This window comes from Vibrio sp. Vb1166, assembly GCF_033338695.1.
GTDB classification, from domain to species: Bacteria; Pseudomonadota; Gammaproteobacteria; order Enterobacterales; family Vibrionaceae; genus Vibrio; species Vibrio alginolyticus.
Genome location: NZ_JAWOTE010000022.1, coordinates 1 through 57,671, shown reverse-complemented (window position 1 = coordinate 57,671; position 57,671 = coordinate 1). Strand labels below are relative to the sequence as shown.

General features: G+C 42.4%; 55 protein-coding genes, 1 pseudogene and 1 other annotated feature. Of the genes and pseudogenes, 33 read left to right on the top strand and 23 right to left on the bottom strand.

Features of this window, described 5'->3' with window-relative positions; translation table 11 throughout:
• Positions 1-165: 165 nt before the first annotated feature.
• The 6 genes from R7E51_RS18770 (at position 166) to R7E51_RS18745 (ending at position 4,954) form a co-directional block, all read left to right on the top strand.
• Positions 166-1,950 (top strand): hypothetical protein, encoded by a 1,785-nt coding sequence (locus tag R7E51_RS18770; protein ID WP_020196718.1) that lies wholly within the window; start codon positions 166-168, stop codon positions 1,948-1,950.
• Positions 1,951-2,326: 376 nt separating this feature from the next.
• A complete protein-coding gene (locus R7E51_RS18765) occupies positions 2,327-3,259 on the top strand; it encodes a hypothetical protein (protein ID WP_020196717.1) in 933 nt (310 codons plus the stop codon).
• Positions 3,249-3,677 carry a hypothetical protein gene (locus R7E51_RS18760; RefSeq protein WP_020196716.1) on the top strand — a complete coding sequence of 143 codons (429 nt, stop codon included), beginning with the start codon at positions 3,249-3,251 and terminating at the stop codon, positions 3,675-3,677. The genes R7E51_RS18765 and R7E51_RS18760 overlap by 11 nt, the downstream gene beginning before the upstream one ends.
• A 520-nt stretch (positions 3,678-4,197) precedes the next feature.
• The gene (gene cspE, locus R7E51_RS18755; protein ID WP_005380667.1) at positions 4,198-4,410 is read left to right on the top strand and encodes a transcription antiterminator/RNA stability regulator CspE; all 213 of its coding nucleotides are present in this window, start codon (positions 4,198-4,200) and stop codon (positions 4,408-4,410) included.
• A 119-nt stretch (positions 4,411-4,529) separates the two neighbouring features.
• Entirely contained in the window at positions 4,530-4,730 is a 201-nt protein-coding gene (locus tag R7E51_RS18750) for a hypothetical protein (protein ID WP_020196715.1), read from the top strand.
• 65 nt (positions 4,731-4,795) lie between these two features.
• On the top strand, positions 4,796-4,954 hold the full coding sequence (locus tag R7E51_RS18745) for a hypothetical protein (RefSeq protein WP_020196714.1): 159 nt from the start codon (positions 4,796-4,798) through the stop codon (positions 4,952-4,954).
• Between the two features lie 805 nt (positions 4,955-5,759).
• Here R7E51_RS18745 and R7E51_RS18740 read toward each other — a convergent pair.
• Together R7E51_RS18740 and R7E51_RS18735 are read right to left on the bottom strand one after the other, a co-directional pair.
• The gene (locus R7E51_RS18740) at positions 5,760-5,915 is read right to left on the bottom strand and encodes a hypothetical protein (protein ID WP_020196713.1); all 156 of its coding nucleotides are present in this window, start codon (positions 5,913-5,915) and stop codon (positions 5,760-5,762) included.
• 202 nt (positions 5,916-6,117) lie between these two features.
• Positions 6,118-6,327, bottom strand: a complete 210-nt coding sequence (locus R7E51_RS18735; protein WP_005380677.1) for a cold-shock protein — start codon at positions 6,325-6,327, stop codon at positions 6,118-6,120.
• Positions 6,328-6,652: 325 nt separating this feature from the next.
• On the opposite strand from R7E51_RS18735, the gene R7E51_RS18730 reads away from it, so the two are divergent.
• Positions 6,653-6,841: a hypothetical protein gene (locus R7E51_RS18730; RefSeq protein ID WP_020196712.1), complete on the top strand. Its 189-nt coding sequence runs from the start codon at positions 6,653-6,655 to the stop codon at positions 6,839-6,841.
• A gap of 326 nt (positions 6,842-7,167) precedes the next feature.
• Here the strand turns inward: R7E51_RS18730 and R7E51_RS18725 are convergent, their stop codons facing one another.
• The 3 genes from R7E51_RS18725 to R7E51_RS18715 form a co-directional block, all read right to left on the bottom strand.
• Positions 7,168-7,569: a hypothetical protein gene (locus tag R7E51_RS18725; protein ID WP_020196711.1), complete on the bottom strand. Its 402-nt coding sequence runs from the start codon at positions 7,567-7,569 to the stop codon at positions 7,168-7,170.
• Entirely contained in the window at positions 7,562-8,455 is an 894-nt protein-coding gene (locus R7E51_RS18720) for a hypothetical protein (protein WP_031829691.1), read from the bottom strand. Before R7E51_RS18720 ends, R7E51_RS18725 begins: the two co-directional genes overlap by 8 nt.
• Positions 8,456-8,613: 158 nt before the next feature.
• Entirely contained in the window at positions 8,614-8,823 is a 210-nt protein-coding gene (locus R7E51_RS18715) for a helix-turn-helix domain-containing protein (protein ID WP_020196709.1), read from the bottom strand.
• 105 nt (positions 8,824-8,928) lie between these two features.
• Here R7E51_RS18715 and R7E51_RS18710 point away from each other — a divergent pair, with 105 nt between their 5' ends.
• From R7E51_RS18710 to R7E51_RS18680, 7 genes are all read left to right on the top strand, one after another.
• Positions 8,929-9,468, top strand: coding sequence for a hypothetical protein (locus R7E51_RS18710; protein WP_020196708.1), 540 nt, complete (start codon positions 8,929-8,931; stop codon positions 9,466-9,468).
• The gene (locus R7E51_RS18705; RefSeq protein ID WP_020196707.1) at positions 9,458-10,777 is read left to right on the top strand and encodes a HipA domain-containing protein; all 1,320 of its coding nucleotides are present in this window, start codon (positions 9,458-9,460) and stop codon (positions 10,775-10,777) included. The genes R7E51_RS18710 and R7E51_RS18705 overlap by 11 nt, the downstream gene beginning before the upstream one ends.
• A gap of 64 nt (positions 10,778-10,841) precedes the next feature.
• Positions 10,842-11,039, top strand: coding sequence for a hypothetical protein (locus R7E51_RS18700; protein WP_020196706.1), 198 nt, complete (start codon positions 10,842-10,844; stop codon positions 11,037-11,039).
• Between the two features lie 250 nt (positions 11,040-11,289).
• A complete protein-coding gene (locus R7E51_RS18695; RefSeq protein ID WP_020196704.1) occupies positions 11,290-11,652 on the top strand; it encodes an HVO_A0114 family putative DNA-binding protein in 363 nt (120 codons plus the stop codon).
• Positions 11,653-11,770: 118 nt separating this feature from the next.
• Positions 11,771-12,967: a metallophosphoesterase family protein gene (locus R7E51_RS18690; protein ID WP_020196703.1), complete on the top strand. Its 1,197-nt coding sequence runs from the start codon at positions 11,771-11,773 to the stop codon at positions 12,965-12,967.
• Complete coding sequence (locus R7E51_RS18685; protein WP_020196702.1) at positions 12,960-14,753, top strand: ORC-CDC6 family AAA ATPase; 1,794 nt, start codon at positions 12,960-12,962, stop codon at positions 14,751-14,753. The genes R7E51_RS18690 and R7E51_RS18685 overlap by 8 nt, the downstream gene beginning before the upstream one ends.
• Positions 14,753-15,661, top strand: a complete 909-nt coding sequence (locus R7E51_RS18680) for a hypothetical protein (RefSeq protein ID WP_020196701.1) — start codon at positions 14,753-14,755, stop codon at positions 15,659-15,661. The genes R7E51_RS18685 and R7E51_RS18680 overlap by 1 nt, the downstream gene beginning before the upstream one ends.
• 80 nt (positions 15,662-15,741) lie before the next feature.
• Here R7E51_RS18680 and R7E51_RS18675 read toward each other — a convergent pair whose 3' ends face one another.
• Positions 15,742-16,593: a thymidylate synthase gene (locus R7E51_RS18675; RefSeq protein WP_020196700.1), complete on the bottom strand. Its 852-nt coding sequence runs from the start codon at positions 16,591-16,593 to the stop codon at positions 15,742-15,744.
• 177 nt (positions 16,594-16,770) lie between these two features.
• On the opposite strand from R7E51_RS18675, the pseudogene R7E51_RS18670 reads away from it, so the two are divergent.
• A pseudogene (locus R7E51_RS18670) lies at positions 16,771-17,298 on the top strand (thymidylate synthase); the annotation flags it as partial.
• 70 nt (positions 17,299-17,368) lie between these two features.
• Here R7E51_RS18670 and R7E51_RS18665 read toward each other — a convergent pair.
• Positions 17,369-18,511, bottom strand: a complete 1,143-nt coding sequence (locus tag R7E51_RS18665; RefSeq protein ID WP_025768430.1) for a flavohemoglobin expression-modulating QEGLA motif protein — start codon at positions 18,509-18,511, stop codon at positions 17,369-17,371.
• Between the two features lie 147 nt (positions 18,512-18,658).
• Entirely contained in the window at positions 18,659-19,804 is a 1,146-nt protein-coding gene (locus R7E51_RS18660; RefSeq protein WP_025768431.1) for a Na/Pi symporter, read from the bottom strand.
• A 386-nt stretch (positions 19,805-20,190) separates the two neighbouring features.
• On the opposite strand from R7E51_RS18660, the gene nhaR reads away from it, so the two are divergent.
• Positions 20,191-21,081 carry a transcriptional activator NhaR gene (gene nhaR / locus R7E51_RS18655; protein ID WP_005381942.1) on the top strand — a complete coding sequence of 297 codons (891 nt, stop codon included), beginning with the start codon at positions 20,191-20,193 and terminating at the stop codon, positions 21,079-21,081.
• A gap of 288 nt (positions 21,082-21,369) precedes the next feature.
• The gene (locus R7E51_RS18650; RefSeq protein ID WP_005381940.1) at positions 21,370-21,678 is read left to right on the top strand and encodes an ArsR/SmtB family transcription factor; all 309 of its coding nucleotides are present in this window, start codon (positions 21,370-21,372) and stop codon (positions 21,676-21,678) included.
• Positions 21,679-21,982: 304 nt separating this feature from the next.
• Here R7E51_RS18650 and rpsT read toward each other — a convergent pair whose 3' ends face one another.
• Positions 21,983-22,243 (bottom strand): 30S ribosomal protein S20, encoded by a 261-nt coding sequence (rpsT, locus tag R7E51_RS18645; RefSeq protein WP_005381938.1) that lies wholly within the window; start codon positions 22,241-22,243, stop codon positions 21,983-21,985.
• A 305-nt stretch (positions 22,244-22,548) separates the two neighbouring features.
• On the opposite strand from rpsT, the gene murJ reads away from it, so the two are divergent.
• The 6 genes from murJ (at position 22,549) to ispH (ending at position 30,155) form a co-directional block, all read left to right on the top strand.
• Positions 22,549-24,111, top strand: a complete 1,563-nt coding sequence (gene murJ / locus R7E51_RS18640; protein WP_005381936.1) for a murein biosynthesis integral membrane protein MurJ — start codon at positions 22,549-22,551, stop codon at positions 24,109-24,111.
• A gap of 69 nt (positions 24,112-24,180) precedes the next feature.
• Positions 24,181-25,116 carry a bifunctional riboflavin kinase/FAD synthetase gene (gene ribF, locus R7E51_RS18635; protein ID WP_005381933.1) on the top strand — a complete coding sequence of 312 codons (936 nt, stop codon included), beginning with the start codon at positions 24,181-24,183 and terminating at the stop codon, positions 25,114-25,116.
• A 64-nt stretch (positions 25,117-25,180) separates the two neighbouring features.
• A complete protein-coding gene (gene ileS, locus R7E51_RS18630; RefSeq protein WP_149192039.1) occupies positions 25,181-28,009 on the top strand; it encodes an isoleucine--tRNA ligase in 2,829 nt (942 codons plus the stop codon).
• 73 nt (positions 28,010-28,082) lie between these two features.
• Positions 28,083-28,589, top strand: coding sequence for a signal peptidase II (gene lspA, locus R7E51_RS18625; protein ID WP_005385948.1), 507 nt, complete (start codon positions 28,083-28,085; stop codon positions 28,587-28,589).
• A gap of 144 nt (positions 28,590-28,733) precedes the next feature.
• On the top strand, positions 28,734-29,165 hold the full coding sequence (fkpB, locus tag R7E51_RS18620; protein WP_005381922.1) for an FKBP-type peptidyl-prolyl cis-trans isomerase: 432 nt from the start codon (positions 28,734-28,736) through the stop codon (positions 29,163-29,165).
• A 24-nt stretch (positions 29,166-29,189) separates the two neighbouring features.
• Positions 29,190-30,155 carry a 4-hydroxy-3-methylbut-2-enyl diphosphate reductase gene (ispH, locus tag R7E51_RS18615; protein ID WP_017636164.1) on the top strand — a complete coding sequence of 322 codons (966 nt, stop codon included), beginning with the start codon at positions 29,190-29,192 and terminating at the stop codon, positions 30,153-30,155.
• Positions 30,156-30,201: 46 nt separating this feature from the next.
• Here ispH and R7E51_RS18610 read toward each other — a convergent pair whose 3' ends face one another.
• The 4 genes from R7E51_RS18610 to R7E51_RS18595 form a co-directional block, all read right to left on the bottom strand.
• Positions 30,202-30,675, bottom strand: coding sequence for an arsenate-mycothiol transferase ArsC (locus R7E51_RS18610; protein ID WP_017636163.1), 474 nt, complete (start codon positions 30,673-30,675; stop codon positions 30,202-30,204).
• Between the two features lie 71 nt (positions 30,676-30,746).
• Positions 30,747-31,475, bottom strand: a complete 729-nt coding sequence (gene btsR / locus R7E51_RS18605; protein WP_005381917.1) for a two-component system response regulator BtsR — start codon at positions 31,473-31,475, stop codon at positions 30,747-30,749.
• A gap of 31 nt (positions 31,476-31,506) precedes the next feature.
• Positions 31,507-33,177, bottom strand: coding sequence for a sensor histidine kinase (locus tag R7E51_RS18600; RefSeq protein ID WP_005381915.1), 1,671 nt, complete (start codon positions 33,175-33,177; stop codon positions 31,507-31,509).
• Between the two features lie 193 nt (positions 33,178-33,370).
• Entirely contained in the window at positions 33,371-34,855 is a 1,485-nt protein-coding gene (locus R7E51_RS18595; protein WP_005381914.1) for a carbon starvation CstA family protein, read from the bottom strand.
• A 280-nt stretch (positions 34,856-35,135) separates the two neighbouring features.
• On the opposite strand from R7E51_RS18595, the gene R7E51_RS18590 reads away from it, so the two are divergent.
• The gene (locus tag R7E51_RS18590) at positions 35,136-35,477 is read left to right on the top strand and encodes a DUF2799 domain-containing protein (RefSeq protein WP_005381912.1); all 342 of its coding nucleotides are present in this window, start codon (positions 35,136-35,138) and stop codon (positions 35,475-35,477) included.
• A gap of 114 nt (positions 35,478-35,591) precedes the next feature.
• Positions 35,592-35,864 (top strand): hypothetical protein, encoded by a 273-nt coding sequence (locus R7E51_RS18585; protein WP_005381911.1) that lies wholly within the window; start codon positions 35,592-35,594, stop codon positions 35,862-35,864.
• 51 nt (positions 35,865-35,915) lie between these two features.
• Here R7E51_RS18585 and murQ read toward each other — a convergent pair whose 3' ends face one another.
• Together murQ and R7E51_RS18575 are read right to left on the bottom strand one after the other, a co-directional pair.
• Positions 35,916-36,845 (bottom strand): N-acetylmuramic acid 6-phosphate etherase, encoded by a 930-nt coding sequence (gene murQ, locus R7E51_RS18580; protein WP_047103912.1) that lies wholly within the window; start codon positions 36,843-36,845, stop codon positions 35,916-35,918.
• A gap of 36 nt (positions 36,846-36,881) precedes the next feature.
• Positions 36,882-37,994: an anhydro-N-acetylmuramic acid kinase gene (locus R7E51_RS18575; protein WP_017821495.1), complete on the bottom strand. Its 1,113-nt coding sequence runs from the start codon at positions 37,992-37,994 to the stop codon at positions 36,882-36,884.
• Between the two features lie 99 nt (positions 37,995-38,093).
• Between R7E51_RS18575 and nagZ the strand changes: the two genes are divergently transcribed.
• The 3 genes from nagZ (at position 38,094) to tyrA (ending at position 41,510) form a co-directional block, all read left to right on the top strand.
• Positions 38,094-39,077: a beta-N-acetylhexosaminidase gene (gene nagZ, locus R7E51_RS18570; RefSeq protein ID WP_017821494.1), complete on the top strand. Its 984-nt coding sequence runs from the start codon at positions 38,094-38,096 to the stop codon at positions 39,075-39,077.
• A 207-nt stretch (positions 39,078-39,284) separates the two neighbouring features.
• Positions 39,285-40,361 (top strand): 3-deoxy-7-phosphoheptulonate synthase, encoded by a 1,077-nt coding sequence (locus R7E51_RS18565; protein WP_005381904.1) that lies wholly within the window; start codon positions 39,285-39,287, stop codon positions 40,359-40,361.
• A gap of 21 nt (positions 40,362-40,382) precedes the next feature.
• Positions 40,383-41,510, top strand: coding sequence for a bifunctional chorismate mutase/prephenate dehydrogenase (gene tyrA, locus R7E51_RS18560; protein ID WP_054576675.1), 1,128 nt, complete (start codon positions 40,383-40,385; stop codon positions 41,508-41,510).
• Positions 41,511-41,587: 77 nt separating this feature from the next.
• Here tyrA and R7E51_RS18555 read toward each other — a convergent pair whose 3' ends face one another.
• The 3 genes from R7E51_RS18555 to ettA form a co-directional block, all read right to left on the bottom strand.
• On the bottom strand, positions 41,588-42,589 hold the full coding sequence (locus tag R7E51_RS18555; protein WP_005381900.1) for a M23 family metallopeptidase: 1,002 nt from the start codon (positions 42,587-42,589) through the stop codon (positions 41,588-41,590).
• A 39-nt stretch (positions 42,590-42,628) separates the two neighbouring features.
• The gene (locus tag R7E51_RS18550) at positions 42,629-42,988 is read right to left on the bottom strand and encodes a PilZ domain-containing protein (RefSeq protein ID WP_206958061.1); all 360 of its coding nucleotides are present in this window, start codon (positions 42,986-42,988) and stop codon (positions 42,629-42,631) included.
• A 229-nt stretch (positions 42,989-43,217) separates the two neighbouring features.
• Positions 43,218-44,885: an energy-dependent translational throttle protein EttA gene (gene ettA, locus R7E51_RS18545; protein WP_206958063.1), complete on the bottom strand. Its 1,668-nt coding sequence runs from the start codon at positions 44,883-44,885 to the stop codon at positions 43,218-43,220.
• 364 nt (positions 44,886-45,249) lie between these two features.
• On the opposite strand from ettA, the gene sltY reads away from it, so the two are divergent.
• Together sltY and trpR are read left to right on the top strand one after the other, a co-directional pair.
• On the top strand, positions 45,250-47,196 hold the full coding sequence (sltY, locus tag R7E51_RS18540) for a murein transglycosylase (RefSeq protein ID WP_439334141.1): 1,947 nt from the start codon (positions 45,250-45,252) through the stop codon (positions 47,194-47,196).
• 13 nt (positions 47,197-47,209) lie between these two features.
• Positions 47,210-47,518 carry a trp operon repressor gene (gene trpR / locus R7E51_RS18535; RefSeq protein WP_005381892.1) on the top strand — a complete coding sequence of 103 codons (309 nt, stop codon included), beginning with the start codon at positions 47,210-47,212 and terminating at the stop codon, positions 47,516-47,518.
• Positions 47,519-47,628: 110 nt separating this feature from the next.
• Here trpR and yjjX read toward each other — a convergent pair whose 3' ends face one another.
• From yjjX to bamD, 5 genes are all read right to left on the bottom strand, one after another.
• On the bottom strand, positions 47,629-48,162 hold the full coding sequence (gene yjjX / locus R7E51_RS18530) for an inosine/xanthosine triphosphatase (protein ID WP_171345756.1): 534 nt from the start codon (positions 48,160-48,162) through the stop codon (positions 47,629-47,631).
• A gap of 24 nt (positions 48,163-48,186) precedes the next feature.
• Positions 48,187-49,365, bottom strand: coding sequence for a prephenate dehydratase (gene pheA / locus R7E51_RS18525; protein ID WP_047103903.1), 1,179 nt, complete (start codon positions 49,363-49,365; stop codon positions 48,187-48,189).
• 12 nt (positions 49,366-49,377) lie between these two features.
• Positions 49,378-49,499, bottom strand: a sequence feature (Phe leader region).
• 108 nt (positions 49,500-49,607) lie between these two features.
• Positions 49,608-49,934, bottom strand: coding sequence for a ribosome hibernation-promoting factor, HPF/YfiA family (gene hpf / locus R7E51_RS18520; RefSeq protein WP_005381889.1), 327 nt, complete (start codon positions 49,932-49,934; stop codon positions 49,608-49,610).
• Positions 49,935-50,259: 325 nt separating this feature from the next.
• Positions 50,260-51,741: a lytic transglycosylase F gene (locus tag R7E51_RS18515; RefSeq protein ID WP_309474001.1), complete on the bottom strand. Its 1,482-nt coding sequence runs from the start codon at positions 51,739-51,741 to the stop codon at positions 50,260-50,262.
• A gap of 148 nt (positions 51,742-51,889) precedes the next feature.
• Positions 51,890-52,618 (bottom strand): outer membrane protein assembly factor BamD, encoded by a 729-nt coding sequence (gene bamD, locus R7E51_RS18510; RefSeq protein WP_005381876.1) that lies wholly within the window; start codon positions 52,616-52,618, stop codon positions 51,890-51,892.
• Between the two features lie 136 nt (positions 52,619-52,754).
• Between bamD and rluD the strand changes: the two genes are divergently transcribed.
• The 3 genes from rluD to clpB all read left to right on the top strand — a co-directional run bounded on the left by rluD (position 52,755) and on the right by clpB (position 57,180).
• Complete coding sequence (gene rluD / locus R7E51_RS18505) at positions 52,755-53,732, top strand: 23S rRNA pseudouridine(1911/1915/1917) synthase RluD (RefSeq protein ID WP_206958067.1); 978 nt, start codon at positions 52,755-52,757, stop codon at positions 53,730-53,732.
• A 1-nt stretch (position 53,733) separates the two neighbouring features.
• Positions 53,734-54,462 (top strand): peptidoglycan editing factor PgeF, encoded by a 729-nt coding sequence (gene pgeF / locus R7E51_RS18500; protein WP_206958069.1) that lies wholly within the window; start codon positions 53,734-53,736, stop codon positions 54,460-54,462.
• 144 nt (positions 54,463-54,606) lie between these two features.
• A complete protein-coding gene (clpB, locus tag R7E51_RS18495) occupies positions 54,607-57,180 on the top strand; it encodes an ATP-dependent chaperone ClpB (RefSeq protein WP_005381873.1) in 2,574 nt (857 codons plus the stop codon).
• Positions 57,181-57,671: the final 491 nt, after the last annotated feature.

Genomic DNA, 57,671 nt, shown 5'->3' with positions numbered 1-57,671 from the left:
TTTCCGTCATGCAAGGCCAACAATCACATAACGTGCTTATATTGCTTGAGTTGCATACGTGATAGTAGCAAGATAGTCCGAAAGCAAAAGCAGAAAGATTCTGTCTAAAAAGCGTCATATCTCAAAGAAATCAGCGAGTCAGAATTCACATCAGTAGGAGTGGTAATGTTCAAAATACACAAATCAAAAAGCAAGGATGAGTCCATAGAAGAAGTGACTGCCGTAGTTGTGGAAGAACCCCACAAACATCCCATGATATGCCTTTTTGATTTCGAGGAAGATGTAGAAAAAGAACTGGAAAACTTAAGGTTTAACTATGTAACTGCTAGTTTCGGTTCAACTGTGAAAGTTGCGAACAAACGTCATGAAGAAAAACTCCTGAAGCTGCACCATGACTATCCTAGCAATCTACATGAATTTGACATCGTTATGTTGGATCTGACTGTTGAGAAATCAGAAGATTTTGATGCTAGCCTGCATAGCCTAAAAAATACAACTGGAAACAAAGCTCATGCCTTGCTTAGCATATACCCCGAACAAGTTTTCGACCCTAGGCCATTATCCATTAATATCGTTTCTGATGAAATAAATGAGCTGGCATGGAAGAAGGCAATAGTGATCGCATTTTGCGGGAGTGCAATTTCTTCTGAATACCAATTTGTAGAAATAACAGCATACGAGGCTAGTATTACACGCCGAGAGTCATATTCTAACCATACATTCTATAAAGGCTTTTCTGGCTCTAAAAACCGACATGGCCGTAAGGTTGCCCTCCCAGAAAAAGGCTCAAAACTATCTCCGCTGTTTAATCAACACTTAGATGGAATTGAGTACCGAAGTGTGTTTAACCACCCTGATGTTTGGGAGGACGGAAAGTACCAGAAAGACCGTAATTTTATACCACTGTTACTTAATGAAAGAGATGAAATTGTAAGTTACGCGCATTTCCAAAACGAGTCACTGGTATTAGTCTTCCCAGACATTGAGAACAAAGGAAGCTTTGTTGCTAGTCTCCTTAAGACATACCTACCAGAAATAATGCCAGATATATTCCCATTTCATGGTGAATTCGGCTGGTTAGAAAGTGGGGACTATTTGTTGCCTGGAGAGAGCGAGTTATTGCAAGAAAAGGCCGATATAGAGGAAAAATACGTCAAAGATATTACTGAAAACGAGAACTCTCTGCTCAAATTAAAGAGTGAGTTCAAGTTTCTGACAGATTTAATTTCTGAAACTGGTGATGCATTAGTATCGTCGATTGAACATTATCTCAAGTGGTTGGAGTTTGAGTCGGTAGTTAACTTTGACGATACAAATCCAGATATTCTTGAAGAGGATATTCAGGTTGATTGTGGGGATCGGTTTTTAGTCATCGAGATTAAAGGCATTGGAGGTACATCGACAGACAAAGACTGCTCTCAAATTAGCAAGATTAGGTATAGACGCGCCGAGCAACGAGGAAAATTTGATGTGTTCGGACTATATATTGTCAATCACCAGCGATACATGCCACCAAAATCGAGATCCAACCCCCCGTTTACCGAGAATCAAGTCAAAGATGCAGGCCACGATAAGCGAGGGCTTTTAACCACATACGATCTTTATAAAGCATATTTCCTGATTGAAGACGGGATTTTGCAAAAATCAGATGTTAGAGAATCACTTTTTAAAACAGGGCTAATTACTCTAGAGCCTACAGACCTAGTATCTATTGGTGTTCCTCAAGAACTCTTCATGAACGGTCAAGTTGCTATCGTAAATTTAAATGATATAACTCTAGCTGTAGGCGACACCTTGATCGTAAGAAAACAAGGAGATTATTCAAGAGCTAAAGTCGAATCCTTGCAAGTTAATGGTAAGGGAGTAGATACCTGTAATGAAGGAGAGGTTGGCATAAAGTTAGACCGAAAATTGAAGAAGAACTCAGAGCTGTTTGTTAGAAAGTTATAACAAGCTGTTGATCTGTACCTTTAAGTACTGGGCACTGAGTTAAGCGATTTTTCCATACTTAAACTCATTCATTGATTGCTAATTTAGCAACATCGCTAACTCAGAAATGTCCAACAGTGTGCTGACGGGGCATGAAACACGAAAATGCCCCAAAACTCGCTAGACCAAACACTCTACAAGATCTGTTTCGTTCATTTTATCCTACAAAAAGTTATTCGATAGAATGCAACTCAACACGATTGAGTCTACATTATACTTATTTAGCCTGTCAGATTGCCTATTTGATTGGTTAAATCATCAGATTGTCTTCTTGTGGATGATAAATACTTGAAAATATTGTTATTATCGTTTTTATTTATCAGTAAAACCGACTTCCATGAGATATGAATCCGCTCCTGTAGCCCCAAAAGAAAGACAAGAAACAACTAGACAGCGAGCAGCTCGCCAACGTAGAGAGCGTCAGGAAGAGTTGAGGTATACCGCGAGCGATGAAAAGCGATGGGCAGAAATTAGAGAGAGGGTTCTTAGAGATAGACAAGAGGCTGGATTAGGTCAAATCTCTCAAGGTTTAAAAACGCCTCAAATTCTAAGCGATTCTATCGGGCTACAGTGTTCACTTGACGATGAAATGGCGAAGAATCATCAGCATGTACTTATTACTGATTTAGAAGATGCGCACAAGATATTGCATAACGTTTGGCTAGATTCTGGTAAAGACGTTGCAGCTCTTGCAGCGAGTATTAATACAGCAAAATCATGGTTCAACCACACAGAGCCGATGTTTGACGCCGCGTCTATTGCTAAGCAATTCGGGGATATGAACATTAAGGCGGATCTTGTTGAGAGCAGAGGACAAATCTTTGTCGCATTCAATGGGACAGATCAGAACGGGAAAGTACTCAAACATGCGTTAGTGAATGGCTCTCGTATCAACATGAACGGAAAAAAATACCCGCTTAATTCATTTAAAGCAATGCAAACTGGTTTTAGCCCGAAATCTAGGGTTGCAAACTTTAAAGGTGCAGGAGTTTTAACGTTTGTTGTATCGGCGAGTATTGCTACTAGTGACCTAGTGTTCAAAGATGATTACCACCTAGTGGATTGGTTTGGGAATGTTGGCTCTGACATGTTCAAATTTATGCTCCAAAGCGCAGTTGGTGAAGCCGCATTGTTTGCTGCTGCTGTCTTAGGTCAACCGATAATTATCGGTGCAATTGCTGTAACAGCGACATATCTTCTAATTGAATGGGCTTGGGGCGAATACAAAATTTCTCAAACGATAGTTGAAAGGTTAGAAAGTGCGATATAAAACTAAAATCCGTTTGGCTGGCTTATTTTTTGTTTCACTAATGCTGTTGTGTTGGTTTTATCCTTCTTATAGCGTTTATTTGGATTACCTTGAGCTATTGAATCGAGCCGATACTGTGCAAGTTTCCGTTATTACCTTGTGGGTTCCTGTTGGTGTTTTTGGGGCTTTAGTGTGTGTGCTTTTTATGACACCTAAAGCATTGCTATATGGGAAGAAGATTAATGAACTTTATTCTCAAAGAGCTATGCAGTTAGCTAACAAAATTAGTATTTATTTTGCATTGGCAGGCGTGGCATTTGCTGCTGGCTGGACATATCACTCTATCGACTTGTTAGAAAAATATGGGTACGTATACAGCCGAGATTTAACAAAAGTCACTCCAACAGGAGTGCACTTGATGTACGTTAAAGCTCGATGATTGAACTTAACGGCACTTAATCCGAACCCAGCCAATACTTTTCTGGTGCGATGTTGCTCATCGCACTAGCCCTTCACAACAACTTTGCAATACCTGTGATTATTCGTAGCTTTCTAAATTAGAGAAGGCACTGACAAGGTTTTGTCCATCTTCGAGCCAGCTAGATCTGTGCTGGCTCATTTATGCCCCATTCAAAGTTAGAATTAGGGATCATGCTTGTATCGAATATCTGTTTTGCAATAATTATTTTTAATGATGCTGTTGATTTCAATTCAGCCTTTCACTTTTTATGTCATTGATTTTATGGACAATAAAAATCAATCAAGAAATAGATATCTATTATGTTCATATAGTGTATAGTGTCAGAAGCTCAAACGATGAGCTATTAGTAAAATATTTAGTTCAAGATCTTCTCAGTTTTTATTCGATTAAATTCGTCATATTTATCCTGCGATACCTTTTTCTTCATTCCTTATTTAGTAGCTTTCTTTTTAACTTAATCAATGTATCGAGATATATTATGTCAAATAAATCAACAGGCTTAGTAAAATGGTTTAATGAATCCAAAGGTTTTGGATTTATCACTCCTGATAACGGCGGTTCTGACCTATTTGTTCACTTCAAATCAATTGTTAGTGATGGCTTCAAAACATTATCTGAAGGCCAAAAGGTTTCTTTTGTTGTTGAACAAGGTAACAAAGGTCCTCAAGCGGATAATGTTACGTTAGTGTAAGATATTTATAAAAAGTCTCTTCTGTCGAGGAGACTTTTTTACTTTATTTTTTAATAAAGATTCTGAACGTTCGAAATACGAATAAAATAAATTTTTGGATCGATAAGATAAGAAGCAATATGAGAAAACCAGTAAGAAAATCAAGCAAGAAAACACAGAAAAACAACTTCGAAGAACGATTCGCCGCGATGGTAAAAGAATATCAAGAAGCGAAAGAAATTCTCGACTCTATGACTGAAAGTTCATCAGAATATTTAGCACAGAAAAAAGCATGCGATAAACTTTTTGCAAACGCGGAACGATACATTAATAAGAGATAATGAATTGAAATGGCTTTATTCTAATCTGAATAAAATCATCTTTCTTAGCATCAATAGGATGATATATGAGCAAGTTACCTAAACCGACACAAAAGCAGAAGCAATTTAGTATTAATCAGAAAGGGACTAAACGAATACCAGAAGAGTTGAAAAAAATGGGTGTTCGCAAACGCATAGAAGAGATTGAAGAACAAAAAAAGTGGGATAAAGAGTGGGGACTATGAGTTCACGAAACCTCTCTGAGCTTATCAATACGACACTCCTCTTACATTCCGAAAAGCTGAGCAACTTGGACCGAGACATGCTGACAAGTTTACGAGATCAACTTAATCGTGAGCAAACCTTGTCAGACAAACAATCCAAACTGTGTCAAAGGCTACTACGAAAAACGAATCATGATTGCTAACCAACGTCAGTCTTCACAGCTATCTACCCAGCTATCATCAAGCATCAAGCGTTATTCGACTTAGCATCTGATCCATTAAATCTCTAATCTTAATTAGTATTGCACCCTCTGGCGCATGATGCTCAGCTGAGCGCTTGGCGTTCGTTAGACTTTTCATGAAGATAGTTTCGCTATCCATCACGGTGTGTTTTAGGTCGGCATGGTCCTATTCCTTTTGAGGAGACGTAGTGGTGTGATGCTTTCAATATGGCATTGTTTCACGCTTAAACGTTCGAACTGACTTGGTTTCTGCCTAAAAGCTGGACTAGGCAAGCAACTGATTATCAAGGAGTATGGACGGCAAAAAACCATCATAGAATGGTTATTACCTCATCTCACAAACCTGAGCACTACGAGTATGTTTCATCGCTTCTACAGTTTAAGCAACTTAACGTTCCACTTGTCATAATATGATGTGTGCCCCAGATATTTCGTTGTTGCTATTTCCAAAGCTCATCTGTTGAAGAGCATAGTCTTTCTATGAGCAACCTTGTACAAACCTTACATTCAATATAATAAAATTTTTTTAGTGTATGATTCGCACTTTTTTAACTTAAACCAGATCTTCTTTCTACCGTGATTTTTCAAAGTAGTTCCTCCAAAACAACACCAGTCTCACCGTTAGCAATCCTTTGGAGAAGGCTATTCATCTTTATTTTTTTATGTATTGATGTTTCTTTATTTTGAATAGATTTGTTTTTATTATTTCTATTCTCATTATTAAATATTTGATTAGACATATTATGCCCCTTTATAAAAAATTATAATTAAGGTGCACTGAACATAAGTATTTTTAGGATAGGTAATTAAGGAGATTACAGAGAGAAACTTGCTAGGGATTACGCTGGAAAACTATCTTTATATTTTATCTTGAAACAAATCTTTGTCAGAGCAACTACCTCGCCAGGCGTATGACGAGGCAGTGTAAATTCAATTGTAAGACTAAATAGTCGTTACATTTTCTGCTTGAAGGCCTTTAGGACCTTTACCTACAGTAAAGGAAACCTGCTCGCCTTCAATAAGCTTCTTAAAGCCATCGCCTAAAATGCTTCTGAAATGAACAAATAAATCATCGCCATTTTCTTGAGAAATAAAACCAAAACCTTTAGTTTCGTTAAACCACTTTACTGTACCAATTACTTGATTAGACATATTATGCCCCTTATAAAATTAAAATTAAGGTGCACTGAACATAGGTATTATTTTAGGATAGAGCATTAAGGAGATTACAGAGAGAAACTTGCTAGGGATGACGCTGGAAAACTTTCTTTATATTTTATCTTGAAACAACTCTGTGTCAGAGCAAAGACCACTATACAGATTAATTAAAAAAAATATACCTTTATTTTAAATTAATTTTTATATCATCTATTCAAACGCATTTTATCACAAAGGGTTCATCTTGATTCCGACGTTTTGCAGTTGGGAACATTAAGCAATAAATCAATACTGCCAAACGGCCTTTTTTGAGAGAGACTTGCTTGCGGCTGCCAAACTCGCCTTTGTCCAACGGCTTGCTGACGGGGTAGATCATCGTAACGCAAAACTGCACGGACATGATATGGCAGAGGAAGTTGCTGGCGCATTTCCAGATATTGATGAATTAGAAAAAGATGTAGCAGACCTTGATGAGTACTTTACTAACCTGAAAAAACGAAGAAAATAAATGTTTGAATAGGAGACATAGCCCCCTATGTCTCCTGTAATCATATATCTTATCTTGAGCTGCACCAGTATAGTGGCATAGTTAATTTAGTCACTAGAATAGATATCTTGTAATACCATTGGTAATCCATGAAGTGCTAATTTAGGTAAAGGGGTAACTCAGAAATGTCCAAAAAAGAGCTAGCTGCCGTGCCTAGCTCTGTTTTGCACAAAAGCACTTTAGCCCAGGAATACTGCTTGTTGTTACTCCAAGCATTTTTACCTTAGTTAAACTCGAAGAACTAAAAAGCAAAGCCTGCTTTTAGTAATTGTGGGTGTAATGACTACTCATGTATCGGACGACAAACTTGCTATTTTAGCTTGCATGGAGAAAGCTAAATGAGATAAGAATGCATAACTAAACAATGTAAATGCGAAGAATATATTTTTAACAACATGCCACCAAAAACCAAGTTCTTTTGTCAGTAATAACACATATAAAATCAGAGCTACGGAGGCAACTAACCGCAATAAATTTGTAAACAGAACAAAATTATCAGCGTTCTCTCCCTTATAGCCCTTTAAAGCCTCATACCTGGCTGCAAGCTGACCCCACATTATGCATGATGCGATAGCAGGATCTGAGATATAAAAAAGTTCAGTCGCGCTACCTTCTGCTAAACGAAACATCAGCACTGCGATAAAAGGGAGGATTATAAATACTAGCTCATTAATAGCACGGCTAAGCATTCTCTTGATCGTCCATTAACAATTGCATCATTTCTGTGCGAGGAATTACTCCGTGAACGGCCTCAATCTCGTGCCTGACCCGCTTCATTTTGTCGGTCATATACACTCTAAGATCTACTCGTAAGCCATCACCAGGAAGTATTGTTACTTGTCGGTTAAACCAGTTTTCTAGCCAATCTGCGTGTGTGATTTTTGCACTAAATTCTTGTCTACCCGTTACTTTGCAAAGCCACTTAAATCGCCATGTATTCCCACTAAAAGCAGCGTTTACTATTTCTAAAGCAATTTTTTCATGCGGAAAGTCTTTCTCGGAAGAGTATATTTCATCAACACTCTTGCTAATTGAGATACTTTTGCCAATCCTTTTATTTGGCTCTACACTTTTATCACCGATACCAACATATACTTTATCTTGTTCTGTTAGTTGGATTCTTATTGCATTCAGAGCTTTTTCCGCACCTTTAGCTATTCGGTAATCATCTATATGGGTGATTTTTAAAGCAGAGCTGGCATCATTTTCAAATGAATCAACTACTTCTTTATGAAGTTCATTTGCTAGATTCTTAAAAGGTTCTCGAGTGTTATGTTCAGCAGGTTTGCCCAAAAAACTCTCTATCTTCTTTTGAACCTTAAGTAAAAAGTTGTCTTTTTCGTAAGCTGTTCCATCCGTATTTTTTAATGAATTATTTTGAACGCCAACTACAGAACCTTCAATTGTACGAGAGAGCTTAGAAGATAAGCGCAATTGCAAGCCTGTCGAGTCAATAACTGCTTGCTGCATTTCATTTATGCCATCTATGAGGTCTCCCATCGCATGAAAAACACGAGACGAGTTTTCTTCATCTCTCGAGTAGTCTATTTTTATCCCAAACTGTAAGTTGCTCATTTTTTAGCTCTTTATGTCGTTTGTACAAAACGTAGCATATGATGCATGAATCTATCTATCGGCCAATTCAAAAAGCTTCATAACTTTTTGTTCTGAGAAGATCCTCATTCAACATCTTCCTCATATTTTCAGTAAAAATGAAACTAAGCTGTTAGACCTTAGGGCAGAAGCTCCTTGACATCACATTCCAAGGTCTCTGCAATCTTATACAATTTTTCAAGCGTGATATTGATTTTACCGCGTTCGATACGACTCATGTAGCTTCTGTCTATCTCTGCGAGTAGCGCGAGTTTTTCTTGAGGTAAGCCTCTGGATTTTCTAACTTTTACAATACGTTGGCCTACAGCTTCGGCAAGTTTCGTGTTCATGTTTTTTATTTATGAAATTAATTTCTTGAACAATGCATGCTTGCGGCTTATATGGCCACGGATTATAATCCTCATAATTGGTGTAATTGATTAATTTTTGATCAGATGAAGATAAAAATCAGAAAAGAGTTATTTCTCGCTATTTATAACAATGAACATTTCTCAGCTAACGACTTAAAGTCCTTTCCATTAGACAGTGATGAAAAAGAATACTTATCGGATGAATACGTCGAAAAAAAATTGAAGGAAATGTCGTTTATCGGCGCAGTCCTTTCGTGCGGTTTCGATAAGCATGGTGATGAGATGTTTTCCAAAGGTTTTATGTTTAACCATATCGACTGGGAGGTTGTTGATTACGACAATTATAGTGAGGATTCGAATTATCTTTCTCTCAAGAGAGAAAGTCTCTTGACGATTTTGCAAGATAAACAGTCAGCTCTGTCAGAGTCCTATTCTCTTCATAAAAGGGCATGGAAGCATTTCAATCAGTTGTGTGCTCAACACTCAGAACTTCGGCCGTGTTTAGACCAATATATATCCGAGCATGACAATTGTAGATTGGATATCAAAGCGGAAATGCTAGCTGTAGAAAATGCCATTACCTTCTACAAAAACATAAAGCAACCAGTAGAGAATGGGAGTTAATTTGTACAACTCTATACTTTACGTATATGCCACAAACAACGGCATGCTCGTTGGGCAGTTCATTCAACAGTCGAAGAACAACTTGTCATTCTCATATTCTGATGAATGGTTAGCACACGATTCAGCCTTCCCGATTTCGCTTAGCCTGCCACTAATAAAAGGTGAGAATTCATCGTTTAATGTATTGAATTTTATAAATAATCTCCTTCCTGACGTAATGGAAGACCGACTAGATCTCGCGCACTCAGTGGGTGTGCAATCCGTCGATGCACTCACTTTACTCTCTAAAATTGGTCACGATTGCATCGGTGGCGTTATGTTTACCGACAGCAAGGAACCTCTAAGCATAGGATGGGAATACCGAGAGATCTCTACAAGTGAGTTAGATGAACTTGTAACTAACCGTAAGTCATTTCTTCCTTTCTTTGTTGATTACCGTCCGTGTATTTCGGGGACACAGAGAAAAACAACACTGATGAAGTTGAATGGCAAATGGTATGTACCCCAAGGTAAATCAATTAGCAGCCACATTATCAAGTATCCGATGGATGCGATTACTCAAAGTAGCTCTGTACTAGATATGAGTAGCAGCATTGAGAACGAATTCATCTGCACTCAAATAGCCAAAGAGCTTGGATTTAAAGTACCCAATGTCGAGATAATAGCGACTGAATCAGGAGCTAAAGCACTTGCTGTCGAGCGGTTTGACAGGAGTTTTGGTGAAAGGAGCGTATCTTGCAGGCATCAAGAAGACTTTTGCCAGATTCTTGGCGTTCCTGAACATCGAAAATATCAATCGGAGAATGGGTTAGGAATCACCAGCATTGCTGATGTTTTAAATTTCTCAGCGGAAAGCAATGTAAATACTCATGATTTTTTTAAGTTTATGATATTACAGTATCTTCTTGGTGCTACCGATGGTCATCTCAAAAACTTTTCAGTGCATATTGATCCAGAAGGACACTATCAGCTTACACCGTTCTACGATTTGCTATCAGCTTATCCTGTTGTAGGTCCCAAAGGATTAAATAAGCGAAAACTAAAGTTATCGATCGGCCTGAAAGCATCTAAAGGATATAAATACAACATCAACAAGATTTACTTACGACATATAGAGCAGACCGCTAGTCAGTTCGATATCAGCAATGATGAATGCCACGAGGTCGTATCTGGCTTTCTCGCTCAATTTAGTAACGCACTCAGCTCAATAGACAAACAGTTTCCAGCAGCGGAATTTGCGTTAGTAAAGGACGCAATATTTCAACATTCCACCGAAAACGTTGAGAAGTTGAACAGAACAATCAAATAAACATCGCGGGTAACAATTGTTACTCTTTTTGCAAACATACTTCCGATCCAATGATGGGGGATATATGACAGGCAGCACTGCTCAAGAAAATAATACGACTCTTGATTTGCAGCAGTCTTTTGCTCTGCTAAGTGTCGATAAGAACGGTATTGTAACTATGAAATTTGGTGATGAAGTAACGGTTTTTATGAACGACAAATGCCCAGCTATCACTACAGATATATTGAAGGTGATTGCATCAATAAAAAACGGGAGTAGTTAGCAATGAAAGATGAGAAAGATGAGAAAGATGAGAAAGATGAGAAAGATGAGAAAGATAAAAGTAGTGAGCTATCGAAACCTTCTTGTGAGAACCAGACATTGAGCGCTTTCTAAACTCGCTCGAAAAAGACATACAGCAGCATACAGATGAATCAGTCATTACTTCTCAAAAAATGAAAGAATAATTGGATGAGTGAACGTCGGCGACTATTCAGTCGATTTAGATGATAAATTTTAGGAGTGAGGATTGTATGAAGGCAAAAATCGGAATTCTATCAGAAGAGATTGCACGTAATCGAGTGATTCGCATTGCACAAGGAAAAGTGAGGCATGAAGAGTCTTACCCTCTTTTTTTGTTTGAGTCACTAGCTGCGCTTTCACGACTGTTGTCTAACGAAAATATTGAACTACTGAATTTGATTGCTCGCGAAAAACCAAACAGTCTTGATGAACTTGCTGAAATGAGTGGGCGTGCTATCAACGATGTTAACCGTACTCTTGAAGCACTTTCGTCCAAGGGGTTTGCTCATATAGAGAAGAAGGGAAGTCAATCTCGACCGATAGCGTTGTTTACAACGTTCGAGATCGTTATGGGCAGCTCCCTTCAACTTTAAATTACAATTTAATAGCTAGAAATGGAGTGCAACACCAAGAAATCCGACTCACGAGGTAGTCTTCTCAAGTGGGGGGCATTTATAATGCATACAGTTGTATTAAGAAAAATGCGTTGAGATGAATAAATTAAGCATATTGGTGGTTTCAGATTTACATGTAGGGACTAGTCAGGAGCACGAGCTTGATACAAAGCTCATTGTTAACGGTACTCCCAATATCTATGGGCAGGCATTGATAGAGTACTTGAAACAACTTGAAAGAAAAATTGATATCCTTGTATGTGCTGGAGACATCGGTAATAAGGGATGTAAGGAGACGTTTAAAGCTGGATGGAGCTTTCTAAATGCGTTGGCAAGTGAACTTTCTATCGATGATGTATTGTGTGTTCCAGGAAACCATGACCATCAATCCCGTCCATCAGATGAATCAAACCCTAGTGGCTTTTCTCCGAAGCATGAGCTTCAATTCACAGATCCCCCTTTTCCTTTCAATGACTATTATAAAAACACACATTTTTGGGCATGGAACTGGGAGTTGACTCAGTCTGAAAACTATAACTGTATATCAATAAATAGTAGTGCTTATCATGGATTTGGAAGTGAGTTTAGGCACGGGAGAGTTGCTTTAGAGGTTAGCAAACAAATCAAAGATAGGCTTAGTCAAGAAGATGTTAAATCCAAGCCGTTAAATCTTTTAATTTGTCATCATCATCCACAAAAAATGGATTATGTTGATGTAAGCTATGATGGCGAGGCTATGGAAGGAGCCGACTATTTGCTATCAAATATAGAGGCAGCTGACATAGGTCCTTGGTTGATTATACATGGTCATAAACACTATGCGACTATAAGCTACGGAAACTCACGAACTTCTACACCTCCTACCATTTTATCAGCAGGTAGTTTATCTGCGGTTTTATATGACTCAATAGATAGCCGAACATCCAATCAGTTTTACTTGCTTGAAATTGATATCGATAAAAGCAGCCAAAATGGAAAGGTTGTAGGAAGATTTGAAACTTATGAATCGAATAAGTTACATCAATGGCAGCCTTCCAAATCCCATAACCTTCCTGCTTGTGGTGGTTTTGGGTCACTCTATACTCCAGAACAAATATTAAATCACTTGAAGTCAAAAATTAATGAATCTAACTCCTTTCTTGAAGGTGATGAATTAAATGAATTTAGAGATAAAATATTTAATTTACCCCCTTTTGAGTTTAAGCGTTTAGAAAAACTTTTAGAAAAAAATGGTTTTATGATATCTCGTGAATTTTCTGGTGAAATAACTGAAGTTGGTAAGCGTTATGAATAACTATACACCAAGTATAAACGAGTCAATTAATGCGAAAAACACATCTACTGCCGAGTTATGTAATACATTTATTATTAATGAATATTATAATAGATTAGCATCATCTAGCCATACTATTATGATGGGTCCACGAGGAAGTGGTAAAACAACATTAATGAGAATGCTCGAAGTTAGATCTTTGGAGCTATGGGAAAATGAGGTTGCAGAACAATTTAGAAATTTGATTGACTTCTCTGGAGTGTTCATTCCAACAGATCGAGTGTGGAAAACCCAATTTGAAAACACTAGTAAGAGAATTAAATCAAAAGAAGACCTGAGAGTTCTTAATTCTCAGTTTATTTACCATATTCTTCAACAACTAGCAATGACTGTTAGCTTTAGAACTTGCCGTGTTACAGAAAAGAAAAATAAATATAGACATGTGTTTTTGGAAAAGTCTGACGAGTCTGAATTAGTAAAAGAACTATCTACTCTTTGGTGCGTTGAACCTAGAATTAATTCTTTGAAAAGTTTGATTTCTAGTATTGTGATCAAAAAGAATCTTGTTTCTAAGTACCTTAATAACTCTCTAATTGTTGGTTCGAGTGTTCTAAGACCAAATGTTGTTTATGGTGAAATACAAAGTATATTAGATTCATCTATATCTATTATTAATACATATTTAAATGAAGATGGTAAAAAATGGGCATTTTTGTTTGATGAGTTAGAGCTAGCGCCTGACGAAATAGTTCAACCTCTTATAAATAGTATGAGAGGTGGTCATCCAGATATAATTCTTAAGTTAGCATTGTCTCCGTATCATAAAGGAGTTGATGTTACGAACTCGCCAGACAGTTCAATGAAAGATCAAGATTTGAGCTATATTAACTTAACTGAACTTTCTGAAAGTGAAGGTATTAAGTTTTGTAAAGAGCTATGTCTGAATTTGTTTATTAAAAAATCGATATATGAATCGATAGATAGCTGTTTTGAAAAGCCAAAAGATATTGATATTGATGCTGTTTTTGATTCTCTAGTTGCAAAAGATGTTGGGTTTGAACAGTATTTAAATAATCGAAATCTGAATGGGTTAAGCTATATCGAAGCGAAGGAAAAACAATCTCAGTTCAGGAAGATTAAATTTATATCTTATCTTAGAGATCATAGTAAAAAAGAAAATGGTAAATTAAAACCGCGTAGAAGAGCTGCTGACTATTATGCTGGTTTTGAAAATATATGTAAATCTACAGAATATAATCCTAGAATGTTGATAGGGATTATGAATATGTTTATTCCAATAATTAAGGAAAAAGGTTTAGTTTCTATTTCTGAGCAAATATCGGGACTAGAAACATATTTTGATTCATTTAGATCGTTACTAAGTACTATAGCTGTTGATTCGAGTGATGTTCGAGTAAATAATATTTACAATCTTGTAGATTTGATAGCAAACTATTTTAAAGATGAAATATATGGAGAAAGATTTAATCCAGAGCCTAAAGGTATGTTAGTTATTGACGAAAATACACCATCAGATTTAAGAGATGCAATAGGTTTTGCATTGAATGCGGGAGCCATGATTTCGGTAAAAACCCCTGATAATAATGGTATCGGATCTTCGATGGATAAGGTTTTAACATGCAGGCTTTCTTATTTATTTTCTCATCATTATGGGTTGCTACTTACAAAGCAAAAGAAAATTCAATTAAATAAAATAATGGATGTTAATAATATTAGTGCTTCAACAATTACATTAGTTAATGCATATGGTTTTGAGAACTCTAAACAGTTGGGGTTGGACTTGTAATGAAAGTATTAAAAGGAACTACTGTAAACTATTATGATCTAGCTATAGTAGGGCTAGGCTATGAAAGTAGAGCTATTACAACGTGTAATTCTGTTAAAGATAACCTCAACAGTATAATAGCAGTTGGATATAGAGAGCATACATCTGCATACAGTTATAAATCGAACTATAGTTTCTATCAGGAAGTAAATGCTAATATTATCGAAGAAAATGATCAAGAACTTTTTAAGAAGCTCCATTCTATAATTAACACTGATTGGGCAAATAGACAAATAAATTGTTTATTGGATATAACAGTGATGAGTCGCACTCGCTTAGCAACAATTCTTATGTTGTTAATGGAGAATTTAAAGAAAGGTTCTACCATTAGGATTTGTTATGAACTGGCTGAGTATAGTTCTCCATCGAAGGAAATATCACCAATAAGAAAAATTGGTCCTATAATTGAATCATTATCAGGCTCTATGGGCGATATTGAATTACCTAGTTCGATTGTATTAGGATTGGGATATGAACTAGGGAAAGCAATTGGGATCAGCAATTACTTAGATACAGAACAACAATATCTGTTGATTCCTAAGTCTATAGATTCTCGCTTTGAAGATGATATTTATTCAAATAATAAGTCGTTAATTGAAAGTACATCAAAAAACTGCATATTTGAATATGATGTATGTAATCCTTATGTTAGTTATTTAAATCTGAGAGAATTATTAATTGCAATTTCTGAAGTGTCTAGACCTATTGTTGTCCCTTTAGGTCCCAAGATCTTAAGTGCGCTATGTGTTATTCTTAGTAAGGAAATGGATTACTCTTTACCTATTTGGAGAGTATCTTCAGAACACAATGAAGTACCAGTTGATCGTCGCTCTAGTGGGCATATGTATGAACTTAGCTTAAGAATATAAATTAGCATTCTTTGATGTTCAATATTTCGACTACGTCAATATTATTGCAGGCCAAGATTGGCGATCTTGGCCTGCAATAATCATACTGAGAATGGGTAAGCTATTGGTTCGTGATGTTCATAACCTTCTACTTTGAAGTCGTCAAGAGTAACCCACGTTTCTAAGTCCTCTAGAGATTTAATTTCTGGATTGATATGGAATGTTGGCGATTTCAATGGTTTACGTTTAAGTTGTACATCACGCATCAACTCGTATTGGTCTTCGTATATGTGTGCATTTACTATTTTGTGAAAAACTTTTCCCGCTTTTAAGCCTGTAATTTGAGCCATGATCGCTAACAAAAAGTAGCATTGAACCATATTGAAGTTTAGGCCGAGCGGTACATCGCAAGAACGTTGTGTACTGTTTAGATACAGAGTGTCGCCTAAAATTGAGAAATGGTGGCTGTACATACAAGGACGTAAGCAACCTAAATGAAAAGCACCTGGATGATAGAATGTTATTATCTCACTACGGTCATCAATGCCTTTACTAAGGTTATTAACAACTTTTTTTACAAGATCCACATCACCGCCATCAGGTTTCGGGAACGCTCTGGCAACCTTTCCATAAATGAAACCGCAGTCATCTGTCCCTTTTCTATGAGGATTCGCAAGCCAGCTCTCATTTAAATTTGCGTTTGCATCCCATGTTTTGGTGCCTAGTGCTCTAAAATCTGCGGCATTATCGTAACCTCGAAGGTAGCCAATAATTTCTGCGATGGCGCTTTTCCAGTAGCTCTTACGTGTCGTTACTAAAGGAAACTCACCAGAACTGACATCGTAAGTCAAATCTGCATTTATAACTGTTAGGCAACGTTTGCCTGTTCTTTCGTTCTTTACCCAAACGCCTTCATCTATAATACGCTGGCATAAATCTAGATATTGTTTCACTTTTTCATTCCTACATTTCTTTTATTCAATTGTACCAAAGGAACTAACCCTTATTCGAGCAAAATACTCCCAGTTCTTACTCGGTGCTTGATGGTAGACAGAAGTGCTTATGGCTATAATGGATTATGAAAGTCACTTTATGTGATATGGACAACAAAAAGTGACAAAAGGTAAAATGGGGTTCAAGGGCGCGCCTGGGCGAAACCTGATGGTGGTCATGTTGACCAGCTACGTAAGATAGTGGATGACTTAACGCGTGGTGTTGATGACCGCGGTGAAATCTTGAACTTCTACAATCCGGGTGAGTTCCACATGGGGTGCTTGCGTCCTTGTATGTACAGTCACCATTTTTCATTGCTGGATGATACGCTTTACCTGAATAGTACTCAGCGTTCGTGTGATGTACCGCTTGGCTTAAACTTCAATATGGTTCAAGTTTACGTGTTCTTGGTGATTATGGCGCAAATTACGGGCAAGAAACCTGGTCAGGCATTTCATAAGATTGTGAATGCTCACATTTATGAAGATCAGCTTGAACTGATGCGCGATGTTCAGTTGAAACGTGAGCCATTAAAAGCGCCGACGTTCCATATCAACCCAGAGATTAAATCTCTAGAAGATTTGGAAACATGGGTCACACTGGATGACTTTTGGGTTGAAGGGTACGAGCATCACGATCCTATTCGTTACCCATTCTCAGTGTAACGAGTATCGTTCTTCAAGATATAGAAAAAGCTCCGAATGGAGCTTTTTTCTTTTTTGTACTTAGAAGGTATTATTTTAGTGCACTGACAATATAACGGTGAATTGGGTTGGTCTGCATCGGTGTGGACAGTGCCGGGCTAATAAACTTAGGTTGAGTGAATATTTCTTTACTCACTAATGAACGGATAAGCTCAAAGTACTTCAGCTCTGTTTTCCCGCACAACAATAGTGAAAAGTCATCGCCCAATCTATCATAGGCATTGAGCACCTCTCGGAATCCTCTAAGATACAAGTAATCCTTCGTTAAACCTCCACCTCGATAGACTCGGGCAGTCGTTGTAAATGCTTGAAGATCAGAAGCTTTATACTGTTCTTTTAATAGCATGAACGTATGGCGGAAATCGCGATCCTTGATCATCGACTCTACTGCCAGAACTCGTAAGGCTAAGGTTCTTAGGCGCTTGATACTGAAATGTCCTGACAGATACTCACATAATATAGCCAGCCCTTCTTGAGTGTTGGTATTGGCAGGACAACCTAAGCTCAGGACTTTTAGCGGTTGTTGACGACCGTTAAGCGTAGTTAGGAGATGTACTCCCATTTCATGATGTGCAAGAGCCTCCAGCTCATCAGTGGTGATGTACGCCGCGTGGTTAATTTTGACTCTAGATCCTGAAACTAGTGCGTTTGCTAACATCCCGTCCAACACCTGTATTTCACATTCATACCCATTGCGTTGAGCAAAATTTTGCATGAAACGTGCTATTGCACGGCTATCGTGCTGAGGTTCTTTTTCTTCTTCTGTAGGAAGGTGCAATATGAAATGGGCGTTGGCAATATCTTTGGCGCTCGGTTCCCCATAATAGCGTAAGGAGTTATAAAGAAACTCTTGCGTACCTATGGTATTCACTTGATCCAGTTTATCTGCATAAGACTGAATTACATCTGCGTACAGCCTCTGCAATTGGGTGTCTTGAATGTTTTCTAGAGGTAGCTCATATAGACGTCGCTTTGCGCTGTGAGTATCTACATTAGTAATTGAATATTGAAAATTAGGCTCTTGAGAATATTTGTTTTTAATGAAACGTTCTCTTTCTTGAGCATAATTAAGAGGATTCACGCTACTGAGGATATCAATATCAGCAACCAGTTGGGTTAGGTTTTCGTCTATTGCGAGTAGCTGATCAGAAATAGCGTCATTAAGCTGCGTCATGTTGTCGACTCCAAATGAGATAGCTCAGCATAAGCATGCTGATGTGGCTCAAATTATCACCGGACAATCGATTTGAACAGTTTAATTATCATAAAAAAGGCTCCACGATGTGGAGCCTAAACAATAAGCGATGGTATGTCGTTGTTGTTACGTTGTTAGGGCTAGAATCGCACCTGGTAGAATAACGAATACTGACATTAGGTAGCCACCAACAACAGCTTTATTCTTAATAGCCATTTCAGAAATCATCTCAGCGCCTTTAACCGGAATCTCACGTAGGAATGGAATTCCAAAGATAAACAGCGTCGCCATGATGTTAAATACTAAGTGGACTAGAGCGATTTGAAGTGCGAATACTGCGAACTCTCCAGATACCGCTGTCGCTGCTAGTAGTGCCGTAATACAAGTACCAATGTTAGCACCCAGAGTGAAAGGGTAGATATCTCGTACTTTCAACACGCCAGTACCAACCAACGGAACCATTAAACTTGTCGTGGTTGAGGAAGATTGTACTAGAACGGTCACGATTGAGCCTGATACGATGCCGTGAATAGGACCACGACCGATGGCGTTTTTCAAAATTTCACGTGCGCGACCAACCATTAGGCTCTTCATCAATTTACCCATCACTGTGATTGCAACGAAGATAGTCGCAATACCCAAAGCAATAAGCATGACGCCGCCAACAGTATCACCGAAGGTAGAAAGTGGCTCTTTAATTGCGCCTACGACTGGCTTTGTAATTGGTTTAATAAAGTTGAAGCCTTTAATGCTCATATCACCAGTAGCAAGCAGTGGAGAAACAAGCCAGTGAGAAACTTTCTCTAAAATGCCGAACATCATTTCCAACGGAAGGAAAATAGCGACAGCAAGCAAGTTGAAGAAGTCGTGAATGGTTGCACTTGCAAATGCACGTTTGAACTCTTCTTTACAGCGCACGTGGCCAAGAGACACAAGCGTATTGGTCACTGTGGTACCAATGTTAGCACCCATCACCATAGGGATAGCGGTTTCTACAGGTAAGCCACCTGCAACCAAGCCTACAATAATAGACGTTACAGTACTTGAAGACTGAATTAAGGCTGTTGCCACCAAGCCGATCATTAGACCTGCAACTGGGTGTGCGGCAAATTCAAATAGCACCTTAGCTTGATCGCCAGTTGCCCATTTAAAGCCACTACCAACCATAGATACTGCTAGAAGAAGCAGATATAACATGAATGCCAAGTTAGCCCAGCGTAACCAACGAGCTGTGCTCGAAATTGGTGCCACTGTTGAAGTAGCTTGGTTCATCATAATTTTCTCCGTTGACCTTTCAGTTCATTTTTCGGTCTGTAGTTGAATCTGCGGGCGATGTTAGAGAATAAATATTTCAGTAATATTACAGATTTCTTGCTGTGAGAGATTTTTATTGTTCTTTTTGATAATGGCGTAAAAGAGGAAGAAAATTAATTTTTAACCTATTGATTTTAATGGTTAAATTTTGATTTCGTTTTATTTGATTTTTGCGTTTTTTTTGTAGAGAAAATGCGCCTCAGTTCAACTTTTATGACAGTGTTGACTTTATACTTTCGGTAAAACTTATACTTTTGTAAGGTATTGTATGGTTTTGTCGAGTTTATTGTTTGTCTCTGTCACATTTGGTATAAAAAGTATCACTTTCTTTTCGGGACTCGATCATGTCACATCTAAACTACAACCATCTCTATTATTTCTGGATGGTGTGCAAACAGGGCTCTGTAACTAAGGCGGCTGACGCGCTCTTCCTGACACCGCAAACCGTGACAGGACAGATTAAAGCGCTTGAAGAGCGCATGAAAGGAAAGTTAACCAAGCGCAATGGTCGTACAGTTGAGCCCACTGAGTTAGGTCAGCTTGTGTTTAAGTACGCCGACCGGATGTTCGGTTTGAGCTATGAGATGTTAGATATCGTCAATTACAGCCAGCACTCGAACATTCTATTTGAAGTTGGTGTAGCCGATGCATTATCTAAACGCTTGGTCAGTAAAGTACTGATGACGACCGTCCCGGAAGATAACAGTATTCATTTACGCTGTTATGAATCGACCCACGAACTGCTACTTGAACGCCTTTCTCAGCACAAGCTAGATATGATCCTTTCGGATTGTCCCGTTGATTCTACTCAAAGTCCTGGCCTTTATAGCAAAAAGTTGGGTGAAAGTAGCATGAGCTTTTTTGCTTCTTCTGAAATTGAAAATGTGCGATTCCCTGAGATCTTGGAACAAAAAAAACTTCTGATTCCCGCGAGCCGAACGGCTATGGGGCGTAAAGTTATTCAATGGTTTGATCGTCAAGGCCTTCAACCCAATGTGCTAGGGGAGTTTGATGATGTTGCGTTGATGAAAGCTTTTGCTCGGTACCACGATGATGTGATTTTCTTGGCACCGACCGTATACATGTCGGAGATTGAAGACGACCGAAATTTACAGCTAATTGGCCATGTCGATGGGCTAAAAGAAGAGTACTACGTGATTTTTGCGGAACGAATGATCCAACACCCCGCGGTAAAAAATGTTTGTGATGCTGATTTCAGTCAAATGTTTGAGTAAACCCGTATCGTTGCGTAAATAAATAGATTACTATCAATAAAAATATAATTCTAAATAATATCTAAGTAAGCAAGATACTTGTTTTAGTGAGCAAAACTATTAATTATTGATGGCGCACCAATTAAAATCCTTGGTGGATAATATTGGTGTATCACTAACAACTAAATTAGAGGTTCTAATAATGAAGACTCTGGAAGTGTATCTTGATTTTCTTAGATATATAAATCAGTGCAACACAACAAGCTGGCCAGGGTTGGAATAAGTAAGTTGTAGCTAGAGGTCCAACACATGAATCTACAAGAAATGGAGCAGAACTCCGCAAAAGCCGTCGTGTTGCTCAAAGCGATGGCAAACGAGAGACGCCTACAAATCCTTTGTATGCTGCATAACCAAGAGCTGTCCGTGGGAGAGCTGTGTGCAAAGTTAGAGCTAAGCCAGTCGGCATTATCTCAGCATCTTGCTTGGCTTCGCCGTGATGAGTTAGTCACGACAAGGAAAGAAGCACAAACGGTGTACTACACATTAAAGAGTGATGAAGTGAAAGCGTTAATAAAAACACTGCATAGTCTTTATTGTGCTGAGAGTGCTCAACATTAATTAAATAGTCCTAATATACTGCTCATCTTAGAGTGTGAATCTAACTTGTTGGAATATTTGAGAGTGGCGTTAAACTTTTGATGATAGGGTACTACTCATCGACCAATTTGCTTTGTTCTCAAGTGTTTTATTAGTGCTTTCTAGTTTGAGCGTTATATGGGTAATGAATAAGCTGATGTCTTTAAATGGGACATTCAGAAAAAGAAAAGCTGGCATTGCCAGCTTTTTTTATTAAGAAAATTTTGTAGATATAAAAAAACCGACACAAGGTCGGTTTTTTCTTCACTGTAAAATCAGGACTCTATTAAAGAGCTTTGATTTGTGCAGCGAAACGAGACTTATGGCGAGCTGCTTTATTCTTGTGAATAAGGCCTTTAGTTGCCATGCGGTCTAGGATAGGTGTAACTACAGCGAATGCAGCAGTTGCAGCTTCTTTGTCGCCTGCTTCGATAGCAGCAACAGTTTTCTTCATGTAAGTACGCATCATTGAGCGACGGCTAGCATTGTGCTGACGACGTTTCTCAGCTTGGATAGCGCGCTTCTTAGCAGATTTACTATTTGCCAAGGGTCTAACTCCCAAAAACTTAGTTCTGTGACAATTTAAGGGCGAGGAATATCCCTCATTTGCGCTTAAATGTCAAATGATTTGTGCAAAAACCGATCTAAGCCAAAACAAATTTTGGTAAGAGAGGTTATCGCGGTTAAGATGGCGGGGATTCTAACAGCATTTTTATACCAATGCTAATAATTATCCGCGAAAGGCACACTTATTCCTTACAACCCGCGGATAGATTTTTGACGTCTATTTACAGCACCTGTCAGAGAAACAGTATAGGGTTAGCTGTCTTATGGTGATATTCCGAGGTTACAGTGAGTAAACGACTACTCAAGTCTGGCATGATCGTCAGTGCTATGACATTTATTTCCCGCGTTCTTGGCCTAGTTCGTGATGTTGTAGTGGCAAATTTAATGGGGGCAGGAGCAAGCGCAGACGTCTTTTTCTTCGCCAATAAAATTCCTAATTTTTTACGACGTTTGTTTGCTGAAGGTGCTTTTTCCCAAGCGTTTGTACCTGTTTTAACGGAAAGCCATGCTCAAGGCGACATGGATAAAACTCGGGAGCTCATTGCTCGTGCAGCGGGCACATTGGGGGTGATAGTCTCAATTGTTACCATCTTAGGTGTTCTAGGTTCCGGTGTGGTGACTGCACTGTTTGGTTTTGGTTGGTTCCTAGACTGGATGCATGGTGGTCCCGCGGCTGAGAAGTTCGAACTTGCTAGCGTGATGCTCAAGATTACCTTTCCTTATTTATGGTTCATCACTTTTGTTGCCCTATCGGGAGCCATTCTCAATACACTAGGTAAGTTTGCGGTTTCTTCGTTTACTCCCGTCTTCCTCAACGTAATGATCATTTTGGCAGCATGGTTTATCTCGCCGCAGATGTCACAGCCAGAGATTGGTCTTGCCATCGGTGTTTTCCTTGGTGGTTTGGTTCAGTTCTTATTTCAAATCCCTTTCCTTATTAAAGCGGGGGTTATGGTTAAGCCGAAATGGGGCTGGCGCGATCCGGGCGTGGTGAAGATCCGAACCTTAATGATTCCTGCTTTGTTCGGTGTGTCGGTAAGCCAAATCAACTTGTTGTTTGATACTTTTATTGCCAGCTTTCTGCAAACCGGTTCGATCAGTTGGTTGTACTATTCAGATCGCTTGTTGGAATTCCCGTTAGGTCTGTTTGGTATTGCTATTGCAACGGTGATTTTACCAGCATTATCACGCAAACATGTTGACGCACAAAATGAAGGATTCGCACAAACCATGGACTGGGGGGTGCGCATGGTGATCTTACTTGGCCTTCCTGCAATGCTTGGTTTGATGGTACTGGCAAAACCTATGTTGATGGTGTTATTCATGCGAGGTGAGTTTTCGCCACAAGACGTACATCAAGCATCATTGTCACTCTTTGCTTACGCTTCAGGCTTGTTGAACTTTATGCTGATTAAAGTGCTCGCTCCGGGTTATTACTCGCGTCAAGACACTAAAACGCCAGTGAAATACGGCATCATTGCGATGGTGACCAACATGGTATTTAATGCAATTTTTGCGTACTTCTATGGCTACGTTGGCTTGGCTATCGCGACGGCACTATCGGCATTTGTGAATATGGCACTGCTGTATCGTGGCCTGCACATCGCAGAGGTATACCAAATCACTAAGCGAACCGTCTTCTTTATTATACGTTTAGCTATTGCTGGCGCGGCGATGGTGGCGGCAATCTTATGGCAACTGGAAGATATGTCAGTATGGCTAGGCTGGAGCTTTGCTCACCGAAGCGCGGTGCTAGGGATGTTGATCGGTTTAGGAGCCGTAGTTTACCTAGTGGTTCTATTTTTAACTGGTGCGCGTTTAAAAGACCTAAAAGCTGGGACAGACTGAGGGTGATTAGTATATAATCCGTCAGTTTCACACAGTGTAAAGTAAAACAGAGGCAGAAAGCAGTATCCAATGGAACTGATTAGAGGCATTCACAATATCAACCCGCGACATCATGGTTGTGTGCTGACTATTGGCAATTTCGATGGTGTCCATAAAGGCCATCAACAAGTATTGCAGCAAGTGTCTGAGCAAGCGGACAGGCTATCCTTGCCTTCTGTTGTGATGACCTTTGAACCTCAGCCGATGGAGCTGTTTGCCAAAGACAAGGCACCTGCAAGGTTGACGCGATTACGCGATAAGTTCGTGCAATTGAGTAAGCTCGATATTGACCGCTTACTGTGTGTCAATTTCAATCGCCATTTTGCAAGTTTAACCGCGGAAGAGTTTATCCGTGACTTGTTGGTCGAGCGTTTGGGTGTTAAGTTTCTTGTCGTTGGTGATGATTTCTGCTTTGGCAAAGGCCGTACAGGTAACTTTGCAATGCTGCAGGAAGCAGGGGAAAAATACGGCTTTGATGTCGTAAGTACCCAGAGCTTTTGTTTACAACAATTACGTGTCAGCAGTACGGCTATCCGTCAAGCGCTGGCGCGTGACGATTTGCATTCCGCGCAACAGATGCTGGGAAGAAACTACAGCATCAGCGGTCGTGTTTCTCACGGAAGAAAGCTAGGTCGAACCATTGGGTTCCCTACTGCAAATATTCCTTTGAAACGCTGTGTTTCTCCGGTTTCCGGAGTCTATGTTGTTCAAGCGCTTGGCTTAGGAAATAAGCCAGTTGGTGGTGTTGCTAATATTGGTCAAAGACCAACCGTCAATGGTGTTCGCCAACAGTTAGAAGTGCACTTATTCGACTTTCATGCCAATTTATATGGCAAGCAACTAGAAGTGGAACTTTTGCATAAACTTCGAGATGAGCAAAAGTTTGAGTCGTTTGAAGCACTTAAACAACAAATCGAATTGGATGCTGAAGCAGCAAGGGTGTGGCTGCGTCAGCTTAAGCGTTGAGCGGTTTATTCCACCGTTCAACATAATGTCTAATTTTCGCCCAATATAACGGAATTAAGAATCGATGAGTGAGTATAAAGATACCCTGAACTTACCTGAAACAGGGTTTCCAATGCGCGGCAACCTGGCCAATCGTGAGCCAGAAATGCTTAAGCGTTGGTACAAAGAAGATCTTTACGGTGAAATCCGTAAAGCTAAGAAAGGCAAAAAGTCATTCGTATTGCACGATGGCCCTCCTTACGCAAATGGTGACATTCATATTGGTCACGCACTAAACAAGATTCTTAAAGACATTATTATTAAATCCAAAACACTTTCAGGTTTTGACGCACCTTACATCCCAGGCTGGGACTGCCACGGTCTACCAATCGAATTAATGGTAGAGAAGAAAGTAGGTAAGCCAGGCCAAAAAGTGACAGCAGCGGAATTCCGCGAGAAATGTCGTGAATACGCAGCAGGTCAGGTTGAAGGTCAGAAAGAGAGCTTCAAACGCCTTGGTATCATGGGTGAGTGGGACAAGCCATACCGCACTATGGATTTCGCAACTGAAGCGAACATTATTCGTGCTCTTGGTAAGATCGCAAGCAATGGTCACCTGCTAAAAGGTTTCAAACCTGTTCACTGGTGTACAGACTGTGGTTCTGCTCTTGCTGAAGCGGAAGTAGAATACAAAGATAAAGTATCGCCATCTATCGACGTTCGTTTTAAAGCGGCTGACGAAGCGGCACTGCTATCTAAATTTGAACTGACAGAAGGTCATGAAGGTCACGGTGACGTATCTATCGTTATCTGGACAACAACACCTTGGACACTGCCTGCAAACCGCGCAGTATGTCTACGTGATGATCTAGAGTACGTGCTTATCCAAACAGAAGGCGACAACGCTGAGCGTATCATCGTTGCTGCTGAGCTAGCGAAAGACGTAATGGACCGTGCGGGTATCGAGCACTTCCACAACCTTGGCTTTGCTAAAGGTGCGGACCTAGAGCTTTCTCAATTCCAACACCCATTCTACGATTTCACTGTACCGGCGATCCTTGGTGATCACGTTACGACTGATTCAGGTACTGGTGTTGTTCACACTGCTCCTGGTCACGGTCAAGAAGACTTCGCGGTTGGTAACAAGTACAACCTAGAAGTAGCAAACCCAGTTGGCTCAAACGGCGTTTACCTACCAGATACAGAGCTATTTGCTGGTCAGCACGTTTTTAAAGCGAACGATGCAGTAGTAGAAGTACTAAAAGAAAAAGGTGCACTACTACACCACCACGCTTACGAGCACAGCTACCCACACTGTTGGCGTCATAAGACCCCAATCATCTTCCGTGCTACACCTCAATGGTTCGTTTCTATGGACCAAGCTGGCCTACGTGCTAAAGCATTAGAGTCAATCAAGAATGTAGAGTGGATGCCTGAGTGGGGTCAAAGCCGCATCGAAGGTATGATCGAAGGTCGCCCTGAGTGGTGTATCTCTCGTCAACGTACTTGGGGTGTGCCAATTGCTCTGTTTGTTCATAAAGAAACAGCAGAACTTCATCCAAACACGCTAGAGCTGATCGAGAAAGTCGCTAAGCTGGTTGAAGAGAAAGGCATCCAAGCATGGTGGGATGTAGATGCCGCTGAACTACTAGGTGCTGACGCTGACCAATACGAAAAAGTGCTAGATACGCTAGACGTATGGTTCGATTCAGGTGTCACTCACTTCTCTGTTGTTGATGCTCGTGAAGAGTACAACGGCAACAGTGCAGACCTATACCTAGAAGGTTCTGACCAACACCGCGGTTGGTTCCAATCTTCTTTAATTTCATCTATTGCGATGAAAGACGAAGCACCTTACAAACAAGTACTGACACACGGTTTCGTGGTTGACGGTCAGGGTCGTAAGATGTCTAAATCTATCGGTAACGTGGTTGCGCCAAAAGACGTAACCAACAAGCTAGGTGCTGACATTCTTCGTCTATGGGTTGCTTCTACAGACTACACTGGTGAAGTTGCGGTTTCTGATGAAATCCTAAAACGCAGCGCAGATGCGTACCGTCGTATCCGTAACACAGCGCGTTTCTTCCTAGCTAACTTGAGCGGCTTCAACCCTGAAACAGACATCGTTCCTGTTGAAGAGATGGTTGCGCTAGATCGCTGGGCGGTTGGTCGTGCACTAGCAGCACAAGAAGAGATTGTTAAAGCATACGAAGAGTACAACACACACGGCGTAACTCAGCGTCTAATGCAATTCTGTTCAATCGAAATGGGCTCTTTCTACTTAGACGTAATTAAAGACCGTCAGTACACAGCAAAACGTGGCGGCAACGCTCAACGTAGCTGTCAGACTGCACTTTACTACATCGTAGAAGCGCTAGTTCGTTGGATGGCGCCAATCATGTCGTTCACTGCAGATGAAATCTGGAACGAAATGCCAGGCGAGCGCGACAAGTTCGTATTCACTGGTGAGTGGTTCGACGGTCTATTCGGTCTTGCTGAAGGTGAAGAGCTGAACAACGAATTCTGGTCTGAGATCCAAGCGGTTCGTGGTGCGGTAAACAAACTTCTAGAAGATGCGCGTAAAGAGAAAACCATTGGTGGTGCACTACAAGCTGAAGTGACTCTATTTGCTGATGACGCACTAGCGGCGAAGATCAACAAACTTGAAGATGAACTGCGCTTTGTTCTACTAACCTCTGCGGCGAAAGTTAAGCCTCTAGGTGAGAAGACGGATGCAGCACAAGCCACAGATATCGAAGGCTTATTTGTTGAAGTAGCAGCAGCTGAAGGCGAGAAGTGTGATCGTTGTTGGCACCACACGCCAGACGTAGGCACAATTGAAGGTCACGAGAAAATCTGTGGTCGTTGTGTGTCTAACGTAGACGGCGAAGGTGAAGTACGTAAATTCGCGTAATTGCCTAGAACGACTGAACTTTTTTTTAAATTAACAGCCCCAGTATTTACTGGGGCTGTTTGTAGGTAAAGTAATGAGTGAAAAAGCACTGACGTTAAAGCAATCTGGAGTTCGCTGGCTGTGGTTAGCAATTCTGGTATTTATTGCAGATATTGGCATCAAATTGGTGGTGATGGACAACATGGGCTACGGATGGGCAAACCGAATTGAGGTGTTGCCATTCTTCAACCTACTTTACGTTCATAACTACGGTGCCGCTTTCAGCTTCTTGAGCGATCAAGCTGGTTGGCAGCGCTGGTTATTTACAGGTATCGCGTTTGTTGTTACGGGTCTTTTGACCTACTGGATGAGTAAGCTTCCAGCAAAAGAAAAATGGAACAACATTGCTTATGCACTGATTATTGGTGGTGCAGTGGGCAACGTGTTTGACCGCGTCGTTCATGGCTTTGTTGTTGATTACCTAGACTTCTTCTGGGGTAACTACCACTGGCCAGCATTCAACCTTGCTGACATGGCGATCTGTATTGGTGCGGCAATGATTATTCTGGATGGCTTCCGTAAAAAAGACGCTGACAAGTAATCTTTTGCGGTATATCGAATAACCCTAAGCGTCGTCCGTTGATTCGAGCGATGCTTTTTATTATGTTGGAGCGCCAATCAGCATATCAATGTATAAAAAGACCAAGCTGACAGCGTAATAACCCAAGAACAAGGAAGCATTAACGTGACAACAATAACCAATGAATCTGTAGTAACCCTTCACTTTACGATTAAAATGAAAGACGGATCGGTTGCAGATAGTACTCATAACATGGGTAAACCAGCGAAATTTGTTATGGGTGATGGCAGCTTGAGTGAAAACTTTGAGCAGTGCTTGATAGGCCTCGAAACAGGCGCACAAAAAGCGATTGAGCTAAAGGCAGAAGACGCGTTTGGTATGCCAAACCCTGATCATATTCACTATATGGATCGCACTAAATTTGTAGGTGATGCAGAAGTGGAAGTTGGTACAATCATGGCCTTCAGTGGCCCTGATGGCATGGAAATCCCGGGCATTATTACAGAGATTGCAGGCGATTCAGTCACTGTGGACTTCAACCATCCTCTAGCGGGACAAGACGTGACTTTCGAAGTTGAAATTTTGTCAGTAGAATAGCGAACCAAATAAAAGATAACTTCCATGAGCAATGAAATGAAAATCCTGTTAGCTAACCCACGTGGTTTCTGTGCTGGTGTTGACCGCGCGATTAGCATCGTAGAGCGTGCGCTAGAGATGTATCAGCCACCGATTTATGTGCGTCATGAAGTGGTGCATAACCGTTTTGTGGTTGAAGGTCTAAAACAGCGTGGTGCTATCTTCGTTGAAGAACTGCACGAAGTGCCAGACAACAACATTGTGATTTTTTCTGCTCATGGTGTATCGCAGGCGGTTCGTCAGGAAGCGAAGCTGCGTGATTTGACCGTATTTGACGCAACGTGTCCTTTAGTAACCAAAGTGCATATGGAAGTGGCGCGTGCGAGCCGTCGTAATATGGAAGTGGTTCTGATTGGTCACGCAGGTCACCCTGAAGTCGAAGGTACGATGGGGCAATACGCCAGTGAAACCGGTGGTATGTACTTGGTTGAAACTCCAGCCGATGTTGAGAAACTGAAGGCGATTGTGAAAGATCCATCCGATCTTCATTACGTAAGCCAAACGACGCTTTCTGTCGATGAAACTGCCGATGTTATCGAAGAGCTACGCCGCGTGTTCCCAGATATCCAAGGTCCACGTAAAGACGATATCTGTTACGCGACACAAAACCGCCAAGATGCCGTACGTGAATTAGCTGGTGACGTAGATGTGATGGTTGTGGTGGGTTCTAAAAACTCATCAAACTCTACACGTCTTAAAGAGCTAGCTGAAAAGCTAGGGACACCTGGCTACTTAACCGACTGTCCGGAAGATATCAAACCTGAGTGGTTCGAAGGCAAAACAAAGGTCGGCGTGACTGCGGGAGCATCTGCTCCGGAAGAGCTCGTTAATCAGATTCTAGAGCGAATCAAAGAACTCGTTGGTGCCGAAGCGGTTGATGAAGTACTTGGCCGTGAAGAGAATATGTTCTTTGAAGTACCTAAAGAACTGCAAATCAAGCAAGTGGATTAGTCTCCATTTATCGAATATTCAAAAGGCGACCTGTGGGTCGCCTTTTTTACATCTCTCTTAACTCATTTAGGTAATCACGAATTTGGTCTTTTCCTAAACCATCGATAATCATATCAGACATCTTCGTGATTCTTCGCTCAAGCGATTGAGCAACCTTTTCGCAATGTGCGTACATGTCTTCATCAGAACCATCGGTCGGAAAAGCATCAACTTGCCAGTTTACTCGAACACCACCTGCAAGCCACTGAGGAGCGGTTTCTTGATGTAAAGAATCACAGAGAATAATAACGATGTCGGGAAGAAACTGAGTTCGCTCCTCCCATGAATGCGTGTGGATATGCGGAATGGGGAGTTGGTGGTCATCTAAATATTTTTGCACCACTGGGTGCACCTTGCCTGTGGGATGTGAGCCTCCACTGGTGACACTAAAATCTGCTGGCAGGATATTGGTTGCGATTGACTCCGCGAGGACGCTTCGTCCAGCGTTGTGCTTACATATGAATAAAACTTTATACATCATCGCCTCGTCTTTTCAGAGCGTCCTATTTATACGCTAGCGGAAACTCAGCGATGATGTGTGAAGTTTTTGTGTTAGTGGCTAATGCCGAGCATCTCTTTGAGCACCTTTAAGTAGCGGCGGCTTACTGGTATCTCAAAGCCTGTTTTGGTGATGATTTCCGCTAACCCATTTTCCAGTAACTTGATTTCGCTAATCGCTTTAATACTGACTAAGTATTGACGATGGCAGCGGACTAGAGGGGTTTTCTCTTCCAACGTTTTTAATGTCAGTTGGGTGCTCGCGGTTTGGCTGGTGGAGCGTACATGCACGCCGCTGATATCACTGTAAGCACATTCCACCGTGTCGGTGGCCATGATAACGATGCGGTTGTGTCCGATGCACGGTATTTGATCCAACGTGTCAGGTGTAATAGCAGACAGTTGTTGCGTTAGGGCGGATTGGCTAATGACTTTGTTTAGTCGTTTTACCGTTTTAGTTAGCCGGCATGGGTCGACAGGTTTGAGCAAGTAATCAAAGGCATTGTCTTCAAATGCTTGAATCGCATACTGATCATAAGCCGTGACAAAAACCACATAAGGCATGGTTTCTGGATCAAGCATCCCTAGTAATTCAATCCCCGTGACTTGAGGCATTTGGATATCGAGAAACACCACATCAGGCTTGAGTTCATTGATTTTTTTTAGGCCGAGGATTGCGTTTGAGGCATCGCCCACGACCTCAACTTGGCCTGTTTCATCCAGTAACTCTGCTAGCTCTTCACGAGCAAACTGTTCATCATCAATGACGAGTGCGGTTAACATCCAACATTACCTTTATTGCTTCAGCGTGCTTTTATGATTTTGGGGGAATGATAAAGCTCATTTTAGTAAATTGATGTGGCTCGCACGTAATTTTTAGCGCTGCATCACGTCCAAATTGATTAGTGAGACGCTTGTCGACAATTTCTAAACCTAGCCCTGAGTGGTTTTCTTTTGGCGGCTCAAAACTGCCTGCGTTGTCTTCGACGGTAATCAAGTGACCTTGTGGGTGTGCTTCGCTGTATATATGAACTTTACCACCTTCAAGCATGTTTGAAATGCCATGCTTAATGGCATTCTCAACCAAAGGCTGGAGTGTAAAGCTTGGTAATTTGATGTCCAGCAATTCAGGTTGAATATCGATTTCAACCTCTAAGCGGTCCGTAAAACGCGCTTTTTCGATGCTCAAGTACGAGTTCACATGTGCAAGCTCTTCCTTTAACGTCACGGTATTAATGTTCTGCTTTAAATTGCTGCGGAAGAAGTGCGATAGATTTTGGATTAGCTCGCGCGCTTTGTCAGGGTCACGACGAGTAATCGCACTAATAGTATTGAGTGCATTAAACAAAAAGTGTGGATTCACCTGAGCGTGAAGCAATTTTATTTCTGCTTGGGCGAGTAAGGCTTGTTGTTGTTGGTAATCGCCATAAAGGATTTGGCTAGATAGAAGCTGGGCTATTCCTTCCGCCATCGACATGTTGGCCGTCGAGAACAATTTACGCTTCGGTTCATACAGCTTTATGGTACCAATGACCTCTTTCCCTGCACGCAGTGGGATGATCAGCGCAGATCCGAGCTTGCAATCTTTTGCAATGGAGCATTGGTATGGACGCTCCGCACCATCAAGATAAATGATGTCGTTTTTCTCCATGGAGTCTAATGTGCTTTGCGATGAAATCGGCGTGTTCGGTTTATGGTGATCATCGCCAATGCCCACAAACGCCAAGATCTTTTCTTGGTCAGTAATCGCGACAGCGCCCACCTTGGTTTCTTCGTAAATAATACGTGCGATTTTCTCTGCGTTTTCGGTGTTGAAGCCGTTGCTTAGAATTCCCACTGAGCGATCAGCAATGGTGAGCGCTCGACGCGAAAACGTCGCAGAAAACTTTTCAAAGATTGCTTTTCTGTCTTGCAGGATACTCATGAACAACGCCGCACCAAATGAGTTCGCGATGATCATAGGCGCTGCAATAGCGGACACCAGTTCATAGGCTTGATCAAAAGGTTTCGCGACGGCGAGCAGCAAAATCATTTGCACCACTTCTGCAACAAACGTGACGCTGAATACAACGCTTGGATTAAACAGCAATGCACCTTTATTTCGCTTGATAAGGTAAACGTGGAGCAAACCACCAATTACGCCCTCGGCGGTGGTTGAAATTGCACAGGCTAGGTCGGTAAAACCACCAAGAGAGTATCGATGGATGCCACCAGTAAATCCGACGGCGAAACCTACAACAGGTCCACCAAACAGCCCGCCCATAACTGCGCCGATCGCACGAGTATTGGCAATAGCATCGTTGATGTGCAGACCGAAATAGGTGCCGAGAATACAAAAGCCAGAGAAGAGTACGTAACAAATTAGGCGGTGGCTTAAGCGCGAAGAAATACTCAGCAAAGGTAAGATGATTGGCGTTTTACTTAGCATGTAAGCCAAAACTAAGTACACACACATCTGTTGTAAAAGGGAGATGACCAGTTCCATAGTGAACCTAACCTAGAATCAATGTTGTTATTGTATACCTAAGTAACCTCAAGATGCTTGGCTCAGATAGATAAGAACAGCTAAGTAAATGATGCTGCGCTGTGCTTTCTGAACCTTAAAGTGACTTGGGTATAAAACAAAAAGAGCCTGCAATTGGCAGGCTCCTATCTTAGTCACTCAGATGTGACGAGTATTACGCTGTTTCTGATACGGCTTGTGGTTTCTCTTCGTCAGCCAGTTCAGTTTCACCTTTACCCTTAGAGGTTTTGATAACGTAACCTGTCACAGCTAGGGCAAACACAATACCTACGATAGTTGATAGTTGCATTGGCAGACCAAAACCTAGCGAGCTGTTGTTTAAGATGAACGTGACACATACCGTGGTCATGAAGATAGCTGGGATAGTGGTAATCCAGTGCAGCTTGTTGTGACGCAGTAGGTAAGCGGACGCAGTCCAAAGCATCATTACCGCTGTTGTTTGGTTTGCAAAACCGAAGTAGCGCCAGATAATGCCGAAGTCTACTTGAGTTAAGATACCGCCGATAACGAACAGTGGAAGTGCCATCAGTAGACGGTTACGTAGCGTTTTTTGTTCCATGTTGAAGTATTCAGCAAGGATCAAGCGGCTTGAACGGAACGCTGTATCGCCAGACGTAATTGGTAGGATAACCACACCCAGGAACGCAAGGATACCACCGAACACACCTAGCAGACCAAATGATGCGCTGTATACCACGTTACCAGGGCCACCGTTTTTCACAGCTTCTGATAGAGCGTCTAGAGAGCCGAAGAAAGACAGAGCGATAGCACACCAAATTAGCGCGATAACACCTTCACCAATCATTGCACCGTAGAATACGAAGCGACCGTTTTTCTCATTTTCCATACAACGCGCCATCAGTGGAGACTGAGTCGCGTGGAAGCCAGAGATAGCACCACATGCGATAGTGATGAACAATGCAGGCCATAACGGCATGTCATTTGGGTTGAGGTTAGAGAACATGTCCGAAACTTGGAAGTCACCCATTACTGTGTGTTCGCTAGAGAAAGCAACGGCTGTCATTAGGCCAACAGACATAAAGATAAGTAGGGCGCCAAACAGTGGGTAGAAACGACCAATGATTTTATCGACAGGAACAATCGTCGCAATGATGTAGTAAGCAAAGATAGCAATAACCATCGTTGTCATGCTTACACTCAAGCTTGTTTGATCATTGATGAGGTTAGTAATCATGCCAGCAGGGGCTGAAACGAACACTACGCCAACTAGAAGCAATAGGACAATGGCAAAAATATTCATAAAGTGTTTTGCGCCATTACCTAGGTAGCGACCTGTAATGGTAGGTACAGATGCACCGCCGTTACGCACTGAAAGCATGCCTGAGAAGTAATCGTGTACTGCACCAGCAAAAATACAACCGACTACAATCCAAAGCATCGCCGCAGGACCGTATAGTGCCCCCATGATCGGGCCAAAAATTGGACCAACACCTGCGATGTTAAGTAGTTGAACTAGGTAAACTTTCTTTGTTGACATTGGAACGAAGTCAACACCGTCCGATTTGGTGTGAGCTGGCGTTTGGCGTTTTTCATTGATGCCGAAAATCTTCTCGACGAAAGCGCCGTAGATGAAGTATCCGCCGATTAGGGCTGCGACACAGGTTAGAAACCACATCATAGCAATTGTCCTTGGTCTTAGTTGGGTAGGGTAATTTTTTAATCTCAGGATGCATGTTATGCGTCACTTGTGTTAAATGCATTCGGTTAGTAGATGAGTGGTCGAATAGAGCACTGAGTGGTCGATATGCTGCTTGAGCGGTTTTTAAAAATGGCGAAAGGTTGATGACAGTCTTGAGCGGCTGATTTGAGTCATCAGTGGTTAAATCTGCAAGCTCAGCGGCAAGCGCCAATAATTAGTGGTAAGCTTATTTTTGAAAACAATTACTTAAGGAAGAACCATGAAAAAGGTAACGGTAGGTCTGGCACTGGCTTTACTTGCAGGATGCACAGCAACGACAGCAGATCTTGCCAAGTCGGGAGATTGGCATCAGATCGGATATCAAGATGGCATAACCGGACACACATCGCGCACGATGAGCGAGCTTCGTGAGTTGGGTAGTGTTAAGCAAAGTGACTACGACCAAGGTTATTTAGAAGGTTTACGTGAGTACTGTAATCCTGCTTTTGCGTATCAAATGGGGTTATCTGGTCAGTATTACGAAGGGGTTTGTGAAGGTACTGAGCAAGCGCAAAAATTCCGCATGGAATGGCAACGTGGTTGGAATGAATACTCAAATTAATAGTCAATAAAGCCGTTGTTACACTGTCTGCATCACATAAATGTGGCAAAATCTTCCTTATTAAACTATGTTCACATTGCTTGATAGTGAGCACAGAAAAAAAGGAATCACATTATGTCAACGCAAATGGCTGGTGGCTGGAGTCCATTTCATGAACTCACAGCAGAGAATAAAGAAGTATTTGCTAAAGGTATCGAGGGGTTTGTCGGTGTCAAATACTCCCCTTTGGTTGTGGCTACTCAAGTCGTAGCCGGACAAAACTATGCGTTTTTCTGTAATGCAGAAGTTGTCTACCCTGGAGCACAACCATACCCAGCAATGGTTCATATGTTCAGTGACCTTGAAGGTAAAGTCGGTATTACTCACATTGAACGATTGAACTACTAAATTGAGCCATAAAAGGCGCCTGACTTTTAAATAAGTGAGGCGCTTTATTGATTAAGATTGATTAGTTTGCGCGATCACGACTTTTCTTAAATATCCTTGCTTGGCGTTCAGTTGCTCAGTCGCGCTTTCTCTATCCAGCCCGGTTAAAATCATCAAAATCGCTAACTTGGCGTCGTAGTCCGTTTCTTTGAGCGCCGTTTTAGCCTCTTGGTTAGTACAATCTGTTGCTTGCATAACAATACGAGTCGCTCTTGCAACTAGCTTTGCATTCGTCGCTTTCACATCTACCATTAAGTTCTGATAACTTTTGCCCAGGCGAATCATGCTTGCGGTAGTGAGCATGTTTAGTACGAGTTTTTGTGCCGTCCCTGATTTTAAGCGAGTGGATCCCGTTAACGCTTCAGGTCCAACAACGGGGCTAATCGCAATATCAGCAATATCTGCAATCGGAGAGTCAGGGTTACAAGATAGTGCTACAGTGGTGGCACCAAGCTCGTTCGCATACTCTAAGCCACCAATCACGTAAGGTGTTCGTCCACTTGCCGCAATACCAACGACGACATCGCGTTGTGTTAGCGTATTCTCTTTAAGATCTTGCTCACCCAATGCTGGATCGTCCTCCGCCCCTTCTTTTGCACGGAACATTGCCTCTTTTCCACCAGCAATAATACCAACGACCATCTCTGGATCTGTGCCAAAAGTTGGTGGGCATTCTGAAGCGTCCAAAACGCCAAGTCGACCACTGGTACCCGCACCGATGTAAAACAACCGACCTCCGACCTTAAATGCTTCCGTGATCTTATCAACGGCTTCAGCGATCTCAGGCAACACTTTTTCAACGGCAAGAGGAACGAGTTTGTCCTGTTGGTTGATGCGTTGAACAATATCGAGAGAAGGCAGCAAGTCGATGTCCATGGTGTCTGGGTTTCGCCCTTCAGATACCAGATGGGATAAAGCTGCGATAAGTGCATCGTTCGTCATAATGAATTAAGCCTTTTTGTTTAGGATCTATTGCCCTTAATTTTTTGAATAGAGTACACCCAGTGAAGCGAGACGACTTGCCCCCGTAACTTCCGGTAAGTTGCTAGGGAGGCCGTGAATATGGCGCTGCGCAAGCCAAGCAAACGCCATTGCTTCCATGTAGTCGCCATCAACGCCTTTTTCTGCCGTTGTCGCAACGCTCCATTGTGGCAATAACTTAGCTAGTCGCTGCATCAAAAGTGGGTTTCTTGCTCCACCGCCACAGACCAATAGTTGAGGTGTGATGCCATGAGAAAACTTGTCGACTTCGTTGGCAATGGTAATTGCAGAATACTCGCAAAGTGTACGTTGTACGTCTTCGATTGGTAAATTGTGATGGGCCAGTTGTTGATGCAGCCAGTCAATATTGAACAGTTCTCGTCCGGTACTTTTAGGGGCTGGCATGGCGAGGTAAGCTTCTTTGAGTAATTGAGTCAACAAAGTAGCGTTTACCGTTCCTTTAAGTGCAAACTGTGCATCTTCGTCGAAGCTTTGCCCAGTATGCAGCGCACACCATGCGTCCATCAACATATTGCCCGGGCCTGTGTCATAGCCAATGACTGGTTGTTCTGGATGCAGTACCGAGATATTGGCAATGCCTCCAATGTTAAGTACCACAGTTGTGGAATCCTGCATCGCAAAAATGCTTTTATGGAAAGCAGGGACGAGTGGGGCACCTTGTCCACCTAGCGCCATGTCTTTACGACGAAAATCCGCTACCGTATCAATGCCTGTTTTGACCGCGATAATGTTTGCATCGCCCAATTGAGTGGTAAACGGCAAGTTTCCGGTAGGCTGATGGAATACTGTTTGACCGTGATTACCAATCGCACGAATTTGCTCTACGACGTAACCAGACTTATTGAGCAGCTGTAACACAGCATCTGCAAATAGGTGGCCGAGCTGGTGGTCAAGTTCACCTATGGCTTTTAAATTTGTTGCTTGACCGGTACAAACAGATAACAGCATGTCTTTTAGTGCTGCGGGCATTGGGTAGTCGTCATGCGCAATCAGGCGAACATGCTCATCGCTTATTTCAACTAGAGCGGTATCAACACCATCCATACTCGTTCCAGACATCACACCAATGTACAGTTCGTTAAATTTCATAGCCGATCTCGTCAATTCTTCATTCACTTATTGTAAAGCAAATCTGAAGCGAATAACCTCATCGAATACGAGATATTCAGCCGATTTTGAGGAGAAAACATGGGACCGTTATGGGTTGACGTTGCGGGGTATGAACTGACCGCTGAAGACAAAGAAATCTTGGAGCATCCTACGGTTGGTGGCTTAATTCTATTTGCTCGCAACTATCATGATAGCAAACAGCTTCAAGCACTTACTCAATCCATCCGAAAGGCGGCTAAGCGCCCGTTTTTGATCGGTGTGGATCAAGAGGGCGGCCGAGTGCAGCGCTTTCGCGAAGGTTTCTCATTAATTCCTGCTGCTGATGAGTACGCTAAACATCAAAATGGTGAAGAGCTTGCTCGTATGGGCGGTTGGTTAATGGCAGCAGAGCTGATTGCCCATGATATTGATTTAAGCTTTGCCCCGGTACTTGACCAAGGCCATCAATGTAAAGCGATCGGTAACCGTGCATTCGGTGAAGATGCCGATACCATTCTTCGCTATAGCACTGCATATATGCAGGGAATGAAGAGTGTTGGCATGGCAACGACAGGCAAGCACTTCCCTGGACATGGTGGCGTGATTGCAGACTCACATCTAGAAACACCATACGACGAGCGCAGTGATATTTTTGAACAAGATATGGCGATCTTCAAAGCGCAAATTGATGCCGGTATTTTAGATGCCATGATGCCTGCTCACGTGATTTTCCCACACTATGATGCTCAACCAGCCAGCGGTTCTGAATACTGGTTAAAACAGGTCCTGCGTCAGCAATTGGGTTTTAAAGGTTTGGTTTTTTCGGATGACTTGACCATGGAAGGCGCTGCGATCATGGGCAGCCCTGCCGAGCGAGGTGCTCAAGCATTGAGAGCTGGCTGCGATATGTTGTTAATGTGTAATAAACGAGAAGCGCACGTTGAGGTATTAGACAACTTACCGGTTTCAACCGTGCCACTCGCGGATGGATTACTGAAAAAACAGTCATTTTCTCCAAGCGAACTTAAGCTATCTCAAGAGTGGAAAGCGGCGAGTGAAGCGATGAAACGCTTGACTAGCTAAACCTCTTGTAAAAGATTCAAAACAGCGATGAGAAGCCAAAGTTAATTATATTTTGGCTTTTTATTTAACTGTAAACCTAGGTTTACACTAAATGTTTTTTATTCTGTACGCTTGTTTTTCTTTTTTAGCCTGTTATCTTGTCGTTAAAGCTTAGTTGTCTCACCAAAGGTTTGGTTGGGTGTAAAAATAAATATACAGGTTAGAGTTATGCAGAAAAGTGAGTTGAGCAATATTAATATTATCGAAGAACAGGTTCTTATTACTCCGGAGGAACTAAAAACCAAGCTTCCTTTGAGTGAAAAAGCACGTCGCTTTATTCAAGAGTCTCGTCAAACTATCGCTAATATTATTCACAAGAAGGATCACCGCCTGCTTGTTGTATGCGGTCCATGTTCTATCCACGACGTAGAAGCGGCGAAGGATTACGCAAAGCGACTTAAAGCACTCTCTGAACAACTAAGTGACCAACTGTATATTGTTATGCGTGTTTACTTTGAGAAGCCGCGCACCACGGTCGGCTGGAAAGGCCTGATCAATGACCCACACCTAGACGGCAGTTTCGATATTGAACACGGTCTGCATGTTGGACGCGAACTTCTGGTGGAGTTGGCAGAGATGGAAATCCCGCTCGCGACTGAGGCTCTAGACCCAATTAGCCCACAATACTTGGCGGATACTTTTAGCTGGGCAGCCATCGGTGCTCGTACGACGGAGTCACAAACTCACCGTGAAATGGCAAGCGGCCTGTCTATGCCAATCGGTTTTAAGAATGGCACCGATGGCAGTTTGGCAACCGCAATTAACGCGATGCAAGCTGCGTCCTCTAGCCACCGTTTTATGGGAATTAACCGTGAGGGACAAGTCGCACTGTTGACCACCCAGGGCAATGCTAATGGACATGTGATCTTACGTGGCGGCAAGCAAACTAACTACGATTCGGTATCAGTCACTGAGTGTGAGCAAGAGATGGCGAAATCTGGTCTTGATGCTTCATTAATGGTGGATTGCAGTCACGCCAACTCACGTAAAGATTACCGTCGCCAGCCATTAGTCGCGGAGGATGTGATTCATCAAATCCGTGAAGGCAATAAATCTATTATCGGTCTTATGATTGAAAGCCATATCAATGAAGGAAATCAATCTTCTGACTTAGCTCTTGAAGAGATGAAATACGGTGTATCTATCACTGACGCATGTATCAATTGGGATTCAACTGAGGCACTATTACGTCATGCACATGAAGAGCTAGTGCCTTTCTTAGAAAATCGTCTAAAGGCTAATTAATACAGGATTTAAGGAACATCAATGGCAGTTGAACTTAACGCATTACGCGATCAGATTGATGCAGTCGACAAGCAAATGTTGGAGCTATTGGCTCAGCGTTTAGCGCTCGTAGAGAAAGTTGGGGAAGTAAAAAGCGAACATGGTTTGCCAATTTATGCTCCAGACCGTGAAGCGGCGATGTTAGCTTCTCGTCGCGCTGAAGCTGAAAAAATGGGAATTCCTCCACAGCTTATTGAAGATATTCTGCGTCGAACAATGCGTGAATCTTATGCCAGCGAGAAAGATTCCGGTTTTAAGTGTTTGAACCCTGATTTACGCTCAGTTGTTATTATTGGTGGTAATGGTCAATTGGGTGGCCTGTTTGGGCGTATGTTCAAATTGTCGGGCTACCGGGTCAAAGTTCTCGGCAGTAAAGACTGGGATCATGCGGATGAGATTCTAGACAACGCGGGTTTAGTCGTGGTCACGGTGCCGATTCATCTAACGGAAGGGGTGATCGAAAAACTGGGGAACTTGCCGCAAGACTGCATTCTGTGTGACCTGACTTCTATCAAGTCGAAGCCTCTGCAAGCAATGTTGAATGTGCACCAAGGTCCTGTGGTTGGTTTGCACCCAATGTTTGGCCCAGATGTTCCGAGCCTTGCCAAGCAGGTTATTGTGTACTGTGATGGCCGTGGTCACGAGCATTACCAATGGCTATTGCAACAGTTTGGGATTTGGGGCGCAAGCTTGTGCCAAATCGATGCACAAGAGCACGATCATGGCATGACGTTGATTCAGGCGTTGCGCCACTTCACGTCGTTTGCTTACGGTATGCACCTTAGCAAAGAGAATCCGAACATCGATCAGTTGTTGAAGTTAAGCTCGCCAATCTACCGCCTTGAATTGGCGATGGTGGGACGACTGTTTGGTCAGGATCCGAACTTGTACGGTGATATCATTTTCTCTTCTCAAGAGAATATCGATATGATCAAGCGATTCCATCAGCGTTTAGGTGATGCGGTAGCGATTCTGGATAGCGGAGACAAAGCGCGATTCATCGAAAGCTTTAAGCAGGTGAGTGATTGGTTTGGTACTTATTCTCAACAATTTATGAATGAGAGCCAAAACTTACTCAAACAGGCGAATGATAATATTCATCGCGGTTAATCACGGGTTATTTAGTCGTGCAGAGTCCGAAACAAAAAGAGCAGCGTAAGCTGCTCTTTTTCGTGTTGATGGACAAATCAGTTCGTCGCAGTATTACTCGTATCTTCACTTGATACTGTGTTGATACTGGTATCGCGATAGGGTGAATTGGTTAAATTGACTTGTAGGCGTACAACGTTATCAATCAATTGAACCAAAGGTCCCCATTTCACTTTTTTCTCTTTTTCAAAGACGTCATTGAAGTTTTCTGGCGTCCACTCCATTAAGTATTGAGGGTTGAGTGCTCGTCCGAGAAAGCGTACTTCATAGTGCAAGTGTGGCCCTGTGGAGTTGCCAGAGTTACCGCATTGAGCAATGATGTCGCCTTTACTAACAAACTGACCGCTTTTCACTTTGAAGCGTTGTAGATGAGCAAAGGAGCTCATAAAGCCAAATGAGTGACGAATGGTGACATAGTTACCATAACCACGATTGCTCGGGCGAACGGTTTCCACCACACCGTCAGCCGGTGCCAGGATCTCTTCTCCTCTTTTACAAGTCAGATCGATACCAGTATGAACATGCCTCTTACCTGAAATCGGATTAATACGACTGCCGTAAGAAGAAGAAATACGTTGGTATGTGACTGGACTGTCATTTGGTATCAAACGGAACATCGTCGCGCGAACAGCAGAATCGATAGCGGCTGCGTCAATTCGCTCCTCTAACCCCATGCTGTTCTCATCGATCATCAACTCTTCGTCTGCGAGACCTAAAACCGATTCAACGTCGAATACCCGTTTGCCCAATAGCTGAATTTGATTGTTTTTGTCAGTCAAAGACTGGGAAAGTGAATGATTGGTATCAAGCTGCTCTTCGTAAAGAGCCGTCACTTCGGCCTTTTCACTTTCCAGTTTGGCGATGATTTGTGTTAGTTCGTCTTTATTGTGCATCTGCTGCTGATTAAGGTACCACGCGCCACCAACGACGGCGGGTAATGCCAATACTGAAGCAAATACTGCTAGGACCGAACTGCGGCCCAAATAGAACTGCTGATCGCCGTCTTTCGTCGGGATCTGCATGATGATTTTTTTAGACATAGTTATTGTTACTTAAATAGGCGTTCATTTATTTTTCTCCTAAAAACCTGAGAGGTGCTCTAACTCTCGATTCAGAAGGTCGTTATTGCCTACATTCAATTCTATAAATCGTTTTAGTTGGCTAATGCTTTCGATGTCTATCTTAGCGATCTTCAACCTAATCTCACACTTAGAGACATTCACAATTTGCGCTTTTAACGTAATCACTTGTTCGGATTGATCAAATGAAAAAGTCACATGGACTGGAAGGGTTGGATCCAAAGCCTCAGTCTCTTCCACTTTCATGAGTAAACCATGCAAGGAAAGATCTTGAATCCTAGGTTCAATTGCCAAGTCACGTTGTTCTATCTTAGCTGGAGCTTGATGGAGAATACGTGAAAAGCGTCGTCTCTCTGTCATATGAATATTCTCGTCAGGTCGTCAAACAGAATTGAATAGTATATCAATACGAACAAAAAATGTTCGATTGTTGTTTGAAAAGTGTCGAGGTCGCTACAGAGTGACGTAAGTGCTATGTCATGTTCTTAACGAACGAGACGGGCTAATGAGCTCTTTTTATAACAAAGAAACAAAGGCCGCTATGATAGCGGCCTTTGTACAAATTACAATCAAACTTTGTGGGTTGCGATTACTTCGCAATACGCTTGTATTTGATACGGTGTGGTTCTGCGGCTTCAGGACCCAATGTTTTCTTCAACCAATCCATGTACTCTGTGTAGTTACCTTCGTAGAAGTTAACTTGGCCTTCGTCACGGTAGTCAATGATGTGGGTTGCGATACGGTCAAGGAACCAACGGTCGTGCGAGATAACCATTGCACAACCAGGGAACTCTAGTAATGCTTCTTCTAGAGCACGCAGTGTTTCAACGTCAAGGTCGTTGGTTGGTTCGTCGAGTAGCAACACGTTGCCGCCCGCTTTAAGCAGCTTCGCAAGGTGGACACGGTTACGCTCACCACCCGATAGTTCACCAATAATCTTTTGTTGGTCACTGCCTTTAAAGTTAAAGCGTGAACAGTATGCGCGAGCTGGGATTTCGAAGTTGTTGATCTTAATGATATCAGCACCTTCAGAGATCTCTTGGAATACGGTTTTAGAATCGTCCATGCTGTCACGGAACTGATCGACCGATGCCAGTTTTACTGTATCGCCCATCTCAATTGTGCCCGAGTCTGGTTGTTCAGTACCACTTAACATCTTGAATAGCGTCGATTTACCTGCGCCGTTAGCACCGATGATACCAACAATTGCACCTTTAGGGATGCTGAATGACAGGTCATCAATCAGAACTCGACCGTCAAATGACTTGGTCAGGTTCTTCACTTCAATAACCTTATCACCTAGACGCTCACCTGGTGGGATAAATAGTTCATTGGTTTCATTACGTTTTTGGTGATCAGAGCTTTGCAGTTCTTCAAAGCGAGCCATACGTGCTTTTGACTTCGCTTGACGACCTTTAGGGTTTTTACGTACCCACTCAAGCTCTTTCTCGATAGTCTTTTGGCGAGCACTCTCTTGGGAGGCTTCTTGTTGTAGACGAGCGTCTTTTTGCTCCAGCCATGAGGTGTAGTTGCCTTCCCATGGGATACCTTCACCACGGTCCAGTTCTAAGATCCAGCCCGCAGCGTTATCTAGGAAGTAACGGTCGTGGGTGATGGCTACTACGGTACCTGTGTAATCCACTAAGAAGCGCTCTAGCCAAGCAACTGATTCTGCATCTAGGTGGTTGGTAGGTTCATCAAGCAATAGCATGTCTGGCTTAGAAAGTAGCAAGCGACAAATAGCCACACGGCGGCGTTCACCACCTGATAGGTGCGCAATTTTTTGGTCCCATTCAGGTAAACGTAGTGCGTTTGCTGCACGCTCAAGCGCATTTTCTAGGTTATGACCATCTTTCGCTTGGATAAGGGCTTCTAGCTCGCCTTGCTCTTTTGCAAGTGCGTCGAAGTCTGCATCTGGTTCAGCGTATGCTGCGTAGACTGCGTCCAAACGTTTCAGAGCGTCAGCAACGTCAGTAACCGCTTCTTCAACAACTTCACGAACGGTTTTTGATTCGTCTAATACTGGTTCCTGAGGTAGGTAACCTACGTTTAGACCAGGTTGTGGACGCGCTTCACCGTCGATATCCGTGTCGATACCTGCCATGATACGTAGCAGTGTGGATTTACCTGCACCGTTCAGACCTAAAACACCGATTTTCGCACCAGGGAAGAAGCTCAGAGAGATGTCTTTAAGAATTTGACGCTTAGGTGGCACAATTTTGCTCACCCGCGACATGGTATATACGTATTCAGCCATTGCCGATCGTTCCTAAATTAACTGTCATTCAAACCCATCATTTTATACCAAGTGCTTTGTTTTTGTTACCGCATTGCAAGAATTTCCCTAACGAATGGATTTCTTATTTTGAGCTGACCGGAAACTTACACGGTTAGGGTATACACTTTTGTTATTCGTTAAGAATGACGAAGTGTTTTCTATGCGAGTTAGAAACGCTTTGTCTCCATCGTCTTAAAAGTTTGACGAGTACAATTTTTAATACACTAAGTTGCTTTACATGGACATCTGCATTCTGTGTAAATAGATGCATGTGTGAAAATTGCCTTAACATCACATGAACTCTAACAAAACTAGGCTTTAGGGCAGTATATGTCTGGGGAAAATGACACAAATGAGATTCAACGTATCTGAATTGGCTAAAAACGTATGCTGCGCCGCCGCGTTGTGTGCTATGAGTTTGAGTGCTAATGCCGCGCTGAGTTTGGAAAAGCAGCGCGAAGTATATGAGCAAGCTCAAGATTTATTAGATAAAAATGACATCGACGGATACCTTTCGATTCGTCCTAAAATTTCTGACTATCCACTAACGCCTTATGTGGATTACCGCACTTTTATTAGACAGTTACCGGAAAAGTCACCACAACAGGTGAACGAGTTTATTTCTGAGCACGAGTCTTTTCCATTTTCTCGTCGAGTTCGCGCTCCATACCTCAATCATCTTTATAAGCAAAAAGATTGGAAAACAATTACTGAGTTTCAAAAAGTCATTCCTAGTGGTGAGCGTTACCAATGTATTTTCTACGTCGCTCAATTAAAGCAAGGCAAGAAAGTCGCGGCGTTTAAAGGAGCTGAACATATGTGGTTACGTGGCATCAGCATTGCTGATGAGTGTGACCCATTATTTGAAGCATGGGACAAGGCGGGTGAGCGTACCGATGAACTGATTCTACAGCGTATGTTACTGGCGTTTGATGCTCGTAATGGCGGTTTGATGAGTTACTTGCTCAAACTGCCTAAATCAGCGCAGGCAAAGCAACAAGCCAAAGAAATGAAAGCGTTGTTTGATAATCCTGCAAGTGTTGCGGAATTCGCGAAGAAAAAACCTGCGAATGATTTTAATCGAGCGCAAAGTGAATATGCGTTAGAAAAGTTGGCTCGTATGAACACTAGCCAAGCACAAGGTGCGTACGATGCTGTCATTAAAGGACAGAAGTTTTCTCCAGAAAAAGCGCAAGAACTTGCCGACTATATTGCATTTCGATTGACTCGTACGGAGTCTGAGTCATTAGCTAAATGGCGCGATGATAAAACGAAAACCAGTCAGTACTTACCGTTGATTGAAACGCGCATCCGCTTAGCGATTCAAAATGCAGATTGGAAAGGCGTACAAGAGTGGATTGCTGTTCTAAATAAAGAAGAACAAGCCACGCTACGCTGGCAATATTGGCTTGGAAGAAGTGAAATAGCGTTAGGTGATGACATCGCGGGGAAACAGCGTTTAGCAACTCTGCTTGGGCAACGAAACTTCTACAGTGTGGCTGCCGCCAATGCAATCGGGCAATCAATCAAATACCCAACGCATACGGTTAAGTTGGACAAGAAAGTTGTTCAACCCTATCAAGACTCGCTAGCTCGTATCGAAGAGTTGATCGCGACGGATAAAATCGCAGCAGCGAAGAGTGAATGGGCACACTTACTGCGCCGCGTAGGGAAAGATGAAAAGGCGATGTTGGCGGCTTATGCATCATTTAAACGTTGGCATAACCTAACGGTGACCGCGAGTATTCAAGCGCAGATGTGGGATAATATCGAACTTAGGTTCCCAATAGCACACCGCTGGTGGTTTAACTTTTATGCGAAAAAGCACAACATTGATCCCATCACGATGATGTCTCTCGCTCGACAGGAAAGTGCGTTAGATGTTGAAGCCCGCTCTCCAGTTGGCGCTCGTGGTCTTATGCAGATTATGCCTGCGACGGCGAAGTACACGGCACGTAAATATAAGTTGAGTTATCAAGGTACGCAGGATCTCTACAATGTAGGAAAAAATATCGAGATTGGTAGCCATTATTTGCAAGGTTTATTAGAGGATTACGATAATAATCGTATTTTTGCTCTTGCTGCTTATAATGCAGGTCCTAACAGAGTAAAAACGTGGCGAGAGCGTACCCAAGGAAAAGTGGATGCTTATGCCTTTATTGAGGCAATTCCATTTAAAGAGACGCGCGGTTATGTACAAAACATCTTGATGTTTGAAACATACTATCGTGATCTTTTGGGTATCGATGGCGCGTTCTTGAATCAACATGAGATCAATACCAAGTATTGAGTGAGGTAACTTGATGTCGCACGAACCCGAGTATAAAGACTGGCAACAGATTATTGAGCTAATTCGAACAAGTATGGGCACCCAGCAAGATGACATGCTGTTAACTATGCTGATGTCACGTGATGAGAGAGAGTCATTAATATCACGCGTTAATATAATTAACGAACTTCTTAAAGGAGAATTATCTCAACGTCAGATCAGTCAGATGCTTGGTGTGGGCATTGCCACCATTACTCGAGGCTCTAACGAACTAAAGTCGAAATCTGATGAAGAAAAAGACAAGTTGAAAGTCTTGTTAGAACAAGTTGCGGTATCTAAGTAGACAGTATATCCAATTTGCTTTTAGGCCTTGGTGTTACAAGTGACTAAGATAATGTATTACAAAGGGCGGAAATATCCGCCCTTTTGCGTATCTAGAGAATAGGCTGAGTGTTATAAATTTGAAGGAAAGTGCTCAGGGTTTGTGAATGGAATCAAAGCCAGAATCAAGGCTTGGTGATAGACCGAGCTTCGAGTTAGCTGGTTTTGGGTTAGCAGGCTAATAGCGCCACCTTTCTGTTTGATATTATCAGTACCAAACACTTCGTCCATTACATCTCCCAACTCATTCGCATCCTTGAGTTTTTCCAAGACTTTTGGCGGCAACATTAAGCTTGCAGAACGAGATTCACCGCGGTGAGTCTCTGACTCAACCACCATCCAAGCAAACGTCACGTTTGCTTCAATTCCCGCTTCGAGACCGACATAGTAATCCGCGTTTGGCATCTCTACTTTTGCGTTTTTAACGCGGTTTAGCGCACCACGATGAGTTTCTTCATTCGTCATGGGCTGATCTGCGACCTCACTCGGTACACTGATGCCAACGAAGTTGAACTCTTGATGCGGAAATGCATTACGAAATGCACTTTGAACTGCATTAATTTTGGCTGGGTTTAGCGATGCGATTACGACTTTTTGGGTTACCATGATCTTTTTACTCACTGGTGTCTATTAACTCAATTTCACTTGCGTAGGCTTTACGTTCTCACTCGGGTAACAGCCTAAAACTTTCAAGTGCTTAGTGATTTTTGTTAGCTCTTCAAGTGCCTGTTGCATTTCTGTCGAAGCAAGATGTGATGTCAAGTCTACGTAGAACATCTCTTCCCACGGGTTCCCCATAATTGGGCGTGATTCTAGCTTGGCCATATTGATGCCGTAACGTTGCAGCACTAATAGTGTTTCAACCAATGAGCCTGCCTCTTGGGAGGTCGACATGATCAATGTGGTTTTTGCTGGAATCTGAGTAGAAACTTCAACCGGTTTACGAGCAACCACGATAAAGCGAGTATGATTTTCGGTTTGGTTTGCGATGTTGCCTTGAATTGCTTGCAAGCCATATAGCTTACCGCTTGATGCATTACCAATTGCAGCCACATCATCACGATCCATCTCTTGGACTTTCTGCATTGCATCTGCTGTGCTCGCGCAGGACTCCAGCTTTACTCCTTTCATACGGCTTAAAAACTCACTGCACTGTTGGTGTGGCTGAGGGTGAGAATACAGCGTTTTAATATCTTCCAGACGAATGTCTTTTTTCGCAACCAAGCAGTGTTCGATTGGTTGAGTTAGCTCTCCAACGATGTAAAGCGTCGTGTGTTGTAGTAAGTCATACACTTCATTAATAGAGCCTGAGCTGGTGTTTTCGATTGGCAGAACGCCATAATCAGCATGGCCAGATTCAACCGTTTGAGTCACTTCTTTAAAGTGCTCGCAGTTGAGCTCGATAAGCTCCGTATTTTTACGACTGAAGTATTCGCGACTTGCCAAGTGCGAATAAGAGCCTTTGGCTCCTAAAAAAGCGACGCGAGCAAGTGGCTTACGGCTTTGCTGTGGGTTAACGAGATTTTGCAGATAACTTTGTTGAAGCAGAACTGAGTCTTCAATGATGGTATGGAAAAGTTTGGTGATGTACTGCGCGTCAAGTTCGTATTTATCTTGGCCATTAGAAATCAGCTTGACCAATAATTGCTGTTCACGGACGGCGTCGCGAACAGGCTTTGAGGTTTGTACTTTGCTTTTGGCTACTTCAATGCTGAGTTTACGGCGCTCAGACAATAAGCTGAGAAGTTGGTCATCCAACTCATTCAAGCGTAAACGAATTTCTTCGAGGGAAATAGGTTGGTCAGTCATCAATTCTTTCCTTATAAAAAAGCCTCCCGATTTGGGAGGCTTTCTGTTTGTTTTTGACTTTTCTTTCACAAACGAGTTCGCCCCTCCAACTATGGGAGGAAAAAGAAGTCAAAAATAAACAGTGAGGTTAAATGCATAAATAGTGCTTAATTTATGAGTGTTTAAACACAATAAGCAAGGCTGGGGAGAGCGTCAAGCAAAAAAATAGCGCCTTTCGGCGCTATTTCCTCAATATGTTCAGTTTACTCTTCTTCTTCCACTAGCTCAGGCTTACTTGCACGTCGAGCTTCAGGTTTGTGGGTCAGCTTGTTCAATTGTCGTTCTAGTTTTTGCTCCACTTCGTTGATAGCTGCGTAAAGATCTTCGTGAGTTGCTGAGGCAATGAGCTGGCCTTTAGGAACTTTGATAACCGCTTCGAATTTCTTCTGTTTGTTTGGTTCCTCACTGAAAGTTGCTTGGCAACCAATTAGGTCTACTTGCCATTTCTCCAGTTTTTTAAATTTGCTCTCAATATGAGCTCGGATTGCAGAGGTGATTTCGATGTTTTTGCCAGTGATATTCATTGTCATAAGTGTTTTTCCTCTGTTGCATCCCTCATGGGTTGAGTTCAGATTACCGCTTTAAGCATAAAAAAATGTGATTCAGATCATTATTTTGCTCGGGTTTTTTATGATGAAAAATGAATGTGATCTCACTCAAGAACTTCTGAGATTTATCGTGAAATTGCTTGTTATCGGTTAGTAAATCCGTAGATTGGATAGAGTACTCAGCTGAAAACGGCCTCGTTTTTAGGGAAGTTTTACGGCCTAATATTTGAGGTGGTTAAAATTTAACTACACGTAAGGTGTGATGACGATCACTGAGTCTTTCCAATGAATCCATTTAAAAAGCCGCTTACTGTACAAGCGGCTTTTTACTGTCTGGCATTTGGCTGACTTTTCGTAGCGGTATCATGAAAATGGGGTCTTTTGGGGCTAGTGAAACCCTTTCTAGACTTTTGACTTGGTCCAAGCTTTCTAGTTGTTTGTATATTATGTAGTAGCGATTAATGCTTGTGACGTACCCAACCGTTGAGCTTAAACTTTTCCGCATAACGACTTCAACGTTATTAAACCAAACATTAGGATCGTAACCTTGTTGGGCTGCACGCTTACGAATACGCTCTACATTGCCGGGGCCCGCATTGTAAGCCGCCAATGTAAAGTAGAGTTTATTTTGTGCAGTAATATCAGGGTCACTGAAGTACTGCTTACGCAAAAAAGCTAAGTATTTCACTCCAGCATGAATGTTGTTTTCTAATTGTCGAACATTTTTGATATTGATATTCGGATCTTGAGCGGTGCTAGGTAGGACTTGCATTATGCCAACGGCACCTCGACTTCCAACTAGGTCGTTATTAAATCCTGATTCCTTGTAAGCGATTGCAGCGATCAGTAAATAGTCGATATCGTATTTCTCACCATAGCGTGAAAATAGCGCCGCGAGTTTTTCTAGTTGAGCAATTTTCTTAGGGTTAAGAGCTCTGTTCAACCATCCCGTATTATCGATGTATTTACCGTAAATAACGTTACCGAGTAGTGTCCCAGAGCGAGACTTCTGGATGAACTTATTCACGACGGCTTTTAATTTGGGACTATTTTCTCGCATTGCCCAAGCAATTTTGCCATTTTTGCGGATAGGGATTTTTTTGTGAACCCGAATATCATCCATCACTTTCAGCCAAAGCTTGGCTTTATGGCTATCGAGAACAATGGCTTTGACGTAACCATTGTTGAGCATTCCGACCAGCTCATAATCTTGAAGTGTTTCTTCAATAAAGTGCACGATAACAGGCGGTAAGCCTTTTTTGTTTAGTTTCTTATTTAGTGTCTGAATGCTTTCAAAGTAGCTAGAACTGGCGCGCACCCAAATCTCTTTGCCGCTCAATTGTTCGATTTTCGTCATCGTTGGTGTGCTTTTGTTTGTCACTACCCACTCTTGAATACCAGTGAGGATGGGTGAACTGAACTCCACTTTCTGTTTGCGCGTGTCGGTAATAGTCAGGTTGGCGACAACTAAGTCACCTGAACCGTTTTCTAAGGCTGGCAGTAGCTGGTCGCGGGCAACAGGAATAATTTGTACGTTAAGCTTTGGTTTGAGTTTACGAAGGTCTTTTTCGAAATGCGCCAGCAATTCCGCGCCTATGCCTTTTGGTGTGCCGCCCTCAATGTAGTAAAAGCCTAAATCAGCAGAAACTAAGACGCGCAGTACATTCTTCTCCTTGATGACATCGAGGTCTCCGGTATAAGGAGGCTGTTTGAGCGGCGAGATTTGCAGTGCGCAAACGGAAGCAGACAATAGGAGCAGCATAACTGCGCAAAGCTTAGATATCGTCACGTTCACATCCTTTTTATAAAGGGGGGAGGAGAACTTTAAGCATATGTGGAGCTAGGAAGATCATCAAGAAAGGGCTGAATACACTATTGAGAGTAATAAAAAACCGCCACGGTAAAAACGGTGGCGGTTCAGTTTAAAGCAAGTTCAATTACTTCACAGGGTTGAGCTCGATAAGCTTTTCAGTTCTTGCTACGGCGTCTTCCAAACCAAGTTGCTTGTAGGCCTCTAACTGGATAGTCAGTGACTTACGTGCAGCTTCTGTGTCTGGATACGCTTTTTGTAGCTCTTGGCTACGATTAATAGCAGCGACCCAAGCTTCACGGCGAAGGTAGAAGTCAGCAGTCGCTAAATCATAGTTCGCTAGACGGTTTTTCAGCGCGACCATACGTTTTTGTGAATCTTCTGCATATGGGCTATTCGGGTAGCGTTGAAGCAGTTTTTTGAAGTCATCAAACGCTTTTTTTACCGGTTCAGGATCGCGATCGCTTCGATCTACGCTGAATAAATCATGCATAAAGTTACGATCTTGCGCCATGTGGCTTAGACCTCGCATGTACAGCACCCAATCCATCTTTTCATGGGTTGGGTTTAAACGCATAAAGCGAGAAATGGTTGCCAAGCCCAAAGCAAGGTCGTCGTTTTTGTAGTACGCATAGATTAGGTCAAGCTGCACCTGTTCTGAGTAGGCACCGAATGGGTAACGTGAGTCTAATGCTTCCAGTTTCTCAATTGCAGAAAGCCAATTACCACTTTGAAGAGAAATCTGTGCGTCTGCATACAGTTCCGAAGGCGGCACATCAGGAACGATTTCTTCTTTGCTTGCACATCCAAACAGAAGGGATACCGCTAAAAGGCCTGTTAAAGTCTGACGTTTCATATCAGGAGTCTGTTCCTTGAATCTAAATATTTCTTAAGCTGCCGTTACTTTCTTTCCAGTAACAGATACAATGACGTAATAGTCTATTTTTTCACAGTCGTGAGCATTAGTCTCACAGTTTTTAAAAAAGTTCGATATGGCTCAGCAGATTGTATTAACAAATACCGTAAAAGATAGCCAGTTAGGTCAACGTTTAGACCAAGCTATCGCCGAATTATTCGCGGACTTCTCTCGCTCGCGCCTAAAAGAGTGGCTGCTTGATGGGAAAGTTCAAGTTGATGGTGAAGTTGTCACTAAACCTCGTACCAAAGTAATGGGTGGCGAGGAAATTACATTGCAAGCCGAGTTAGAAGATGAAGAACGCTGGGAAGCGCAAGATATCCCGCTAGATATCGTCTATGAAGATGAAGATATTATCGTTATCAACAAACCTCGTGACTTTGTGGTTCATCCGGGCGCTGGTACGCCTGATGGCACTGTACTTAATGCGTTGTTGCATCATTACCCTGATATTGCAGAAGTACCTCGTGCAGGTATCGTGCACCGTTTGGATAAAGACACCACGGGTTTGATGGTGGTGGCGAAAACCGTTCCTGCACAAACTCGTCTGGTTCGCGCACTGCAAAAACGTAATATTACTCGTGAGTACGAAGCGATCGCTATTGGTCGTATGACTGCGGGCGGTAAAGTGGATCAACCTATTGGTCGTCACTCTACTAAGCGCACGCTTATGGCGGTGGCACCAATGGGCAAACCAGCCGTAACGCACTACCGTGTTGCTGAACGCTTCCGCGAACACACGCGTATTCGCTTGCGTCTAGAAACGGGTCGTACGCACCAGATTCGTGTGCACATGTCTTACCTTCAGCATCCGTTGCTCGGTGATATTGCATATGGTGGACGTGCTCGCATCCCGACAGGTGCGTCTGAAGAGCTAACGGCAATGATCCGGGGTTTCGATCGCCAAGCATTGCACGCAGTAATGCTGCGCTTTGAGCACCCAATTACGAGCGAAGTTCTTGAGTTTCATGCTCCAGTGCCTGATGACATGGTGGTGATGACTGAAGCGCTTCGTCAAGATACAGAAGAGCACGGCTTACCGGAAGAATTCTAATATGAAGACGATCATTCCGAATTGGCCAGCGCCTAAAAATGTCAAAGCTTTCGCCTCAACACGCATAGGCGGATTTTCGACAGGCCCTTACCAAGGGCTAAATTTAGGTACTCACGTTGGGGATGATTTGTCTTTAGTAGAGAAGAACCGAGCTTGGTTGGCGCAACAGGCAAGCATGCCAAATGCGCCAATCTGGTTAAACCAAACGCATTCAACCGTTGTGGCTCAAGCAAATGAACCAACAACACAGGTGCTTGATGCGGATGGTGTATTTACTTCTTCAAGCCATGTTGTTTGTTCAGCGATGACCGCCGATTGTTTACCTTTATTATTGACTAATACACAAGGTACGCAAGTAGCCGCAGTTCACGCAGGTTGGCGCGGCTTAGCAAATGGCATTGTCGAAAATGCGTTAGCGTTGTTTTCTGGTGAAGTGATAGCGTGGCTTGGCCCCGCCATTGGCCCTCAAGCCTTCGAAGTGGGTGAAGATGTTCTGCAAGCTTTTGTTGATTTTGATTCACAGGCGAATCAAGCATTTGCTCCACGCGATATCGACGGTAAATGGTTTGCTGACATGTCGGTGCTGGCAACGCAACGTCTAAACCGGGCTGGTGTGACACAAGTGTTTGATTCTGGACTTTGTACTTACCAAGATAAAGCCTCTTTTTACTCTTATCGCCGTGATGGTAAGACTGGTCGACAAGCAACCTTTATTTGGATCGAAGACTAGCTATAAGCACCAAAGTGCTAAGATGCATACTACTATTTTTGCAAAGCTATCTTTATTCATTCACTCCCTTGAAATTCCCCACCCGAGTATCCATCTTTCTAACTGTCAAAAGAATTTCCTTTAGTTGAGGTTAGGAAGGTAGATATGCGTCTTGATCGATTCACAAGTAAGTTTCAAATCGCTATCTCTGATGCTCAATCACTAGCGTTAGGGCGCGATCATCAATATATCGAGCCAGTTCACCTCATGGTGGCTTTGCTTGATCAAAATGGCAGTCCAATTCGTCCATTGCTTACTATGCTGGATGTGGACGTAACGCATTTACGCTCTAAATTGAGTGAAATGTTAGATCGATTACCAAAAGTCAGTGGCATCGGTGGGGATGTTCAGCTCTCTAGCTCGATGGGCACATTGTTTAACCTGTGTGACAAAGTGGCGCAAAAGCGTCAAGACTCCTATATCTCGTCTGAAGTCTTCCTGCTTGCCGCTTTAGAAGATCGCGGACCATTGGGGCAATTGCTCAAAGAGATCGGCTTAACAGAGCAAAAAGTCAGCCAGGCAATCGAAAAGATCAGAGGTGGTCAAAAGGTCAATGATCCGAATGCAGAAGAGCTTCGTCAAGCATTGGAAAAGTTCACCATAGACCTTACCGAACGTGCAGAGCAAGGTAAATTGGATCCGGTTATCGGCCGTGATGATGAAATCCGTCGTACTATCCAGGTATTGCAGCGTCGTACTAAAAACAACCCTGTGATTATCGGTGAACCAGGCGTAGGTAAGACAGCAATTGTTGAAGGCTTAGCGCAGCGCATAGTTAACAACGAAGTACCTGAAGGTCTGCGTGGTCGCCGTGTGCTGTCATTAGACATGGGCGCACTGGTTGCTGGTGCTAAGTACCGTGGTGAATTTGAAGAGCGTTTAAAATCAGTATTGAATGAACTTGCTAAAGAAGAAGGCAACGTCATCCTCTTCATTGATGAACTACACACTATGGTCGGTGCTGGTAAAGGTGAAGGCTCAATGGATGCGGGCAACATGCTAAAACCGGCATTAGCTCGTGGTGAGCTGCACTGTGTTGGCGCAACAACATTGGATGAATATCGTCAGTACATCGAAAAAGATGCAGCATTAGAACGTCGTTTCCAAAAAGTGCTGGTGGATGAGCCGACCGTTGAGGATACCGTGGCGATTTTACGTGGCTTGAAGGAGCGTTATGAGCTTCATCATCACGTCGAAATTACTGACCCAGCGATTGTTGCTGCGGCGAGCTTGTCACATCGCTATGTCTCCGACCGTCAGTTGCCGGATAAAGCGATCGACTTAATCGACGAAGCGGCTTCAAGCATTCGTTTACAAATTGACTCTAAGCCAGAGTCCTTGGATAAGCTTGAGCGTAAAATTATCCAACTCAAAATTGAGCAACAAGCACTAAGTAACGAGCACGATGAAGCGAGTGAAAAGCGTTTGAAAGCGCTTAATGAAGAACTCAATGAAAAAGAGCGAGAGTATGCTGAGCTAGAAGAGGTTTGGAATACAGAAAAAGCAGCTCTTTCTGGCACTCAACATATTAAGTCTGAGCTTGAACAAGCTCGTATGGACATGGAGTTTGCTCGCCGTGCTGGCGATCTAAACCGTATGTCGGAGCTTCAATATGGTCGTATTCCTGAACTTGAGAAGCAGTTAGATCTTGCAACCCAAGCTGAAATGCAGGAAATGACGCTATTGCGTAATAAAGTAACCGACAACGAGATTGCAGAAGTACTTTCTAAGCAAACCGGCATTCCGGTATCCAAGATGCTAGAAGCGGAAAAAGAGAAACTACTTCGTATGGAAGACGTGCTGCATAATCGTGTGGTAGGGCAAAGCGAAGCGGTCTCTGTTGTATCGAATGCCATTCGTCGTAGTCGAGCTGGGCTTTCTGATCCAAACCGACCAATTGGCTCCTTCTTATTCTTAGGTCCAACTGGTGTGGGTAAAACAGAGCTTTGTAAGACACTTGCGAGCTTTATGTTCGACAGCGAAGATGCGATGGTCCGTATCGATATGTCTGAGTTCATGGAGAAACACTCAGTGGCAAGATTGGTGGGTGCGCCTCCAGGCTATGTCGGATATGAAGAGGGTGGTTACTTAACGGAAGCGGTTCGTCGCAAGCCGTATTCGGTAATTTTGTTAGACGAAGTAGAGAAAGCGCATCCGGATGTATTTAACATTCTGCTGCAAGTTCTCGATGATGGGCGTTTAACGGATGGTCAAGGTCGTACTGTTGACTTCCGTAATACGGTTGTGATCATGACATCTAACTTGGGTTCATCTCGTATCCAAGAGAATTTCGCAACATTAGACTATCAAGGTATCAAGAGTGAAGTGATGGATGTGGTTAGCAAACACTTCCGCCCAGAGTTCTTGAACCGTGTTGACGAAATCGTGGTGTTCCATCCACTTGGTCAAGAACACATTAAGTCCATTGCTTCTATTCAATTGGAACGTTTGGCGAAACGACTAGAGGAGAAAGGCTATCAACTAGAAGTTTCCGACAAAGCGCTCGATTTGATCGCTCAAGTTGGTTTCGATCCTGTGTATGGTGCGCGTCCTTTAAAACGTGCAATTCAGCAGAATGTCGAGAACCCGTTAGCCAAATCAATTCTGTCTGGTGAAATCGTTCCAGACAAGACAGTGCAGCTAATTGTTACTAATGACCAAATTTGTGCTCATCAATAATTGTATGGATACAGTAAAATTGAGATAAAAATCACACTAAAGGGGCCGTTTGGCTCCTTTTCTATAGTTTTTTAGAGTCTTTTGTCTGTTTTCTATACGAATAAACTAAAAAGGTGAGTTTTTTTAAAAAATGCACTTGTGTTCTTTAATGAACTCCCTATAATGCGCCTCCGTTGTCACGGGAAAGCAAGTGAAGTGGAACCTAAACAACTACGGTTAGTGAGTTAAAATTAACTCGCAGATAAATAACTTAAAAAAGTGTTTGACACGATAAGTTATCTAGCTAAAATAGCCGTCCACTTTGAAGAGAACTTCGAAGTGTGCTCTTTAAAAATATAGACCTATCAATCTGTGTGGGCACTCGTTGATGATAATCCAATTAGAAGCTTCGGCTTCAAATTAGGTTTCAATGATACGAAGTGACCATTGAATCGAAAGATTCAGCACAGTCAATTCAAACATTACTTATGTAATGTTCAGTATTCATTGAG

Coding starts and splice junctions, on each gene's coding strand:
- R7E51_RS18585 (WP_005381911.1), top strand. CDS start 35,592: ATGTCAACGCAAATGGCTGGTGGCTGGAGTCCATTTCATGAACTCACA.
- R7E51_RS18750 (WP_020196715.1), top strand. CDS start 4,530: ATGAGAAAACCAGTAAGAAAATCAAGCAAGAAAACACAGAAAAACAAC.
- R7E51_RS18705 (WP_020196707.1), top strand. CDS start 9,458: ATGGGAGTTAATTTGTACAACTCTATACTTTACGTATATGCCACAAAC.
- R7E51_RS18590 (WP_005381912.1), top strand. CDS start 35,136: ATGAAAAAGGTAACGGTAGGTCTGGCACTGGCTTTACTTGCAGGATGC.
- R7E51_RS18610 (WP_017636163.1), bottom strand. CDS start 30,675: ATGATGTATAAAGTTTTATTCATATGTAAGCACAACGCTGGACGAAGC.
- R7E51_RS18555 (WP_005381900.1), bottom strand. CDS start 42,589: ATGTCTAAAAAAATCATCATGCAGATCCCGACGAAAGACGGCGATCAG.
- R7E51_RS18565 (WP_005381904.1), top strand. CDS start 39,285: ATGCAGAAAAGTGAGTTGAGCAATATTAATATTATCGAAGAACAGGTT.
- R7E51_RS18650 (WP_005381940.1), top strand. CDS start 21,370: ATGAATCTACAAGAAATGGAGCAGAACTCCGCAAAAGCCGTCGTGTTG.
- sltY (WP_439334141.1), top strand. CDS start 45,250: ATGACACAAATGAGATTCAACGTATCTGAATTGGCTAAAAACGTATGC.
- trpR (WP_005381892.1), top strand. CDS start 47,210: ATGTCGCACGAACCCGAGTATAAAGACTGGCAACAGATTATTGAGCTA.
- R7E51_RS18695 (WP_020196704.1), top strand. CDS start 11,290: ATGAAGGCAAAAATCGGAATTCTATCAGAAGAGATTGCACGTAATCGA.
- R7E51_RS18660 (WP_025768431.1), bottom strand. CDS start 19,804: ATGAACCAAGCTACTTCAACAGTGGCACCAATTTCGAGCACAGCTCGT.
- rluD (WP_206958067.1), top strand. CDS start 52,755: ATGGCTCAGCAGATTGTATTAACAAATACCGTAAAAGATAGCCAGTTA.
- R7E51_RS18690 (WP_020196703.1), top strand. CDS start 11,771: ATGAATAAATTAAGCATATTGGTGGTTTCAGATTTACATGTAGGGACT.
- R7E51_RS18725 (WP_020196711.1), bottom strand. CDS start 7,569: ATGCTTAGCCGTGCTATTAATGAGCTAGTATTTATAATCCTCCCTTTT.
- R7E51_RS18720 (WP_031829691.1), bottom strand. CDS start 8,455: ATGAGCAACTTACAGTTTGGGATAAAAATAGACTACTCGAGAGATGAA.
- R7E51_RS18600 (WP_005381915.1), bottom strand. CDS start 33,177: ATGGAACTGGTCATCTCCCTTTTACAACAGATGTGTGTGTACTTAGTT.
- R7E51_RS18700 (WP_020196706.1), top strand. CDS start 10,842: ATGACAGGCAGCACTGCTCAAGAAAATAATACGACTCTTGATTTGCAG.
- murQ (WP_047103912.1), bottom strand. CDS start 36,845: ATGACGAACGATGCACTTATCGCAGCTTTATCCCATCTGGTATCTGAA.
- R7E51_RS18575 (WP_017821495.1), bottom strand. CDS start 37,994: ATGAAATTTAACGAACTGTACATTGGTGTGATGTCTGGAACGAGTATG.
- ettA (WP_206958063.1), bottom strand. CDS start 44,885: ATGGCTGAATACGTATATACCATGTCGCGGGTGAGCAAAATTGTGCCA.
- R7E51_RS18715 (WP_020196709.1), bottom strand. CDS start 8,823: ATGAACACGAAACTTGCCGAAGCTGTAGGCCAACGTATTGTAAAAGTT.
- lspA (WP_005385948.1), top strand. CDS start 28,083: ATGAGTGAAAAAGCACTGACGTTAAAGCAATCTGGAGTTCGCTGGCTG.
- cspE (WP_005380667.1), top strand. CDS start 4,198: ATGTCAAATAAATCAACAGGCTTAGTAAAATGGTTTAATGAATCCAAA.
- R7E51_RS18595 (WP_005381914.1), bottom strand. CDS start 34,855: ATGATGTGGTTTCTAACCTGTGTCGCAGCCCTAATCGGCGGATACTTC.
- R7E51_RS18550 (WP_206958061.1), bottom strand. CDS start 42,988: ATGACAGAGAGACGACGCTTTTCACGTATTCTCCATCAAGCTCCAGCT.
- pgeF (WP_206958069.1), top strand. CDS start 53,734: ATGAAGACGATCATTCCGAATTGGCCAGCGCCTAAAAATGTCAAAGCT.
- yjjX (WP_171345756.1), bottom strand. CDS start 48,162: ATGGTAACCCAAAAAGTCGTAATCGCATCGCTAAACCCAGCCAAAATT.
- ribF (WP_005381933.1), top strand. CDS start 24,181: ATGGAACTGATTAGAGGCATTCACAATATCAACCCGCGACATCATGGT.
- tyrA (WP_054576675.1), top strand. CDS start 40,383: ATGGCAGTTGAACTTAACGCATTACGCGATCAGATTGATGCAGTCGAC.
- R7E51_RS18740 (WP_020196713.1), bottom strand. CDS start 5,915: ATGTCTAATCAAATATTTAATAATGAGAATAGAAATAATAAAAACAAA.
- R7E51_RS18745 (WP_020196714.1), top strand. CDS start 4,796: ATGAGCAAGTTACCTAAACCGACACAAAAGCAGAAGCAATTTAGTATT.
- ileS (WP_149192039.1), top strand. CDS start 25,181: ATGAGTGAGTATAAAGATACCCTGAACTTACCTGAAACAGGGTTTCCA.
- R7E51_RS18665 (WP_025768430.1), bottom strand. CDS start 18,511: ATGACGCAGCTTAATGACGCTATTTCTGATCAGCTACTCGCAATAGAC.
- R7E51_RS18735 (WP_005380677.1), bottom strand. CDS start 6,327: ATGTCTAATCAAGTAATTGGTACAGTAAAGTGGTTTAACGAAACTAAA.
- hpf (WP_005381889.1), bottom strand. CDS start 49,934: ATGACAATGAATATCACTGGCAAAAACATCGAAATCACCTCTGCAATC.
- nhaR (WP_005381942.1), top strand. CDS start 20,191: ATGTCACATCTAAACTACAACCATCTCTATTATTTCTGGATGGTGTGC.
- R7E51_RS18680 (WP_020196701.1), top strand. CDS start 14,753: ATGAAAGTATTAAAAGGAACTACTGTAAACTATTATGATCTAGCTATA.
- clpB (WP_005381873.1), top strand. CDS start 54,607: ATGCGTCTTGATCGATTCACAAGTAAGTTTCAAATCGCTATCTCTGAT.
- R7E51_RS18770 (WP_020196718.1), top strand. CDS start 166: ATGTTCAAAATACACAAATCAAAAAGCAAGGATGAGTCCATAGAAGAA.
- ispH (WP_017636164.1), top strand. CDS start 29,190: ATGAGCAATGAAATGAAAATCCTGTTAGCTAACCCACGTGGTTTCTGT.
- btsR (WP_005381917.1), bottom strand. CDS start 31,475: ATGTTAACCGCACTCGTCATTGATGATGAACAGTTTGCTCGTGAAGAG.
- bamD (WP_005381876.1), bottom strand. CDS start 52,618: ATGAAACGTCAGACTTTAACAGGCCTTTTAGCGGTATCCCTTCTGTTT.
- R7E51_RS18685 (WP_020196702.1), top strand. CDS start 12,960: ATGAATAACTATACACCAAGTATAAACGAGTCAATTAATGCGAAAAAC.
- pheA (WP_047103903.1), bottom strand. CDS start 49,365: ATGACTGACCAACCTATTTCCCTCGAAGAAATTCGTTTACGCTTGAAT.
- nagZ (WP_017821494.1), top strand. CDS start 38,094: ATGGGACCGTTATGGGTTGACGTTGCGGGGTATGAACTGACCGCTGAA.
- R7E51_RS18765 (WP_020196717.1), top strand. CDS start 2,327: ATGAGATATGAATCCGCTCCTGTAGCCCCAAAAGAAAGACAAGAAACA.
- R7E51_RS18710 (WP_020196708.1), top strand. CDS start 8,929: ATGAAGATAAAAATCAGAAAAGAGTTATTTCTCGCTATTTATAACAAT.